Origin of the sequence: Actinopolyspora mzabensis, from assembly GCF_900101095.1 — a bacterium.
GTDB classification, from domain to species: Bacteria; Actinomycetota; Actinomycetes; order Mycobacteriales; family Pseudonocardiaceae; genus Actinopolyspora; species Actinopolyspora mzabensis.
In genome coordinates, this window is sequence record NZ_FNFM01000007.1 from 172,188 (window position 1) to 229,858 (window position 57,671).

The 57,671-nt window shown below is 67.7% G+C and carries 50 protein-coding genes (2 of these 50 cut by a window edge); 22 read left to right on the plus strand and 28 right to left on the minus strand.

Going from position 1 to position 57,671, the window contains the following annotated elements:
- Positions 1-363 carry the 5' portion of a dUTP diphosphatase gene (gene dut / locus BLR41_RS13405; protein ID WP_092628598.1) on the minus strand. 144 nt of this gene lie to the left of the window's left edge, so 363 of the gene's 507 nt are visible here — the first part of the coding sequence; it begins with the start codon at positions 361-363; the stop codon falls past the left edge of the window.
- 72 nt (positions 364-435) lie between these two features.
- On the opposite strand from dut, the gene BLR41_RS13410 reads away from it, so the two are divergent.
- Entirely contained in the window at positions 436-927 is a 492-nt protein-coding gene (locus BLR41_RS13410; protein ID WP_245694142.1) for a DUF3093 domain-containing protein, read from the plus strand.
- A gap of 198 nt (positions 928-1,125) precedes the next feature.
- Here BLR41_RS13410 and BLR41_RS13415 read toward each other — a convergent pair whose 3' ends face one another.
- Entirely contained in the window at positions 1,126-1,428 is a 303-nt protein-coding gene (locus BLR41_RS13415; protein ID WP_092628599.1) for a DUF4193 domain-containing protein, read from the minus strand.
- Between the two features lie 558 nt (positions 1,429-1,986).
- On the opposite strand from BLR41_RS13415, the gene cei reads away from it, so the two are divergent.
- Positions 1,987-2,700 (plus strand): envelope integrity protein Cei, encoded by a 714-nt coding sequence (gene cei, locus BLR41_RS13420; protein ID WP_176797976.1) that lies wholly within the window; start codon positions 1,987-1,989, stop codon positions 2,698-2,700.
- A 118-nt stretch (positions 2,701-2,818) separates the two neighbouring features.
- On the opposite strand, the gene BLR41_RS13425 is transcribed toward cei, so the two are convergent.
- The gene (locus tag BLR41_RS13425; protein WP_092628602.1) at positions 2,819-3,649 is read right to left on the minus strand and encodes an inositol monophosphatase family protein; all 831 of its coding nucleotides are present in this window, start codon (positions 3,647-3,649) and stop codon (positions 2,819-2,821) included.
- A gap of 63 nt (positions 3,650-3,712) precedes the next feature.
- Between BLR41_RS13425 and ppgK the strand changes: the two genes are divergently transcribed.
- The 3 genes from ppgK to BLR41_RS13440 all read left to right on the plus strand — a co-directional run bounded on the left by ppgK (position 3,713) and on the right by BLR41_RS13440 (position 7,367).
- Positions 3,713-4,471 carry a polyphosphate--glucose phosphotransferase gene (gene ppgK / locus BLR41_RS13430; RefSeq protein ID WP_092628604.1) on the plus strand — a complete coding sequence of 253 codons (759 nt, stop codon included), beginning with the start codon at positions 3,713-3,715 and terminating at the stop codon, positions 4,469-4,471.
- Between the two features lie 327 nt (positions 4,472-4,798).
- Positions 4,799-6,307: an RNA polymerase sigma factor gene (locus BLR41_RS13435; RefSeq protein ID WP_092628787.1), complete on the plus strand. Its 1,509-nt coding sequence runs from the start codon at positions 4,799-4,801 to the stop codon at positions 6,305-6,307.
- A gap of 865 nt (positions 6,308-7,172) precedes the next feature.
- On the plus strand, positions 7,173-7,367 hold the full coding sequence (locus BLR41_RS13440) for a DUF7455 domain-containing protein (RefSeq protein ID WP_092628606.1): 195 nt from the start codon (positions 7,173-7,175) through the stop codon (positions 7,365-7,367).
- A gap of 331 nt (positions 7,368-7,698) precedes the next feature.
- Here the strand turns inward: BLR41_RS13440 and BLR41_RS13445 are convergent, their stop codons facing one another.
- Positions 7,699-9,516: a DEAD/DEAH box helicase gene (locus BLR41_RS13445; protein WP_092628788.1), complete on the minus strand. Its 1,818-nt coding sequence runs from the start codon at positions 9,514-9,516 to the stop codon at positions 7,699-7,701.
- Positions 9,517-9,741: 225 nt separating this feature from the next.
- Here BLR41_RS13445 and BLR41_RS13450 point away from each other — a divergent pair, with 225 nt between their 5' ends.
- The gene (locus BLR41_RS13450) at positions 9,742-10,956 is read left to right on the plus strand and encodes a YihY/virulence factor BrkB family protein (RefSeq protein WP_245694148.1); all 1,215 of its coding nucleotides are present in this window, start codon (positions 9,742-9,744) and stop codon (positions 10,954-10,956) included.
- Between the two features lie 19 nt (positions 10,957-10,975).
- Here BLR41_RS13450 and BLR41_RS13455 read toward each other — a convergent pair whose 3' ends face one another.
- Both BLR41_RS13455 and BLR41_RS13460 read right to left on the minus strand, forming a co-directional pair.
- Positions 10,976-11,230, minus strand: a complete 255-nt coding sequence (locus tag BLR41_RS13455; RefSeq protein WP_092628608.1) for a DUF3039 domain-containing protein — start codon at positions 11,228-11,230, stop codon at positions 10,976-10,978.
- A gap of 85 nt (positions 11,231-11,315) precedes the next feature.
- Positions 11,316-11,642, minus strand: coding sequence for a DUF3099 domain-containing protein (locus BLR41_RS13460; protein ID WP_092628790.1), 327 nt, complete (start codon positions 11,640-11,642; stop codon positions 11,316-11,318).
- A 171-nt stretch (positions 11,643-11,813) separates the two neighbouring features.
- On the opposite strand from BLR41_RS13460, the gene BLR41_RS13465 reads away from it, so the two are divergent.
- The 3 genes from BLR41_RS13465 to BLR41_RS13475 all read left to right on the plus strand — a co-directional run bounded on the left by BLR41_RS13465 (position 11,814) and on the right by BLR41_RS13475 (position 15,420).
- Positions 11,814-13,331: a DUF7782 domain-containing protein gene (locus BLR41_RS13465; RefSeq protein ID WP_092628791.1), complete on the plus strand. Its 1,518-nt coding sequence runs from the start codon at positions 11,814-11,816 to the stop codon at positions 13,329-13,331.
- On the plus strand, positions 13,328-13,753 hold the full coding sequence (gene dtd / locus BLR41_RS13470; protein WP_092628610.1) for a D-aminoacyl-tRNA deacylase: 426 nt from the start codon (positions 13,328-13,330) through the stop codon (positions 13,751-13,753). Before BLR41_RS13465 ends, dtd begins: the two co-directional genes overlap by 4 nt.
- 695 nt (positions 13,754-14,448) lie before the next feature.
- Positions 14,449-15,420 carry a sigma-70 family RNA polymerase sigma factor gene (locus BLR41_RS13475; RefSeq protein ID WP_092628611.1) on the plus strand — a complete coding sequence of 324 codons (972 nt, stop codon included), beginning with the start codon at positions 14,449-14,451 and terminating at the stop codon, positions 15,418-15,420.
- Between the two features lie 88 nt (positions 15,421-15,508).
- Here BLR41_RS13475 and BLR41_RS13480 read toward each other — a convergent pair whose 3' ends face one another.
- From BLR41_RS13480 to BLR41_RS13500, 5 genes are all read right to left on the minus strand, one after another.
- The gene (locus BLR41_RS13480; RefSeq protein WP_092628614.1) at positions 15,509-16,237 is read right to left on the minus strand and encodes a tyrosine-protein phosphatase; all 729 of its coding nucleotides are present in this window, start codon (positions 16,235-16,237) and stop codon (positions 15,509-15,511) included.
- Between the two features lie 229 nt (positions 16,238-16,466).
- Positions 16,467-16,964, minus strand: coding sequence for a hypothetical protein (locus tag BLR41_RS13485; protein WP_245694152.1), 498 nt, complete (start codon positions 16,962-16,964; stop codon positions 16,467-16,469).
- 232 nt (positions 16,965-17,196) lie between these two features.
- Positions 17,197-19,884 carry a bifunctional acetate--CoA ligase family protein/GNAT family N-acetyltransferase gene (locus BLR41_RS13490; protein WP_092628616.1) on the minus strand — a complete coding sequence of 896 codons (2,688 nt, stop codon included), beginning with the start codon at positions 19,882-19,884 and terminating at the stop codon, positions 17,197-17,199.
- 126 nt (positions 19,885-20,010) lie between these two features.
- Complete coding sequence (locus tag BLR41_RS13495; RefSeq protein ID WP_092628618.1) at positions 20,011-21,186, minus strand: acetoin utilization protein AcuC; 1,176 nt, start codon at positions 21,184-21,186, stop codon at positions 20,011-20,013.
- 44 nt (positions 21,187-21,230) lie between these two features.
- Complete coding sequence (locus BLR41_RS13500; protein WP_092628619.1) at positions 21,231-22,088, minus strand: sulfurtransferase; 858 nt, start codon at positions 22,086-22,088, stop codon at positions 21,231-21,233.
- 342 nt (positions 22,089-22,430) lie between these two features.
- Here BLR41_RS13500 and BLR41_RS23140 point away from each other — a divergent pair, with 342 nt between their 5' ends.
- The 3 genes from BLR41_RS23140 (at position 22,431) to galE (ending at position 25,384) form a co-directional block, all read left to right on the plus strand.
- Positions 22,431-23,126: an iron-dependent transcriptional repressor DtxR gene (locus BLR41_RS23140; protein ID WP_092628621.1), complete on the plus strand. Its 696-nt coding sequence runs from the start codon at positions 22,431-22,433 to the stop codon at positions 23,124-23,126.
- A complete protein-coding gene (galK, locus tag BLR41_RS13515; RefSeq protein ID WP_218120119.1) occupies positions 23,123-24,304 on the plus strand; it encodes a galactokinase in 1,182 nt (393 codons plus the stop codon). Before BLR41_RS23140 ends, galK begins: the two co-directional genes overlap by 4 nt.
- Positions 24,305-24,424: 120 nt before the next feature.
- Entirely contained in the window at positions 24,425-25,384 is a 960-nt protein-coding gene (galE, locus tag BLR41_RS13520) for a UDP-glucose 4-epimerase GalE (RefSeq protein ID WP_092628624.1), read from the plus strand.
- 157 nt (positions 25,385-25,541) lie between these two features.
- Here the strand turns inward: galE and BLR41_RS13525 are convergent, their stop codons facing one another.
- From BLR41_RS13525 to BLR41_RS23690, 6 genes are all read right to left on the minus strand, one after another.
- Entirely contained in the window at positions 25,542-26,120 is a 579-nt protein-coding gene (locus BLR41_RS13525) for a dihydrofolate reductase family protein (protein ID WP_092628625.1), read from the minus strand.
- 279 nt (positions 26,121-26,399) lie between these two features.
- Complete coding sequence (locus tag BLR41_RS13530; protein WP_092628626.1) at positions 26,400-27,509, minus strand: DUF4192 domain-containing protein; 1,110 nt, start codon at positions 27,507-27,509, stop codon at positions 26,400-26,402.
- A gap of 158 nt (positions 27,510-27,667) precedes the next feature.
- Positions 27,668-29,470, minus strand: a complete 1,803-nt coding sequence (locus BLR41_RS13535) for a Xaa-Pro dipeptidyl-peptidase (RefSeq protein WP_092628627.1) — start codon at positions 29,468-29,470, stop codon at positions 27,668-27,670.
- 402 nt (positions 29,471-29,872) lie between these two features.
- Positions 29,873-32,716, minus strand: coding sequence for a vitamin B12-dependent ribonucleotide reductase (locus BLR41_RS13540; RefSeq protein ID WP_092628629.1), 2,844 nt, complete (start codon positions 32,714-32,716; stop codon positions 29,873-29,875).
- Between the two features lie 157 nt (positions 32,717-32,873).
- Positions 32,874-33,416: a transcriptional regulator NrdR gene (nrdR, locus tag BLR41_RS13545; protein WP_092628630.1), complete on the minus strand. Its 543-nt coding sequence runs from the start codon at positions 33,414-33,416 to the stop codon at positions 32,874-32,876.
- 295 nt (positions 33,417-33,711) lie between these two features.
- The gene (locus BLR41_RS23690; protein ID WP_281240959.1) at positions 33,712-33,843 is read right to left on the minus strand and encodes a hypothetical protein; all 132 of its coding nucleotides are present in this window, start codon (positions 33,841-33,843) and stop codon (positions 33,712-33,714) included.
- Positions 33,844-34,402: 559 nt separating this feature from the next.
- Here BLR41_RS23690 and lexA point away from each other — a divergent pair.
- Both lexA and BLR41_RS13555 read left to right on the plus strand, forming a co-directional pair.
- Positions 34,403-35,173, plus strand: a complete 771-nt coding sequence (gene lexA / locus BLR41_RS13550) for a transcriptional repressor LexA (RefSeq protein ID WP_245694155.1) — start codon at positions 34,403-34,405, stop codon at positions 35,171-35,173.
- Between the two features lie 714 nt (positions 35,174-35,887).
- A complete protein-coding gene (locus BLR41_RS13555) occupies positions 35,888-37,090 on the plus strand; it encodes an MFS transporter (RefSeq protein WP_092628632.1) in 1,203 nt (400 codons plus the stop codon).
- Between the two features lie 123 nt (positions 37,091-37,213).
- Here BLR41_RS13555 and BLR41_RS13560 read toward each other — a convergent pair whose 3' ends face one another.
- The 4 genes from BLR41_RS13560 to miaA all read right to left on the minus strand — a co-directional run bounded on the left by BLR41_RS13560 (position 37,214) and on the right by miaA (position 41,839).
- On the minus strand, positions 37,214-38,266 hold the full coding sequence (locus BLR41_RS13560; protein WP_092628633.1) for a hypothetical protein: 1,053 nt from the start codon (positions 38,264-38,266) through the stop codon (positions 37,214-37,216).
- Positions 38,263-39,633: a GTPase HflX gene (gene hflX, locus BLR41_RS13565; RefSeq protein ID WP_092628795.1), complete on the minus strand. Its 1,371-nt coding sequence runs from the start codon at positions 39,631-39,633 to the stop codon at positions 38,263-38,265. The genes BLR41_RS13560 and hflX overlap by 4 nt, the downstream gene beginning before the upstream one ends.
- Positions 39,634-39,942: 309 nt before the next feature.
- Positions 39,943-40,821 carry a diaminopimelate epimerase gene (gene dapF / locus BLR41_RS13570; RefSeq protein WP_092628796.1) on the minus strand — a complete coding sequence of 293 codons (879 nt, stop codon included), beginning with the start codon at positions 40,819-40,821 and terminating at the stop codon, positions 39,943-39,945.
- 91 nt (positions 40,822-40,912) lie between these two features.
- Positions 40,913-41,839, minus strand: coding sequence for a tRNA (adenosine(37)-N6)-dimethylallyltransferase MiaA (gene miaA / locus BLR41_RS13575; RefSeq protein WP_092628635.1), 927 nt, complete (start codon positions 41,837-41,839; stop codon positions 40,913-40,915).
- 417 nt (positions 41,840-42,256) lie between these two features.
- Here miaA and BLR41_RS13580 point away from each other — a divergent pair, with 417 nt between their 5' ends.
- Positions 42,257-43,579: a DUF349 domain-containing protein gene (locus BLR41_RS13580; RefSeq protein WP_092628636.1), complete on the plus strand. Its 1,323-nt coding sequence runs from the start codon at positions 42,257-42,259 to the stop codon at positions 43,577-43,579.
- 128 nt (positions 43,580-43,707) lie between these two features.
- Here BLR41_RS13580 and BLR41_RS13585 read toward each other — a convergent pair whose 3' ends face one another.
- Both BLR41_RS13585 and miaB read right to left on the minus strand, forming a co-directional pair.
- Positions 43,708-44,178: an Rv2732c family membrane protein gene (locus BLR41_RS13585; RefSeq protein ID WP_245694159.1), complete on the minus strand. Its 471-nt coding sequence runs from the start codon at positions 44,176-44,178 to the stop codon at positions 43,708-43,710.
- Between the two features lie 47 nt (positions 44,179-44,225).
- Complete coding sequence (gene miaB / locus BLR41_RS13590) at positions 44,226-45,710, minus strand: tRNA (N6-isopentenyl adenosine(37)-C2)-methylthiotransferase MiaB (RefSeq protein WP_092628798.1); 1,485 nt, start codon at positions 45,708-45,710, stop codon at positions 44,226-44,228.
- 521 nt (positions 45,711-46,231) lie between these two features.
- On the opposite strand from miaB, the gene BLR41_RS13600 reads away from it, so the two are divergent.
- From BLR41_RS13600 to BLR41_RS13615, 4 genes are all read left to right on the plus strand, one after another.
- On the plus strand, positions 46,232-46,960 hold the full coding sequence (locus BLR41_RS13600) for an amino acid ABC transporter ATP-binding protein (RefSeq protein ID WP_176797983.1): 729 nt from the start codon (positions 46,232-46,234) through the stop codon (positions 46,958-46,960).
- A 57-nt stretch (positions 46,961-47,017) separates the two neighbouring features.
- A complete protein-coding gene (locus BLR41_RS13605) occupies positions 47,018-47,905 on the plus strand; it encodes a glutamate ABC transporter substrate-binding protein (RefSeq protein ID WP_092628641.1) in 888 nt (295 codons plus the stop codon).
- A gap of 68 nt (positions 47,906-47,973) precedes the next feature.
- Positions 47,974-48,624, plus strand: a complete 651-nt coding sequence (locus BLR41_RS13610) for an amino acid ABC transporter permease (RefSeq protein WP_092628642.1) — start codon at positions 47,974-47,976, stop codon at positions 48,622-48,624.
- The gene (locus BLR41_RS13615) at positions 48,621-49,487 is read left to right on the plus strand and encodes an amino acid ABC transporter permease (protein ID WP_092628643.1); all 867 of its coding nucleotides are present in this window, start codon (positions 48,621-48,623) and stop codon (positions 49,485-49,487) included. Before BLR41_RS13610 ends, BLR41_RS13615 begins: the two co-directional genes overlap by 4 nt.
- A 173-nt stretch (positions 49,488-49,660) precedes the next feature.
- Here the strand turns inward: BLR41_RS13615 and BLR41_RS13620 are convergent, their stop codons facing one another.
- Positions 49,661-50,329 carry a type 2 periplasmic-binding domain-containing protein gene (locus BLR41_RS13620; protein ID WP_245694161.1) on the minus strand — a complete coding sequence of 223 codons (669 nt, stop codon included), beginning with the start codon at positions 50,327-50,329 and terminating at the stop codon, positions 49,661-49,663.
- A gap of 182 nt (positions 50,330-50,511) precedes the next feature.
- Between BLR41_RS13620 and edd the strand changes: the two genes are divergently transcribed.
- Positions 50,512-52,398, plus strand: a complete 1,887-nt coding sequence (edd, locus tag BLR41_RS13625; RefSeq protein ID WP_092628646.1) for a phosphogluconate dehydratase — start codon at positions 50,512-50,514, stop codon at positions 52,396-52,398.
- A 23-nt stretch (positions 52,399-52,421) separates the two neighbouring features.
- A complete protein-coding gene (gene eda / locus BLR41_RS13630) occupies positions 52,422-53,045 on the plus strand; it encodes a bifunctional 4-hydroxy-2-oxoglutarate aldolase/2-dehydro-3-deoxy-phosphogluconate aldolase (RefSeq protein WP_092628647.1) in 624 nt (207 codons plus the stop codon).
- A gap of 126 nt (positions 53,046-53,171) precedes the next feature.
- Here eda and BLR41_RS13635 read toward each other — a convergent pair whose 3' ends face one another.
- Both BLR41_RS13635 and BLR41_RS13640 read right to left on the minus strand, forming a co-directional pair.
- Complete coding sequence (locus tag BLR41_RS13635; protein ID WP_092628649.1) at positions 53,172-54,224, minus strand: iron-siderophore ABC transporter substrate-binding protein; 1,053 nt, start codon at positions 54,222-54,224, stop codon at positions 53,172-53,174.
- Between the two features lie 90 nt (positions 54,225-54,314).
- Positions 54,315-54,995 (minus strand): HAD family hydrolase, encoded by a 681-nt coding sequence (locus BLR41_RS13640; RefSeq protein WP_092628651.1) that lies wholly within the window; start codon positions 54,993-54,995, stop codon positions 54,315-54,317.
- A 172-nt stretch (positions 54,996-55,167) separates the two neighbouring features.
- Between BLR41_RS13640 and BLR41_RS13645 the strand changes: the two genes are divergently transcribed.
- Entirely contained in the window at positions 55,168-55,503 is a 336-nt protein-coding gene (locus BLR41_RS13645; protein ID WP_092628653.1) for a tRNA-binding protein, read from the plus strand.
- 472 nt (positions 55,504-55,975) lie between these two features.
- Here the strand turns inward: BLR41_RS13645 and BLR41_RS13650 are convergent, their stop codons facing one another.
- Together BLR41_RS13650 and recA are read right to left on the minus strand one after the other, a co-directional pair.
- Positions 55,976-56,653 (minus strand): regulatory protein RecX, encoded by a 678-nt coding sequence (locus BLR41_RS13650; RefSeq protein WP_245694163.1) that lies wholly within the window; start codon positions 56,651-56,653, stop codon positions 55,976-55,978.
- A gap of 17 nt (positions 56,654-56,670) precedes the next feature.
- On the minus strand, positions 56,671-57,671 hold the 3' portion of the coding sequence (gene recA, locus BLR41_RS13655; RefSeq protein ID WP_092628654.1) for a recombinase RecA. Its footprint extends 76 nt past the window's final position; 1,001 of the gene's 1,077 nt are visible here — the last part of the coding sequence; its start codon lies beyond the right edge, outside the window — the gene reads right to left on this strand; its stop codon occupies positions 56,671-56,673.

Consider the following 57,671-nt stretch of genomic DNA (forward strand, 5'->3'; position numbering starts at 1 on the left):
TTCGACACGCTGCACCACCAACTGGGCTATTCGGTCCCCCCGCCGCAGCACGATCTCCCGTTCCGGATCATGGTTGATCAAGCACACTTTGATCTCACCCCGGTAGCCCGCGTCAACGGTTCCCGGGGCGTTGACCACGCTGAGCCCCGAGCGGGCTGCCATCCCGGAACGCGGGTGGACGAAACCGGCGAAGCCCTCCGGGAGGGCTATGGCGATCCCGGTACCGACCACAGCACGGTGCCCGGGTCGGAGCACCAGGTCCTCCGCAGTGACGAGATCCGCACCGGCATCACCGCTCCGGGCGTAGGACGGGGGTTGTATTTCGGGATCCACACGAGTAAGCAGGACCTTCACGCTTGGCACGGGGCGCAAGACTACCCTGAAGACGTGTCGGATAGTTCAGAAGCGGCCCACGAAAGCGGTCCCACGACCGGGTTGAATGACACGAGCGGAGAGATCCGCTACCGGGAACGGCTGCACGTCTCCTGGTGGAGCTGGCCGTTGCCGCTCGTGGCGGCCGCCCTGCTGGCCGCCGAGGTGCACATGGGGTATCCGGGCATTCGCGCGTGGCTGCCCTACGTGGTGCTGTTGCCGCTGTCGATAGCCCTGCCGCTCTGGCTGAGCCGCACGCGCCTGGTGGTCACCGAGCGGGAACTACGGGCGGGCAACGCGCGGCTGCCGCTGCGGTTCGTCTCCGACGTCGAGGTGATCCCGCGGGAACGGAAACGACGAGCACTCGGGCCGGAACTGGATCCGGCGGCTTTCATGCTGCACAGCCCCTGGGCACCAACCGCCGCACGAATCTGGTTGGACGATCCCGACGACCCGACCCCCTACTGGGTGGTCAGTACGCGGCATCCGGAACGATTGGCCGAGGTACTGCGGTACGACCGAGGGCAGGTCGGCGGGGACCGGCGAGAGGAGTAGCCGGGGATACGGCCCCGGGCTACGCGCGCCGCATCCGGACGGGCCGGGCGGCGGATGGGCTCGATACCGAACGGGGTCGGTGAAAGCGTGCCACGGTGGGAGCGACACCTCGGCCGCAGCACGCGTTGAACGTGAACAGCGGACTGGACGTGCGTTTCGTCACATCCAGCCCGCTCTCGGGTCCTCGACCCGCGCGTTTCAGGCCGCGCAGTCGCGGCAGACGTATTTCCCGTTCCGCTCCCCCGCCAGTCGATTGCGGTGGTGCACCAGGAAACAGCTGGAGCAGGTGAACTCGTCGGCCTGCTTCGGGAGCACCTTGACCGTCATCTCCTCACCGGAGAGGTCGGCTCCCGGAAGCTCGAAATTGTCCGCGATCTCACCCTCGTCCGTGTCCACGGAACCGGACTGAGCATCGTTGCGTTTGGCCTTGAGCTCTTCCAGCGAGTCCTCGGGAAGGTCCTCGGACTCGTTGCGCCGCGGAGCGTCGTAGTCGGTGGCCATCTCGTTTCACCCCTGCATTTGTGGAGATTTGCAATGGTGTGCCGCTGGTCAACGTTCCAGGGCTCCAATTTGTGCCCGCACGCGAGAGTGGCGGAGGTCTCCGTTCGTCCTGCGCTCCAAGTTCCCCCGAAACGAGCGACCGACCTCAACCTCACAGCGTGGAGCGCGGGAAGGGTAGCTCATCCCGGAGCGAGATACGCACCGGGTCACCCGTAGGTGTGGTATGTGCTTCACCCCGCCGCCGGGGAACCCTGTGACCCGAGCAACAGCATGGCAGGGTGGACACGGACGGACGAACGGACGCGGAGAACGACCTCGGTCAGCCGCCGAGGCGGTGGGGCGCTCCACCGTTTCCACGAACCGCTCCAGCAACGTAACGGCACACCTGACAACGACGAAGACACACGGGCAACAACTTCGACACGACTGTTCGCACGATGCCGCGTAGTCGCGTATCAACACCTAAGCTGATTGAGCGGACAGTCGATTCGGTGCGAAACCGTTTCGAATGAACTCACCGGGACGAATGACGGCTCGATCAGGGGAGGCTGGCAGAACGTGTCCACCGCGAGCACAGGAAAAGGGCTGCGGGGTCCGCGGTATCGACGCCGGCGTCCATTGCCCGCGTTGATCCTGCTCGCCGTACTCGCCCTGTTGTCGGGTTTCGTCTGGACCAGGGTGTTCGAATCGACCGAGTCGGTGGAAATGGCGACTCGCTGCAACTTGCCGGAAGCCGAAGCGGGCACCTCGGCGGCGAACCCCGGCGAACCCCCCACGAAGACACCGGCGGGCACGATGCTGTCCCGCGAAGCGTTGGACGGCACCGCGCCGGCTCCTCCGCAGGACGTCCCGGTGCACGTGTTCAACGCCAACGGCGAAGCCAATCAGGCCACCCTGGTCACCGAGGAACTGAACAATCTCGGATTCGCCAAGGGTGGCGACCCGGCCAACGATCCGATCTACACGGATTCGAACCTGAAATGCCACGGGCAGATACGTTACGGCCGTGCGGGCGCCGGAGCCGCCCGCACGTTGAGCCTGATCGCCCCCTGCGCGCAGCTGGTCCGTGACCAGCGCCCCGGCACCGGGGTGGATCTGGCGCTGGGCTCGGAGTTCGACGGGGTACGCGCCACCCAGCAGGCCCACCAGGTGCTGCAGCAACTCAAGAACTGGGCCAAGGAGAACCGCCGCAGCGGAGCCGACCAGCAGCGGGTGGGCCAACCGAACGTATCCGAGGAGCTGCTCGACGCCGCCCGTGACGTGCACTGCTGACCGTTGCCGCTTTCGGGCTCACGGGACCGGGAGTTTCCCGGCCCCGGAGCGGCACCGGCGCGGCACCGAAGCGGGTCCCCGCCCGGCTACCGGAAGAGTTCCGCGGCACGCGGAGTCGTCAGATGTCGGCGGCCCCGTGCTCGAGCAATTTACCGGTGAGTCCATCGGCGATCCCGGGAGCAGCGCAGACGATGGCCTCGTCCCCCAGACCGTCGGTGGTTCCCGTCGTGGGTAGTCGTAACCGCGCGCCCGCCTCGGCGGCGATCAGCGAACCCGCGGCCCAGTCCCATCGCGACAGGCCGTGTTCGTAGTAACCGTCCAGCCATCCGGCGGCAACGGCACACAGTTCGAGGGAAGCCGCACCACCGCGTCTGATGTCGCGTATCTCACCGGCCAACTCCAGCAGCAGCGAAGCCTGTCGGACACGACGTTGCCGGAGATAGCTGAATCCGGTTCCGAGCAGCGCCAGGTCGAGACGCCGCGAATCCGAGACCCGGAGGGGTTCACCGTCGAGATCGGCGCCGTGGCCCACCGCGGCACTCCAGACACGCCCCGACGAGGGCTCCACCACAGCACCGGCCAACGAGACGCCGTCCAGCTGCGCGGCGATCGAAACGGCGTACGCGGGGTAGCCGTAGAGATAGTTGACGGTTCCGTCGATGGGATCGACCACCCAGCGCAACCCCGCTTGTTCGGCCGCACCACCTTCTTCCTCACCGAGTACCGACTCGCCCGGCCGGAGTTCGGCGAGTCGCTGCCTGATCAGCTTCTCGACCGCCCGGTCGGCGGCCGTCACCACGTCCGTCTCGGTACTCTTCGTGTCCACCGTCCCCGTGGTGACGATCTCGTTCCGCATGGTCATCGCCAGTTCGGCGGCCTCCCGCGCGACAAGCACCGAAGTGTCCCGCAACCCCACGGCGTCATACTGATGTGTCAAACCCACGTTCACATCGCAACACAGCGCGGTTAAAGTCTGCACACCTCGTCCTGAATCGAATAGGAAGGATCAGGCATGGGCACTGCCCGCGGATTCGGCATTGACATCGGCGGCTCCGGCATCAAGGGATGCCCGGTCGATGTCGAGGGTGGAGTCCTGGCCGACGAACGGCTGCGCATCTCGACTCCCCATCCCTCCACCCCGGAAGCCGTGGCCGATGTGGTCGCCGAGATCGTCGGCAAGTTCGGCTGGGACGGCCCGGTGGGCATCACACTACCTTGCGTGATCAAGAACGGCACGGCGTTGACGGCCGCCAATATCGACGAAGACTGGATCGATACAGACGCTCAAGGGCTGTTCGCCAAACGGCTCGGGCGGGCTCGTGAGCAAATCGTAATGCTCAACGATGCCGACGCGGCGGGCCTGGCCGAGATGCGCTTCGGCGCCGGAGTGGAACGCGAATCCGGCCTCGTGCTCGTCCTCACCTTCGGCACCGGTATAGGCAGCTCGGCGTTCCTGGACGGGCGGCTGCTGCCGAACACCGAACTCGGTCACATCGAGGTCGCCGGGGAGGACGCCGAGGCGGAGGCAGCGGCCTCGGTCAAGGACAACCTCGGACTCAGCTACGAGGAGTGGGCTCCCAGGGTGAGCAGGTACATCCAGAGTCTGGAGAAGTTCCTGTGGCCGGACCTGATCATCGCGGGAGGCGGGGTCAGCAAGAAGTCGCACAAGTGGCTGCCGCTGCTGCAGAACCGCACCCCGATCGTGGCGGCTGCGTTGAAGAACGACGCGGGTATAGTCGGTGCGGCATCAGCCGCCGCGCAACGCGCGTAGCATCCGGCTGCAGTGCGGAAACAATCGCACCGAGACTTCCCGAGCCGTGCACCGGGCGTTCCCGCGACGGGAGTGTGCGGCGCGGGCCCGGGGGCCGGTGCGCCGAACGGGGATGTGGCTTCCGAGCGCGACGAATTCGGGGCATCGGAGACCTGTGCACACGACACGGTGCTCTGATCAGCCTTGCAGCGGAACCACACTCACCTGACACAGTTACAATGGAACACGTCCCACCGAATTCACGGCCTTCCGGCACGCCTCGTAGGGCTCGAACGGTGGGTTGTCCCCGACCCCCTGGCGGCCGAGGTTTCGCGTCCCCGGCCAGCCCTGACAGACCGTCGCGAAAGGGCGTACGTGGCAGCCGCAGAAACCGCAACCCGACGCTCCGGCTCCGCTGCAGCATCAGGCGGGGCCCGGTCCGAGCCCAACAAGACGAAGACCGCTTCGAACGCGGACACGGCTCCCGAGGCCGAAACCGACGAAGCGCCGAAATCCTCGTCCACCGGCAAGAAGAACTCGAAGGGCTCGACCACCACCAAGTCGAGCGGAACCAAGTCCGGCGGAACAAAGTCGAGCGGGACGAAATCGACCGGCCGCAAGAGCACTTCCAAGTCGTCGGCGAAGTCGACGACGAAGAAGACGGCCAAATCGGCCGAGAACAGCACCACGTCCCAATCGACGGGCGAGTCGACTCCGGACCAGGCCAACGGCGAGAACCTGGAGATCGACGAACCGATCGAGACCGACCTGAGTTCGGCCAACATCGGAGACGGCGAGCTCGACGACATCGAGGTCGACATCCCCGAGGAGCCGGAGGTCGTCGAGGACGAGGAAGGCAAGACCGACCCGGACTTCGTCTGGGACGAGGAGGAGTCCGAAGCTCTCCGGCAGGCCCGCAAGGATGCCGAGCTGACCGCTTCGGCCGATTCCGTACGTGCCTACCTCAAGCAGATCGGCAAGGTCGCGCTGCTCAACGCGGAGGAGGAGGTCGAACTCGCCAAACGAATCGAGGCGGGCCTCTACGCCGCCGAACGACTGCGGCAGGCGGAGGAAGCGGGCGAGATGCCCCCCTTGCAACTGCGGCGGGACCTGCGCTGGATCGTGCGCGACGGTGAGCGTGCGAAGAGCCACCTGCTGGAGGCCAACCTGCGGTTGGTGGTGAGCCTCGCCAAGCGCTACACCGGGCGGGGGATGGCCTTTCTGGACCTGATCCAGGAGGGCAACCTGGGCCTGATCCGTGCGGTCGAGAAGTTCGACTACACCAAGGGCTACAAGTTCTCCACCTACGCCACCTGGTGGATCCGCCAGGCGATCACGCGCGCCATGGCGGACCAGGCCCGCACGATCCGTATCCCGGTCCACATGGTCGAGGTCATCAACAAACTCGGCCGTATCCAGCGTGAGCTGCTGCAGGACCTGGGACGCGAGCCCACTCCGGAAGAGCTCGCCAAGGAGATGGACATCTCCCCCGAGAAGGTACTGGAGATCCAGCAGTACGCCAGGGAACCCATCTCGCTCGACCAGACCATCGGCGACGAGGGCGACAGCCAACTCGGTGACTTCATCGAGGACTCCGAAGCCGTGGTGGCCGTGGACGCGGTCTCGTTCACCCTGTTGCAGGACCAGCTGCAGTCGGTGCTGCAAACCCTCTCGGAGCGGGAGGCCGGTGTGGTCCGCCTCCGCTTCGGGCTCACCGACGGGCAGCCACGCACCCTGGACGAGATCGGACAGGTTTACGGCGTCACCAGGGAACGCATTCGCCAGATCGAGTCCAAGACGATGTCGAAGCTCCGGCATCCCTCCCGCTCGCAGGTACTGCGCGACTACCTGGACTGACCGGCCGGTTACGGAAACCGCCCCACCCGGGCTCTCCCGGGTGGGGCGGTTTCCGTCGGGCGGCCGCGGGGCACTTCGTGCGAACCACACCGTGTACCCCGCGGCCCGGCAGTACCTCCGGTCCGCGGCCCAGGCCTATCGCCGGGTCGACCAACGGCCCCGTGAGACCCGTCGAGCGTGTTCGGGACCCTCGTATCGCGCTGGTTCCGCCCGTCCTTCCACAGCGCCCGCCCCGAACAGGGCCGGGCGCTTTTCGTGTCGGAGCCGGCTCGGCCGGAGCGAGGGTCCGCTCGACCCGCCGAGCGGCGGACGAGCGCGTGGCGGACCACAGCTCGCCGCACGCCGCTGCCATGCCACAGTCCCGAGGTCGGGCCCCGAACGCGAATGGCCCGGCCGAGTCGTTCGGGCCGTTCAACCGAGCCGGGACCGTCCCGAGCAACACACTTCCCCACCCCGAAAAGTGATCGGGGCCACATTTTTCGTGCCATATGCCGGGAACAGGGCGGCTCCACCCGTTCGCCCACAGCGGAACCCTTGGCACCACGACAAGAACAAATGTGCCGAAAAACACCCTGAAAAGCTATTGCCCTTTGCGGCAAATCACAGATCGTGATTGGTTCACAGTGTTGTTTTGGCTGGTCAGCAGGTCAATGCCAAGCAGAGCCACAGTGTGCTCCCACTCACTCCACCATTCGGGCATTTCCGGGTGACGCAAGTCGCTGATCGAGGTTGGAACAGTGACGCGAGGCCAAGTGTCTGTAAGAGTGGAACTTGCGACACCGGCCCCGTCGCCAGCGGGCTACCGGTGGTTGCAGCAGGATCGAGGCGTCGGGTACCCCCGACGCCGGGACGGAGGGAGATTCCGATGCCTGACACACTCACCCGCCCCGAGTTGACCGCCGCCGACCGCTGTGACCGCTGCGGGGCCGCCGCAAAGCTCAGGGCAGTTCTCCAGTCCGGCGGAGAGCTGCTGTTCTGCGGACATCACGCCCGTGAGTTCAAGTCGGGACTCAGCGAGATCGAGGCGGATCTGCAGGAAGACGAACAGATCGAACTCTGAGATCACGGTTACCGGACCGTCGGGGCACCGGATGAGCCGAGAAGTCGGTGAACCGGTCACCCCACGACCCCCGGAGCCGGTTCCGAAGTCGGAACCACCACGAGGTGCCCGGTCGGATTTCTCCGGCCGGGCACCTCGTGTTTCGTCCTCCCCTGCTCCCCCTGTGCCCCGGCTACCCGGACCACCGGCGACGAACGCCCCGGACCGACTCGGGAACGGCGCGACGCGTGGAGGGCCACCCCGGTACCTTTCGGATACCGGTCGTTTCCCGGGAGACCGGACATCTCACCAGGAGCCCTCACCCCGCCAGCAGCCCCTCACCAGCAGCCCCTCACCAGGAGCGGAGCGTGGCGATACGCTCCTCCAACTGCTCGATGGTGGCGCTGGCAGTGGCAGGACCGCCACAGACACGGCGCAACTCCTTGTGAATCGCTCCGTAGGGCTTGCCGGTTCGCTGGTGATGCAGGGAAACCACCTTGTTGAGCTCCTTGCGCAGCGCCTTGAGACGCTCCTGGACGCTCTGCGGGCGCTGTTCCTCGGTGACGGACTGCCCACCGCCCCCGGACGACCCACCCCGCTGCGGCTGGTGTCCCGGTGTGGCGGCCTGCTCCGTCTTGTGCTGCTTCTCGCGCTTGTCCACCTCGCGCAGCTGCTCCTGCTGGCGCTGCTGCAACAGCGCGCGCACCTGGTCCGGCTCCAGCAGACCGGGCAACCCGATGTAGTCCTGCTCCTCCTCGGTGGTGGCGAAGGCAGCGGTACCGAACGAGGAGCCGTCGTAGATCACCTGGTCGAGCTCGGCCTCGGCTCCCAGTGAGGTGTAGGGCTGTTCGTTCTCCCCCGGCTCGTCACGCTGCCGGTTGGCCTCCACCAGCTCCTCGTCGTTCCAGCCCTCCTTCTCCCGGTGCGGTTTGCCGAGCACGTGGTCGCGATCGGCCTCCAGCTGACTGGCGAGTTCGAGCAGCACGGGCACGCTGGGCAGGAAAATGCTGGCGGTCTCGCCGGAGCGGCGGGCGCGTACGAACCTGCCGATGACCTGTGCGAAGAACAGCGGGGTGGAGGCGCTCGTGGCGTAGACCCCCACGGCGAGCCGCGGCACGTCCACTCCCTCGCTGACCATGCGCACCGCCACCATCCACCGGTCGTCGGACTCGGCGAAGGCAGCGATTCGCTCGGAGGCCTGCGGGTCGTCGGAAACCACCACGACCGGTTCCGTGCCGCTGATGCGTTGCAGCGTCTTGGCGTAGGAACGAGCGCTCTTCTGATCCGAGGCGATCACCAGCCCGCCCGCGTCCGGCATCCCGTCCCGGCGGAGGTGGGTGAGTCTGGTGTCGGCGGCCTGCAGCACCGAGGGAATCCACTCCCCGGCCGGATCGAGCGCGGTGCGCCAGGCACGCGCGGTCTGCTCGGCGGTCATGGGCTCGCCCAACCTGGCGGTGAACTCGTCCCCGGCGCTGGTACGCCAGCGGGCCTCACCCGAGTAGGCGAGGAAAATGACCGGCCGGACCACACCGTCCTGTAACGCGTCGGCATACCCGTACAGATGATCGGCCTTGCTGCGCTGCGCCCCGTCGGAATCGGGCTCGTAGGTGATGAACGGGATGGGGTTGTCGTCGGAACGGAACGGTGTACCGGTGAGGCTGAGCCTGCGCTCGGCGGGGGTGAATGCCTCTCGGACCGCGTCGCCCCAGGATTTGGCATCGCCCGCGTGGTGGACCTCGTCCAGGATCACCAGCGTTTTCCTGCGCTCGGTTCGCACCCGGTGCAGATTGGGATGCGAGGCGACCTGCGCGTAAGTCAGCGCGACACCACGATAGTCGCGGGAGGTCGTACCGTCGGAGTTGCTGAATTCGGAGTCGATCGGGATCCCGGCTCCACCCGCGGCGAGCGCCCACTGATGCTTGAGGTGCTCGGTGGGGGTGACCACCGTCACCGCCTCCACCGTCCGGTCGGCCAACAACTCGGCGGCGATCCGCAGCCCGAAAGTGGTCTTACCCGCTCCCGGAGTCGCCACCGCCATGAAGTCCCGTGGTTTGCTCGCCAGGTACCTCGTCAGCGCTCTGCGCTGCCACGCGCGCAGCGGCTTCTCGTTGGCCTGTGACGGGTCGCTGAGCACCGAACGAACGGATTGGTCAACTTGCGCCTCGGACACGCTCGTCTGCCACTCCTTTCCGAGCAACACACGCGGCCGGAGTCATCCGCCCCGATCGGCCGAAATCCTCGGCAACGATACTTCCGCGCGGCATAAAGAACCCCCGGGAGCCTACCGCTCGACCACCCGCCGGCGAGCCCGCAGGGGCGGGGACATCGGAGAATGAAACCTCGCGACGAGCACCGGCCGCACGAGTGACACCGGCGACGACATCCTGGAAGTGGCATGGATCCGAGTTCGAACCACGACGGGCGGGGGCGCTTCCGCAGCAGAGCGAGCGGACCGAGACGCCTGGTGGTCCAGACGCTGCGCAAGTCGTGGAACGACGACATCTTCTCGGAGTCGGCGGCCGCCGCCTTCTGGCAAACGCTCTCCCTGCCGCCGCTGCTGCTGGGACTGCTGGGCAGCCTGGGCTTCGTGGGTGAGTGGCTGGGGCCCGAAGTCGTCGAGACCATGCGGGGCAGGATCGTGGAATTCGCCGGGACGATCTTCAGCGAGAGCGTCGTCAGCCAGATCATCCGTCCCACGGTCTCCGACATCCTGACGAGTGGCCGGACGAGGGTTGTCTCGGTGGCGTTCCTGCTGTCGCTGTGGGCGGGTTCCTCGGCCCTGGCCTCGTTGATCGAGTCGATCACGCTGGCCTACGACCAGTACATGGTCCGCAACGCGATCTGGCAACGAGCACTGGCACTGCTGCTGTACCTGGTCAGCCTGGTCGCCGCGGTGCTCATCCTGCCGCTGACCGCACTGGGTCCTCGCTGGCTGCTCGACGTACTGCCCGAATGGTTGCGTGCGGACGTGAGCGGGCTGATCCGGCTGTTGTACTTCCCGGTGACCGGGGGGCTGCTGGTGCTGGCGCTGGCGACACTGTACAAACTCGCGCTGCCCCGCAAGCTTCCCTGGCACCGCGGATTGCCCGGCGCGCTGCTGGCGATGGTGGTGTTCCTGTGCTCCAGCGTGGGCCTACGCCTCTACATCACCTGGGTGACCAGCACCGGATACACCTACGGTGCGTTGGCCACCCCGATAGCCTTCCTGCTGTTCGCCTTCTTCATCGGTTTCGCGGTGGTGAGTGGTGCGCAGTTCAACAACGCGATTCAACGCACCTGGCCCGCGGGGATGACGCGACGGGAGCGGCGGCGCTGGCGCCGCCTGGAGATGCAGCGTGCCGCCCAGCGGTTGCGCACCGAACGCGGCTACGAAGCCTGGCGCGGCGTGCCGGACAACGGCAGGACAGCGCACGGCAGGACAGGGCACGGCAGGACAGGGGCGGAGCGGGATCCCGGCAGCACGTCCGAGAATCCCGACACTCCGGTCGGGCACTCCGACGCTCCAGCCGGGCACTCCGACGGCGCCCGCGGAGCGGATTCACCCGGCGCGGAGTCGGGTGTGGAACCTCCGCACCGCGGGCGACCGCCGACCGAACCGAATTCGGAATGAGGCGCGGAAGAGATCGGCTCTACTCGTCGTCTCCCCCACCGGGCGGGAGCCCCTCGAAGATCTCCTTGCACTCCGGGCACACCGGGGAGCCGGGCTTGGCCGATTTGGTGACCGGGAACACCTCGCCGCACAGAGCCACCACGTGACTGCCCATCACGGCACTCTCGGCGATCTTGTCCTTCTGGACGTAGTGAAAAACCTCGGGCCGGTCGTCACTGGTCTGCTCGGTGTTCTCCGGCCGGGTGTCGGTCTCCGGAAGAGTAGTCGTAGTCATAACACCATGATGCCCCACGAGGCAGGGCAGCCACGCTGTCCGGTGGCGGCCGGGCCGAGGAACCACCACGGAAAGGCTACGAACATCACTCGCCGTCGATCACCCGGTGCTCCGCGTCCTCCAGCTCACGCCTCCGGGAATCGCGGTGGTACCGGTTGACGTGCTCGCTCTTGCGAGGAGGCCTGTCATTGGCCACCAACACCGCTATCCAGGGCAACGGGATGGAGACAGCGATGATGATCAAGGACAACCACCAGATCGGGTAAACCATGACGGCCGCCACCAGACAGGGGATACGCAAGGACATCATCAGCGCGTACTTCTTGCGCCTGGCCGCTTGCTGATCGTCGTACGACGGCTCTGCCTCGGTGATCAGCACCGGGGTGTCGTCACTACGCTGGGAGCCACTCACGACACCACCTCCACACTCACATCGTCCCACTCGTCCGTCCCGCTGCACATCCCCGGCGTGATTGGCCCCGGGGAAAGTGGCCGAGCGCACAGGCCCGGCGACCTCGGACGACCCCGCCGGATCACGGGTGTGCCCGAACTCGGAGGACACCGCCGTGTGAGGATCGAGGACGTGACTCCCGAACTATCGCACGATCGCATCGACCGACTGCGCGAGGCGTTGCTCACGGCGAACTACACGGCCGATGGGGTGCTCGACACCTTGGGGCCGCAGGCCCACGCCGCACTGGGCAGAGGAGAGCCCGAACCCGCGATTCGGGCCACTTCCGGGGCGGGCGCGCTCAACACGCTCATCCGCGTCTTCCTGCTGGGGCACCCGGTCGACCGGGCAGCGGCGGAAGAGGCGCTGCACCCGTTGTCCCCGGAGGAGGCCGTCGCGGCGGGTGTCCTCGTGCACGACGGTGACTCGGTACGTGCGGGACTGGACATCCGACCACACGCCGCCACCGGCAACTCGTGGTGGATCATCTCCGACCTGGACGCGGACACGCGTCCCTCGAATCTGCCGGTTTCACGCGAGCACGTACTCGGAGTCGGTCAGGCCTCGCTGAGCCTGGTACGCGCCACCCCCACCAGGCAGGTGGGGTCGTTGCTCGACCTGGGTACGGGATGCGGCGTGCAGGCACTGCACGCCGGCACGCACGCGGAACGGGTGACGGTCACCGACGTCTCCGAGCGGGCGCTGTCGCTCGCGGCGGCCACGTTCCGCCTGAATCGCGTCGAGGTGGAATCGCTCCACGGCGACTGGTTCGACCCCGTGTCGGGGCGACGTTTCGACCAGGTGGTGTGCAACCCGCCGTTCGTGGTCGGTCCCGCACGAACCGATTTCGTCTATCGTGACTCCGGGCTGTCCGGCGACGAGGCGAGCGCTCTCGTGGTGGGCAGGGTTCCGGAACTGCTCAACGAGGGCGGCACCGCACACGTACTCGCCTCGTGGCTGCACCTGGAGGACGAGGACTGGCAGGAACGGGTCGGTGGCTGGTTGCGGCACACCGACGTGGACGCCTGGTTCGTACAGCGTGACGTGGCCGAACCGGCGTTGTACGTCGGCACGTGGCTGCGCGACGCCGGGATCGATCCGAAGTCGGAAACCGGTAGACGCAAATCGGCCGAATGGCTGGACTGGTTCGAGGCCAACGGTGTGACGGCTGTCGGCTTCGGCTTCGTCACGCTGCGCCGTACTCCGGGACAACAGCCCGGTGAGGTGGTGTGCGAGGACCTCAGACAGGCTTTCGACGATCCGCTCGGCGCCGAGGCCGACGAGTGGCTGCGCAGGGTCGAGTGGCTACGGCAGCGCCCGTCTCAGCAGGAACTGCTGCGCAGTCCGTTGGTGACCGCCCCAGGGCTGGTGCTGGAGCAGGTCAGCTCCCACGAGCAGGACGGCTGGGCCACGTTCGTACACCGGTTGCACCGAACCGACGGGCCCGGCTGGCAGCACGAGGTCGACGAGATCGGCGCCAACCTGATCGCGGGGTGTCAGGGCGCGCTCGCCACCGACGAACTGCTGGAACTGCTCGGCGCCGGGCACGGGGCCGATTCCGCGGAACTGGCCCGTTCGGCCGAACCGGTGCTGCGCGAGTTGATCCGGCACGGCATGCTGCTGCCCGCGGAATGGGGCCGAGAGCGATGAGGGCGGTGGTGACACGAGTCACAGCAGCGGCGGTTCGCGTGGCCGGCGAAGTGGTGGGAAGCATCACCGAACCGGGGCTGCTGGTGCTGGTGGCGGCGACCCACTCGGACACCTCCGAGCAGGCGGAGGTCATGGCGCGCAAGCTTCACGAGCTGCGGGCGCTGCGGGACGAGCAGTCCTGCGCCACCGCTGACGCACCCCTGCTGGTGATCAGCCAGTTCACCCTCTACGGGAACACCCGGAAGGGGCGGCGGCCGTCCTGGAGCGCCGCTGCGGCGCCCGAACAGGCCGAGCCACTGGTCGAAAAGGTGGTCGAACAGCTGCGCGAGCGCGGTGCCCGCGTCTCGACAGGTGTGTTCGGGGCGGAAATGGCGGTGGACAGCACCAACGACGGCCCGTTCACGCTGCTAGTGGAGACCTGAGGAAGTTCGTGGCGAGGTAGGTGCTCCCTCCGACGCTTCGTCGGGACTCCACGCCGCCCGTGGCCGCCCACCGATCTCCGGCTCACCGAGCACTCCATCGAGGTGGGCGCCGAACTCGCTCGCGCCCGCGAACCGGTGGGACGGAGCAGGACGAAGCGAGGGTTACCGCCGCACGGCGCGCGGCCGTGCTCGCGCCTGCCCCCTTCCACCTGGGGCGTCTTCTCCCACACGGGCACCGGGCACGTCGAGTGTGACGACGCTGACGTCGCTCATCCGACGAATCCGGGAACGATTTCGGCAACGTGTGCGTTTTCCGGGTAACCAAACCACAACACAACGCCCGAGAACCGGTGCCACAGCCGGTCACCGGCCGGTCTTCGAACCACCCTCCCGGGTGGGGACGGGGCCGCCGGCAGGGCGGCGAACCAGCCGACCGAGATGCCACAGGCCCTGAAACAGCCGCTTCCGATCAGCCGGACGAGAAGCCCAACGTCTCCTGCCGCCGATCCGACCCCACGGTCGACTCGACGAGGAACCAGAACCGAACCGACTCAACCACCGGCACCACCGGCCACCGACGATACCGAAGAAGGACGAACCATCACCACCACACCGAGCGTACCCGTCCTTCGTGTGGCGCGGTGGCGTGCCGGTACCCCGGCACCCGACAACCAGCCCGTCAGGGAGGTAGCTCTATGACCGTCCCGCAGACCACAGCCCCGGACGTCACCAACGAGGCCGACCTCGACAACCAGGGGCCATCGGCCGATCTGGTGCGGGTCTACCTCAATGGTATCGGGCGTACCGCACTGCTCAGCGCCCAGGACGAGGTGGACCTCGCCAAGCGAATCGAAGCCGGAGTGTTCGCCAAGCACCTGCTGGACACTTCGGAGGACATGACCAGGGAGCGTCGTAGCGACCTCAAGACGGTCGTGCGCGACGGCCGTGACGCGAAGAACCACCTGATGGAAGCCAACCTGCGGTTGGTGGTGAGCCTTGCCAAGCGCTACACCGGCCGGGGGATGCCGCTGTTGGACCTGATCCAGGAGGGCAACCTGGGCCTGATCCGTGCGGTCGAGAAGTTCGACTACACCAAGGGCTACAAGTTCTCCACCTACGCCACCTGGTGGATCCGCCAGGCGATCACGCGGGGAATGGCCGACCAGAGCCGTACGATTCGCCTACCCGTCCACCTGGTGGAGCAGGTCAACAAACTCGCCCGGATCAAGCGGGACCTGCACCAGAAGCTCGGCAGGGAGGCCACCGAGGAGGAGATCGCCGGCGAGGCGGACATGTCGGTGGAAAAGGTGGTCGACCTCATGGATCACTCCAAGGATCCGGTGAGCCTGGACATGCCGGTCGGTTCGGAGGAGGACGCCCCGCTCGGGGACTTCATCGAGGACTCCGAGAGCGCCGATGCCGAGAACGCCGTGATCTCCGGGTTCCTGCAGGACGATCTGCGTCGCGTGCTGGACACGCTGGAAGGTCGGGAGCAGCAGGTGATCCGCATGCGTTACGGCCTGGACGACGGCCAGCCGCGCACGCTGGACCAGATCGGCAAGGCGTTCGGTCTCTCCCGGGAACGTGTTCGCCAGATCGAGCGTGAGGTCATGTCGAAGCTACGGCAGGGCGACCGGGCGAACAAGCTGCGCTCCTACGCGAGCTGAGCCGGGACTCGCGCACCGGCTCGCCGGGGTGAACGGGTTCACCCCGGCGAGCCGTAGGTGTGCCGGGAAGCGCTTCACACGGAACGGGTCACCGCGGGCCCAGCAGCCGCTCTCGCCAGCGCCGGATCTCCTCGGGAGCGGCACCGTGCCGCATCAGCCACCCGGCTACCCCCTCCTCGTGCGACTCGACGCGTTCGAGCGCGTGTTCGATGGCGTGTGCCGGTGCGGAAATGAACTCGTCGACGTCGGATTCGTCGACTCCCGGCGGCAGTTCGGGTTCTATCCGGAGCCGCCGCAGCACCTGACGCATGTTGCGGTCGGTGTGCACGTAGTCGGCCACCACCGCGTCGTAGCGGACTCCCGCCGTACGCAACAGCAACGCGCAGGCCACCCCCGTACGGTCCTTGCCCGCGGCACAGTGCACCAGCACCGGACCCTCGGTTTCCACCGCGATCCGAAAGACCTCCAACAGCGGTTTCGCGGCGAAGTCCAGGATGTGGCCGTACAGCTCCGGCAACGTCAGCCAGGGGTCCTGCCCCGACTCGGCGCGCAGCCCTTCGAGCAGCGGGACCCGGTGGACCGTGCTGACGTCTTCCAACGGGTGCACCACGTCGGATTCCGTGCCGGTGTCGCGAAGGTCTATCACCGCTCGGGGCGGCCAGTGGGCGGTCTCCGGGGGCTCGTGGTCCCCGTGGTACGGCGCATCACTGCGTAACAGCACCCCGGGGCTGGTGGTCACCCCATCCTCGACGGGGAGTCCCCCCAGATCCCGAAAGTTGACCAGTCCGTTCGGAACACCGTCGCTCCGCTCTGCCATTGGAATGCGCCCTTTCCCTCCAAGCCGTGTCGCGGAAGCCTTCCACGCACGTAATCCCGGACAGGATCGCAGGTTTTCCGGCCTGCCTGAAGGCTTCGGCCGTCCCGGCGGCACACGAAGGCCCGCCCCGGCGACGTCCGTGTCCCTCTTCGGCACGAATCCCGGCGGGGCGGAGCGCGGTCACCTCGTACAGCGCGGTCTCCTCGTATTCGGAGAGACCGTGGAAACGCTACTGGTCGCTCGGGACGTCGACCTCCCGCTCGGTGAGAACCACGGTCCGGTCCCCGAGGGGCTTGTCGATCGGGGCGACCACGGGCGGATAGCGCAGATCCATGGTGCACGGACCGGACGGCTTCGGGTTCTCCTCGACGAGAGCCAGCTCCACCCGTTCGGCGCTCTGACCGCTCACCTCGACGCGCACGCTGCCGCAGCCTCCCTCCTGGCCGATCGCGACGAGTTTCCTGCCGGACTCCCTGGTCCAGACCTCACTGGGGTAGCCCTCGGGCAACGCGGAGGCATCGACCTGTTCGGCGGGAACCTCGGTACCCTTCGGCTCCCGCCCAGGGGGCCCGTCGGCCTCGTCTTCACTCGAGATCTTGGATCGCTGTTGTTCGGAGGGCGGCGGTGGTGGCTGGGCGCCGAACCCGACGTCGGACCGCCCTTCGCCACAGGCGGTCAACGCGAACAGCATCACACCGGCACCCAGCAGGGTTGGCAGTCGTCTCATGTCACCTGGACGGGGCCACCCCCGCGGCCGGTTGCGCCGCGTGTCGGATTGGCGACAAGGCGACACGGCGAATCGCCGCGAGGAGTGCACCCGGCCCACGAGCGCTGTCCGGTAGCTCGGCCACGGCCTCGGCGTTCGCCGTGGGACGGGGGTGGGCCTGCAGCCCTCGCCGTCGCCGTGGGCGGCGGTTCGGGAGTTTCCCGAAACACCGCGTGCCCACCTCGGAAGCGGGTCACCGGAGCCTGCGCGGCCCGGAATCGGGGGAATCCGGTGTCGGTCCCAGCCCGAGCACCGCACCCGTGACCCAGGCACCTGACGGGGCTGCCAGCACCGGCTCCAGCACCAGCTCACGCACTTCGGGCAGATCCTCGGCCAGACTGGCCACCCGCAGCACGAGGTCCGCCATCGAGTCGAGATCCGCCGCCTGAGCCCCGCGATAGCCGGTGAGCATCGGCGCGGCGCGTGGCGCCCTGATCAGCTCCGCCACGTCGGTGTCGGTCAGCGGCACCGCCCGATAGGCACGATCCCCGATGAGGTCGTTGGCGGGACCGGCCAGACCGAAGGAGACGAGAGTACCGAAGGACGGATCGTCCATCAGCCGTAGCACGCACGAGGTTCCCTTGGGGGCCATCCGCTGCACGTAGAGATCGGTCGTTCCGGAAAGGTCGCACAGGTCCCGGTAAGCGGTTCGTACCGCCTCGGGTCCACCGAGATCGAGCCGTACCCCGGCCAGGTCCGTACGGTGCCGGAGTCGTTCACTGGCGGACTTCAACGCCACGGGAAACCCGACCTCCTCGGCGGCCGCCACCGCCGATTCGACATCGGTGACCAGTCGGAACGCCACCACCTCGATGCCGTAGCACTCCAGCAACAGCACCATCCGTTCGTCGGACAGCCTGCCGATCCCCGCCTCGGTCCATTCCTCGACCAGCCGGCGTGCCCGTTCGACGTCGACTCCCTCGGGGCGGACGAACTCGCCCTGCGGCGCGGCGCGCCAGTTCGCGTAGCGCACCGCACGGGCCAACGCCAGCACCGCTCGCTCCGGGCTGGGATAGGAGGGCACCGAGCCGGGTCCGGGAGTTCCGTCCGGTCCCGGAACCGCCAGTTCGTCGGGCACCCCTTCGGCAGCGAGGAAAGTACTCACCACCGGTTTGGTTCGCAGCGTTCCCGCCTCGTGCAACGCGGTCCGCAGCTGCCTGGCGTAAGCCGTGCCCGGCACGGCCACGGGTGGGGCGAACACCGTGACCAGCGCGTCCACCTCGCTGTTCTCGGCAGCGGAACGTACCGCCGCGGCGAACTCCTCGGGCCCCGCGGCGGCCCCGACGTCCACGGGGTCCACCACCGGACGCAGCCCCTGCTCCAGCGCGGCGTCGGCGGCCAACATCCCCAGGGCACTCGAATTGCCGACGATCGCCACCCGCTCCCCACCGGGCAGTGGCTGGTGTGCCAACAACAGCGCGGCATCGAACATCTGCGCCACGGACTCGACCCGAATCACACCCGCCTGATCGAACAGCGCCTGCACACTGGTCTCGTCGATCCGCACCGAGGTGGCGGCCAGCCCCGCACGCACGGCGTGGCGTCCCGACTTGACCGCGATTATCGGTTTGCTGCGCCCCAGCCGTCTCGCCAGACGAGCGAATTTGCGCGGATTGCCGAACGACTCCAGGTACAGCAGCACAACATCGGTGGCGGTGTCGGTCTGCCAGTACTGCAGCAGGTCGTTGCCGGACAGGTCGGCACGGTTACCCGCGGAGACGAATGTGGAGACCCCGAGACCGCGCTCGGTGGCCGCGGCCAGGATCGCCACCCCCAGTGCCCCGGACTGGCAGAAGAACCCGGTCCTGCCACGTCCCGGCAGGTGCGGGGCAAGACTGGCGTTCAGCCGCTGGGCCGGGTCGGTGTTGACCACCCCCAACGCGTTGGGGCCGACCACGCGCATGCCGTAGACCCGTGCCTGGTGCACCATGCTGCTCTCGGCCTCCCGGCCGCTGGGACCGACGTCGCTGAAGCCCGAGCTGACGATCAGCAGCGCTTTGACTCCCTTGGCCAGGCAGGAGTCCAGGACCTCGGCGACACCGCCCGCGGGGATGGCGATCACGGCCAGGTCTATGTCGTCGGGAATGTCGAGCACGGAGCCGTAGGAACGCACTCCCCGCACCGCCCGGTGCTCCGGATTGACCGGGTATATCGGGGCGGCGGAATCGGCCCCCAGCAGGTTGGCCAGCACGGTGTGGCCGATCTTGTCCGGGTCGATGGAGGCACCGATCACCGCCACCGAACGCGGGTGCAGCAGGTTGTGCACGCTGCGGGCTTCGGCGGCCTGTTCCCTGGCGCGTGCGACCGCCAGCGATTCCTCGGTGGGGTCGAGCGGGAACTCCAGGTGGACCAGCCCCTCCTCCATGGCCCGTTTGACCTCGTAGCCGGCGTCCCGGAAAACCCGAACCATCTGGGAGTTCTCGGCGAGGACCTCGGCGACGAACCGGCTGAGACCGCACTCCCGCGCGGCGGCCGCTAGATGCTCGAGCAGGATCGATCCGAGCCCTCTGCCCTGGTGCCCGTCCTGCACCACGAACGCCACCTCGGCCGAGTCCTCCGGTTCACGCAGGCGGTCGAAACGCCCCACCGCGACTATGTCGTCGCCGAGCAGCGCCACCAGCGCCACCCGGTTGACGTAGTCGACACGGCTGAAACGGTCGACGTCGCGCTGCGGCATCCGCGGATAGGGCGAGAAGTAGCGGTAGTAGCGGGTGCGGTCGCTGAGCCTGCCGTGGAAGGCCACGAGTTGATCCGCGTCGGCGGGCAGGATCGGCCGCAGATGAACCGTGCCACCGTCCGAGAGGACGACGTCGGCCTCCCAGTGGCGCGGATAGTGGGCTTCCGGTTCCCACTGCTGCTGTTCGCTCGCGGAATCGTCCACCGTGCCCCTCTCAGCGACTGCCGTGCACTTGTCCGAACTATCTACCGAAGGAACTCGCGGAGCTTTCCCTGCCGTGCCGCCGCCCGCGAGTGCTGGTGTTCCCCGCCCCCGGCCGGATGACTTCGATCAGTCGCGGCTGTCCAGCGGTTCCAGACCGTGCAGCGGAAAAACCGCGTTCCTGGTGTCCCGAATCGCCGGATCGACCTCGTACTCGGCCGTACCGTCCCAGGGAGTGAACGCCGTCTCGCCTCCGTCGGTCATCGACGTAGGCAGCGCGACGTTGCCCGCCACCCTGCTCGCGTGGGCGATCCAGTCGGCGGGAACGTTGCGTTCCGCCGCCACGTCCCGATCGAGCGCCGTGGCCAGCAGATGGGTCCAGGCGCGTGGGACCACCCTGTGCAACGCGTAACCACCCCCGCCGAGGATCAACCAGTTCCCCCGCGCGTAACGATCGGCGAAGCCCCGCAGCGCGCGATAAGCGGCGCGTTGCCCGTCGACGGACAGCGCGAGATCGGCCAACGGGTCCTCCCGGTGCGGATCCGCACCGCACTGGGTGACCAGCACCTGGGGCGCGAACGTCTCCAGCAACGAGGGAACCACGCCGTGCAACGCTCGAAGCCATCCCGCGTCCTTCGTCCCCGGGGGCAGCGCCACGTTCACCGACTCGCCCTTCGCGGCGCCCTCGCCGACTTCGGTGGGAAAACCGGTACCCGGCCACAGCGTGCGGGGGTGCTGGTGCAGCGAGATCGTCATCACCCGGGGATCCTCCCGGAAAGCCGACTGCACCCCGTCGCCGTGATGCACATCGATGTCCAGGTAGGCGATCCGCTCGATCCCGTTGGCCAGCATCCAGGCGATGGCGACCGCGCAGTCGTTGTAAACGCAGAACCCGGCCGCGTGGTCCGCCATCGCGTGGTGCAGCCCACCCGCCAGGTTGACGGCTCGATTGGCGCGGCCGGACACGATCTGTTCGGCCGCCGCCAGGGATCCTCCCGCGACGAGCGCGGCCGACTCGTGCATTCGATCGAATATCGGGTTGTCGTCGGTGCCCAGCCCGTGCCCCACGTCGGTCCCCTCCGTTGGAGCGGCCCGCACGGCCGCCAGATAGCCGGGAGTGTGAACCCGTTCGAGCTCGGCATCGGCCGCCTGCTCCGGGGCCAGTGGAACCACCCCGTCGAGTACCCCCAACGAGCGCGCCAGTCGCATCGTCAGGTCCAGCCGGACGGGGTGCAGCGGATGGTTGCCGCCCAGGTCGTAGGAGAGCAGTGACTCGTCCCAGACCACGGCGCACTCGTTGCTCATGGTGGGAAGCTACCCGCCATGAGGGGCGTGACACACCCGTTGACTCATCCCGGCCAGGCACCGGTCGCAGCGGGTCGGTGCGGATCGGCGGACCACTCGGACCAGGAACCCGGGTAGAGCGCCGCCGGGTTCTCCGGAGTGCGCAGCCCGGCGTGTTCCAACGCGAGGATCACCGAACAGGCGTTGATCCCGGAACCGCAGTAGGCTCCCGCATCCACCCCCGCGGTGAGACCGAACTCGGTGAACCGTGTCGACAGTTCGGTCGGGGAACGCCAGGTGCCCGAAGTGGTGACGTGTTCCCCCGCTGGCGCGTTGTAGGCCCCCGGAATGTGCCCGGCACGCGGATCCACGGGTTCGGTCTCACCCCGATACCGCTGCCCCGCCCTGGCATCCAGCAGGATCCCGTTACGAGCCAGTCGTCGCGCCCCCTCCGCGTCGGTGACCGGCATGTTTCCGGGATCGACCACGAACTCTCCCGGTTCCGGGCGCGGCACCTCCGTGGTGACGGGCAACCCGGCCGCGGTCCAAGCGGCGAATCCGCCGTCGAGCACGTATACCGCGGGATGCCCCGACCAGCGCAACAACCACCAGGCGCGCGCGGCCACCGAACCGTCCCCGGCGTCGTAGACGACCACTTGCCGCTCGGAGTTCACACCGGCACGGCGAAGCGCTCGCTGCAACACGTCGGTGTCCGGCAGCGGATGCCGGCCACCGGCCGCCCCGGCGGGTGGGGCGGCCAACTCGGTCTCGGTATCGACGAACACCGCACCAGGCACGTGCCCCTCGGTGTACTCCCGCTCCCCGGGAGGACCGAGCAGGTTCCAACGCACGTCCAGTACCACGGGCGGCTCGACACCGTCGAGCGCGGACTTCAGCTGTCGATATGTGATCAGTGGACTCATCGCGACCTCCGGTCTCGGTGCGGGCGACTTCAACACATTGAACGTCCCGATGTTCACCTGCGTGCCCGCCGAACCGGCACCGCGGCCACCGCGATCCGGCGGGAGCAAGGCGCGCGCCCCGTTCGGACGACGAGCCACCGTCGGCGCAGCCGCTTCGGCAGCGGCGGTCGAGGCACCGTACCGGCATCGACACCGAGCCGTCGTCCCCGGTCCCACGCCCGTGGAACCGGGCCTCACCGTGTTCCCCGGATCGAACGGGAGGTGACACGAGACTCCGACCGGGCACCGCTCCTCGGCTCCCGTTACGGCTAGCATTGATGGTGGACCGAATGGGGAGCTGGCGTGAACGATCTCATCGACACCACCGAGATGTATCTCAAGACGATTTACGAGCTTGAGGAAGAAGGGCTCGTCCCGCTCCGAGCCCGCATCGCGGAACGGTTGGAACAGAGCGGGCCGACCGTCAGTCAGACAGTCGCCCGGATGGAACGGGACGGGCTGCTGTCGGTCGCCGAGGATCGGCATCTCGAACTGACCAAAGCCGGCCGGGAACGGGCGATCGGTGTGATGCGCAAGCACCGCTTGGCCGAGCGGCTGCTGGTCGACGTCATCGGTCTGGAATGGGAGCACGTACACAGCGAGGCGTGCCGGTGGGAGCACGTGATGAGCGAGGCCGTGGAGCGCAAGCTCGTCAATCTGCTCGGCACCCCCAGCACTTCTCCCTACGGCAACCCGATCCCGGGGCTGGACGATCTGGGAGTCGGCGACGGTGCTCCCGAGGTGGACACCGAACTGCAACGGGTGGACGAGATCGCCCGCAACGGTGGTGGCCGTGCGTTGGTGTGCAGGATCGCCGAACACGTACAACTCGACCCGGAACTGATGAACTCGTTGAAAACGGTGGACGTGGTCCCGGGCAACGACATCGAGATAGTTTCCGTGGTCGGCAGCAACAAGCCGATCGACGTGCGGGGCACCTCCGGCGAGACCCAACTGCCCCCGTCCGTCGCACACGCCGTCCTGGTTCGGCCGCGTTGAACGGGGCGGCGGAGCGAGCCACGAGGGCTTTCGTGGCGGAACACGGGATGGAACCCGATTCGGTCTGGTCCGCACCCGGCAGGGTCAACCTGATCGGCGAGCACACCGACTACAACGACGGCTATGTCTTTCCGTTCGCGTTGCCACACCGAACCGCGGTCGCCGTACGGCGACGGGACGACGGTCTGCTGTCGATGGCCACACACGGTTCCGACGGCACGCTGCAGCGCGCCGGAACGTTCCGGATCGAGGCCCTCGAAGCGGGTGAGGTGAACGGCTGGGCGAGCTACCCTGCGGGAGCAGCCTGGGCACTCCGGGAGTCCGGCATCCCGCTGCCCGGGGCGGATTTGGTCATCTCCGGCGAGGTGCCCACCGGTGCGGGCCTCTCCTCCTCCGCCGCGTTGGAGTGCGCCACCGCCTTGGCGCTGCTGGACGCGGCGGGGCGAGCGCTGGACGGTCCGAACGCGCCGGACGTGATGGACATCGCGCGCTGGACCCGGCGGGCCGAGAACGAGTTCGTGGGCGCCCCGACGGGACTGCTGGACCAGACGGCCTCGCTGCGTTGCGAACGGGCTCACGCGTTGTTCTTCGACGTCCGATCGGGGGAGACCGAGCAGATCCCGTTCGACGCCGCGGGCAGCGGGCTGGAAGTGCTGGTCGTCGACACCCGCGCGAACCACTCGCACAGCGAATCCGGCTACGGGGATCGACGGAAGGGCTGTGAGCAGGCGGCCGAACTGCTCGGGCTCCCCGCGCTGCGGGACATCTCGGCGACTGACCTGGACGACGCGCTGCGCCGGCTGCCCGAGGAGTTGCGTCCGCTGGTGCAGCACGTGGTTACCGAGAACGACAGGGTGCTGGAAACGTTGCGACGACTGCGGCGCGACGAGCTCACCGAGGTCGGCGAGCTGTTGACCGCATCGCACGCGAGTCTGCGCGACGACTACCGGGTCTCCTGCGCGGAACTCGACGTCGCCGTCGAGGCAGCGCTGGAATCTGGCGCCTCGGGTGCTCGGATGACCGGCGGTGGTTTCGGGGGTTCGGCGATCGCGTTGGTCTCCACCGAGCTACGTTCCCGGACGGAGCAGGCCGTTACCGCCGCGTTCGAGCGACACGGCTTTCCAGCGCCGCGGCTGTTCACCGCTGTTCCCTCCGCCGGAGCGGCACGGGATCGCTAGTCGGGTCGAGGACCGTCCCACTCACCACGGCGCGAGCGGGTGGCCGCTCGGAGGTTCCTCGTGGAGCGCGCCGAGGTTCGACCAACGTTGTGAATCGATACTGTCGGAAGGTAGTGCAACGTGAAACTGCTGGTAACCGGAGGCGCCGGATACGTGGGTAGCGTCTGCGCCGCCCGGCTGCTCGAGGCGGGGCATCAGGTGGTGGTGCTCGACGATCTGTCCACCGGACACGCGGACGCGGTGCCCGAGGGCTGTCGGCTGGTGACGGGCGATGTCGCCGAACACGCGTCGGAGGTTCTCGCGGAGGGGTTCGACGGGGTGCTGCATTTCGCCGCCAAGTCGCTGGTGGCGGAGTCGACCAAGGATCCGGCGCGTTACTGGCACGGCAACGTGCTGACCTCCGTGCGGCTGCTGGACGCGATGCGTGAGCACGCTGTCGAGCGAATCGTGTTCTCCTCGACCGCTGCGGTGTACGGCCAGCCCGAGTCGGTTCCGATCACCGAAGAGGCCCCCACACGGCCCACCAATCCCTACGGGGCCACCAAGCTGGCCATCGACCACGCCATCACCTCCTACGCGACCGCGTACGGCATCGCGGCGACGAGCCTGCGGTACTTCAACGTGGCCGGCGCCCACGCGGGACTGGGAGAGCGTCACACGGTGGAGACGCACCTGATCCCGATCGTTCTCGAAGTGGCACGTGGGCTGCGCGATCGCGTCCACATAGCCGGGGACGACTGGCCCACGCCGGACGGCACCTGTCTGCGGGACTACATCCACGTGCGGGACCTGGCGGAGGCGCACGTACTGGCCCTGGAGAAGTCGCTGCCGGGCAGCCACCGGATCTACAACCTCGGCAACGGCACGGGCTTCTCGGTCAGGCAGGTCATCGACGCGTGCCGCGCGGTTACCGGCAGGGAGATCCCCGCGGAAGTGGCGGAACGACGGCCGGGGGACCCCGCCACGCTGGTCGCCTCGAGCGAACGGGCTCAGCAGGAGCTGGGCTGGTATCCACAGCGCCGCGAGATCGCGGAGATCGTGCGGGACGCGTGGGACTTCGTCCGCGACGACCGGGGCTGACCGAGTACACCACCGGGCCGGATCGAGCTTTTCCAGTCGGTTGAGGCCCGGTGCGCACTCGTCGGAACGGTTCGCTCCGTGGCGAAGGAACGCGGTCCCCGCTTCATTCGAGCGGTCGAGAACGAAGGCCGGGATCACGGCCACCCGGACGGCACACTCAGTTACCGACGCCGGGCGGGCCGTCGAGCACAGTGGGAACGTACTCGAGCAACTGGATCCGACCGTCGAACGTACGGCTGTCGACCAAGTCGAGGGCGAGATCGGGATACCCGTCGAAGATACGTTCCTTCCCGGTAGCGCCCGTGACAACCGGGAAAACGACGAGACGGAAACGGTCCACCACACCGGCTTCGAGTAGTGACCTGCTCAGGGTGAGGCTGCCAATGGTGCGCATGGGAAGCGAGCCGCGCCGCTTCATGTTCCGCACCGCTTCGACGGCGTCCCCTTCGGCCAACTCGGTGTTGCCCCAGGACAGGGGCGCCTCCAATGTGGAGGAAAACACCACCTTGGGCATCGCGGTCAATGCGGCCATGCCGGGATCATCGGGTATCTCGGGCGCGAAATCGGACATCAGCCTGTATGTCGTCGCCCCCATGAGCACGGTGTGCTCCTCTTCGGATCCTTCCGCTATCCAGGCGAGGTATTCGGGGCCCTCCATACCCCAGTAACCCGGCCATCCGTCCGCGGACGCGTAACCGTCGAGCGAAACGATGAAGTCCACCATCAAACTTGGCACGGTGCTTTTCCCATCCGGATCGTGTGGCGCCACGGTAGTGGCAGCCAATAAGACGAAAACTCGCCGTCTCGGGCAGTGATAAGAGTAAGCATACGGCCACTACCGACACCATGCCGCCGTAACGCCCCCACACGTCGGATCAGCCGCGCCTCATCGCCCACGGGTGCACGCATCCACTCGAGTGCACGTGTGTCCGGAGGTGTCTCGCGCTCATCGAAGCGCACGGCAGAGTTCGCCCACATTCGGGTTCACCGCCAGAGGACGGTTCGGTGGCCGGATTCAGGTTTCCTCCTGTTCGATCATCAACCGCGCGTCCACCGCGGTGTCGCGCACCACGACGGCGAGTTCCTCGGGGCCTATCCCGCTGTCCAGCGCTCGCCGCAACAGCTCACCGAGGCGGTGGGCGGGCCTGGTCCGTTCGACCCGGTCCAGCGCCACGCTCGCGAGGGCACCGTCCCCCCGCAGATAGGCGGAGAACGCGAGCAGTGCGGCCACATCGGCGACCTCGGGTTCCGGCGCTTTCCGGACCAGCACGAACCACAGCTGTTCGGCGGCACGGGACCAGACGGTCAGCGCGATTCCCATGGCCAGGTCCCGCACCCGGTAGTCGGACAACGCCACCAGCACCCGCAACAGGTCCTCCTCGGTCAGCGGACTGCCCCGCGCGGTACGGCGGATCGCGGCGAACACCGCCTCGGTGTCAGCGGCGCACATCGTCGCGTCACCTCGATGCGGCTCTGCCTCGTCCTGCATCAGGTTCAGCCGCGCCGACCACCTGGCCGGGGTCTCCGGAGATTCCGGAGCGACGCTCGCCGCGAGTTCCTCCCTGCTGGAGAACGTGATCGCTCCCGAGACAGCCAGCTCGGCCGCCAGCGGTGAGGACCTCGGATCGGGCACCGTGCCGTCCCACTGCTCGCCGTAGCATCGCCAGACCCCGCCCGAGCGGATCTCGGGCGTCCAGAGCGCCCGGACCAGCGGTATGTCGGCCGTGCGCAGCTCCCGCCGCAGCGAGTCCACCAGTTCGGACCGTGGCGGATCCGCCGTGGCGAGGTCCGGGTGATTCTCCGGCGGTCGGACGGGTGCGGCGGAGGCGCTTTCGGACTCAGCCGCATCGGGGGCCGGGGCCGCGACGACGGCGACCAGCAGCCCGTCGGGGCCGTCGTTCGAAACCGGTCCCCGCACCAGTTCCGCCACCAGTTCACGACGACAGTTCGGTTCGGGGAGATCGACCCGAGCGGTCATCCCCAGCTTCGCTGTTTCCGGACCGCCGTGCAGCGTGGTCAGTACCAGTGAATCCCTCGGGTAGAAGCCGAGCAGGTGCGGAATCGCAGCCAGGTACTCCGCCGGGGCCGAGAGTCGGACAGTGCGTTGCTTCGCGGTAGAACCCATACCTCCAGAGTCGACGTAACTGAGCTGCCGCGAAAACCCGGATTCCACCGCTTGTGCAGGGTTCGAGGAGATGTGGACAACGAGCGGGTGGCAGGCCGCCCGGCATGGACCGGTGGGGGCCGCCACCGAGCCACACCGAGCGGTGCCGCTACCCGGCTTCAGAACAACCGCTCACGCCCACCACGATCGATCACCACGGGAACCCGGAGCTCGCTGTCCGACAGCTCCAGGTTCAACCCGGTTCCGGCGGACGGGCGCAGCGTGTAGTCGTGATCGCTGGAGAGCACGACCAGCCCGAGACTGTGACCCCGCCGGAGCACGTAGTCGTCGGGCATCATGCTCACCCCGATCCGGTACTGCTCCCCCGGTTCGATCGGGGTGGTGCTCGCCACGGAACGACGATTCTGCGGATCCGTCCAGCCCCGGGTTATGGGGGTGACGGTGCCGTCGGGAGCACGATCGACCAGCATGGCAGTGACGTTGGCGGCGGGCCGGTCGAACGACAGCGCGAGTTCCGCCCGCGCCGTGCCGCTGATCCGGACACCGCGCGGGAGGTCACGTGTGAAGTAGGCCAGCCGGTGTGGCGAGCTCGCCGCTCTCGCGAGTTCCTCGGCCGTCTCGCCCGCGTCGTCGCGCAGACTTTCGACGACGTCCGTCGAACCGTGGCGGAACAACCGCAGACCACCGCGCTCGGAACCACCGGGAGTCGGGGTCAGCGAGATCTCGCGAGCGGCGGGGGCGGGCCACTCCCACTCGCGGTGCCAGCTGCCGTCGGCACGCTGGATGGTCGCCCTGGGTTCGAAGCGAACTCCGTTGTCCACACCGTGCAGATAGTGCGTGAACCAGCGGTTCAGGGTACGCAGCCACTCGTCCCGGCGCACTCCGATGGGATCGAGATGCCCACCCCGGTGCCACCAGACCCGGTGCTCGACGCCGTTCTCGCGCAGCGCCTCGTACCACTGTGCCGCCTGCTTGGTCTTGACGTTCCAGTCGTTGAGGCCGTGCACCATCAGCACGGAGGCGTCGATGTTCGAGACCTCGTCGAGGTAGTCGCGTTCGTTCCAGAAGTCGTTGTAGTCACCGGTCAGCCGGTCCTGCTCCCGGCGCAACCGCTCGATGACGGCCGAGCAGTCCCGCTCGTTGGTGTGCACGTACTCGGCGAGCACATCGGTGTCCTCACCCTGGTAACCACCGGGTGCCACCACCGCCCCGTCCGCGCGGTAGTAGTCGTACCAGCTGGATATCGCCCCAATCGGTACGATCGTCTCCAGACCTTCCACGCCGGTCGTGGCCACCGCGTTGGGCAGTGTTCCGTTGTAGGAGACCCCCATCATGGCGACCTCACCGGTGGACCAGTCGGCCGTGACCGGATCACCCGAGGAGTCGTGCGCGGGGGCCCGCCCGTTCAGCCAGTCGACGACCGACTTGGCACCGATGGTCTCGTTGCGGCCGCCGGAGGTCGGGCACCCCTCGGAGGCCCCGCTCCCCAGCGACTCGGCGTAGACGACCGCGTAGCCCCGCTCCAGCAGGAAGTCCTGGTAAGCCCATCCGATCTCGGCCTCGGCGGACCTGGCGGAGGACGTTCCGACTCCGGCGGCGCGTGCCGCGGCCCGATCCGGAACGTAGAGCTCGCGATCGACATCGTGGTTGGTGACCGGGTTACCGCCCGCGAAATAGGGGCTGGCCCGGTAGACGACCGGTGCACGCATACCGTGCTCGGTCTCCTCCGGACGGACGACTTGTACGTGTACCCGGTCGTCACGCCCGTCGTCGTCACTGTCCACATCGGCCGTTACGAACAGATCCTCACGCACCGCGTTCGAGGCGTCGAACACCGGTTGCGCCGCGCCGTGCTCGATCACCGGCTCCGGTGGTCGAGTGGCGTCTCCCGCGCTCGCGGGGACAGCGGTCAGCGGCAGGACCACCAGGGCGGCGACAACGGCCGCTCGCGCTCGCCACATGCGAACTCCACGATCAGGTTGCAAGGTCAACCAGCAGCTTGCCACCCACCGTTGGAATGTCAATCACGAAGCGCGGCGGTTTTGCGCCAACGCGTGACCGAGGGATCGGAGCGCTTTCGCCGGATCGCGCGGAAAGCCCCTGCCGCACGGAAAGCCCCTGCCGCGCGGAAAGCGGGGCACCCGCCCGATCGGGAGTCCACCACGCCGGCGTCAACGAGGCCAGGTGTATCCGAGCTGCCTCGCGTTATCGGAAGAACCACCGCGGATCTCCGAACCGAAGCGGACGAGGTCCCCTACCGGCTTCGAACGTTCGGACGCGAAACCGGGGAGCCGGTCGGCGGACCGGCTCCCCGAACTCACACGGGACGGATTCTTCCGAAACGGACTACCGCTGAGCGGCGGTCAGCTGCACCCGGAGGTGGCTCCGCAACCCTCGCAGAGGTAGCAGGAGCCCGACGGCCGCATCTTGGTGCCGCAGGTCATGCACAGCGGAGCGTCAGCCGCCTTGCCCAGCTTCAGTTCCAACAGCTCGGTGGAGCTTCCGGCTTCGGAATCGTCGGAGTGGTTCTGCACCAACGGCGTGGACTGCTGGGAGTAGCCGACCGATTCGCGCATCGACTCCACCTGGTTGGTGGTCTCCGCCTCCTCGGCGCCGTTGACCTGCTCGGTGCGCTCCTGCACGGTGAAGATGCCCAGCTGCGCCCGCTTCTCGTAGGACAGGTGATCCAGCGCCAGCCTGCGGAACAGGTAGTCGAGCACGCTGCTGGCCATCCGCACGTCCGGATCGTCGGTCATCCCCGCGGGCTCGAAACGCACGTTCTGGAACTTGGAAACGTAGAACTCCAGCGGAATCCCGTACTGCAGTCCGACCGAGATGGACATCGCGAACGCGTCCATCACACCGGCGAGCGTGGAACCCTGCTTGCCGAGCTTGATGAAGATCTCACCGAGACCGTCGTCCGGGTAGGACCCGGCGTGCAGGTACCCCTCGGCCCCACCGACCGTGAACGACACGGTCTGGCTGGGACGTTTCTTGGGCAGCCGCTTGCGGACCGGCCGGTACTCGATCTCCTTCTCGACCCGTTTCTCGGCCTGCTCCTTGTCCTCGTGCTGCCCCTTGCCTCCGTTGCCCGCGGACAGCGGCTGGCCGACCTTGCAGTTGTCCCGGTAGATGGCCAGTGCCTTCAGCCCCAGTCGCCATCCTTCGAAGTAGATCTCCTGCACGTCCTCGACCGTGGCGTGCTCCGGCATGTTGACGGTCTTGGAGATCGATCCGGACAGGAACGGCTGCACGGCGGCCATCATGCGGACGTGCCCCATCGGAGCGATGGAGCGCTGACCCATCGCGCAGTCGAAGACGTCGTAGTGCTCCGGGCGCAGCCCGGGGGCGTCGACGACGTGACCGTGCTCGGAGATGTACTCGATGATCGCTTCGGCCTGCTCATCCGGGTATCCCAGCGCACGCAGCGCGCGGGGCACGGTCCGGTTGACGATCTGCATGGAACCGCCGCCGACCAGCTTCTTGAACTTGACCAGCGCCAGGTCCGGTTCGACACCGGTGGTGTCGCAATCCATCATCAGGCCGATGGTTCCGGTGGGAGCCAGCACGGACGCCTGGGCGTTGCGCCAGCCGTTGCGCCCGCCGATCTCCAGCCCGCGCTGCCAGACCTCGGTCGCCAGGTCGTGCACGGCGACGTCGTTGTGATGGTACGTGCGCACCAGATCGTTGGCTGCGGCGTGCTTGCGCATCACGCGCTGGTGGGAGTCGGCGTTGCGGGCGTAGCCCGCGTAGGGCCCGACAGCTCCGGCCAGTTCGGCGGAACGTTTGTACGCGGTACCGGTCATCAGGGAGGTGATCGAGGCGGCCAGCGCCCGCCCACCGTCGGAGTCGTAGGCGTGGCCGGTGGCCATCAGCAACGCGCCCAGGTTGGCGTAACCGATGCCCAGCTGCCGGAAGTCGCGGGTGGTCCGGCCGATCGACTCCGTGGGGAAGTCGGCGAAGCTGATCGAGATGTCCATCGCGGTGATCACGAGCTCGACCGTGCGCCGGAACAGGTCCGCGTCGAAGGTGAGGTCCTCGCGAAGGAACTTCATCAGGTTGAGCGAGGCCAGGTTGCAGCTGGAGTTGTCCAGGTGCAGGTACTCCGAGCACGGGTTCGAGGCGGTGATACGTCCCGACTCCGGGCTGGTGTGCCAGTCGTTGATCGTGTCGTCGTACTGGATCCCCGGGTCCGCGCACTCCCAGGCGGCCCGCGCCATCCGGTTGAACAGATCCCTGGCCTGCACGCTGTCGGTGATCGAGCCGTCGGTGCGGGCCCGCAGTCCGAACTGGCCGTCGCTTTCGACGGCGCGCATGAACTCGTCGCTCACCCGCACCGAGTTGTTGGCGTTCTGGTACTGCACCGAAACCATGTCGGAGCCGCCGAGGTCCACATCGAATCCCGCGTCACGCAAGGCGCGGATCTTGTGCTCCTCCTTGGACTTGGTCTCGACGAACTCCTCGACGTCGGGATGGTCGACGTCGAGCACGACCATCTTCGCGGCACGGCGCGTGGCACCGCCGGACTTTATGGTCCCGGCCGAGGCGTCGGCTCCCCGCATGAACGACACCGGCCCGGACGCGGTGCCGCCGGAGGAGAGCAGCTCCTTGGAGGAGCGGATGCGCGAGAGGTTCAGTCCCGCACCCGAACCTCCCTTGAAGATGAGACCCTCCTCCTTGTACCAGTCGAGGATCGACTCCATCGTGTCGTCCACCGAAAGGATGAAACAGGCCGAGACCTGCTGCTTCGAGGTGGTCCCCACGTTGAACCAGACCGGCGAGTTGAAGCTGAACACCTGGTGCAGCAACATGTAGGTCAGCTCGTGTTCGAAAACCTCGGCGTCCAGCTCGGTGGCGAAGTAGCCGTGTTCGACACCGTTGCGCGCGTAGGTCTTGACCACCCGGTCGATCAGTTCCCGCAGGCTGCTCTCCCGCTCCGGGGTGCCGAGCGCGCCACGGAAGTACTTGCTGGTGACGATGTTGACCGCGTTCAGCGACCAGAAGTCGGGGAACTCGACGTCACGCTGCTCGAAGTTGACCGACCCGTCGCGCCAGTTGGTCATGACGACGTCGCGTCGTTCCCAGTTCACCTCGTCGTAGGGATGCACACCCTCGGTCGTGTAGACACGCTCCACCCGGATGCCCGCCTCACTGCTACCCGACTCCGACTCCCCTACGGCGGTCGGGTTACCGACGGTTTCTGTCATGATTCGGGCCTCTCCCTTGTCGCTCGCTCTCCTACTGCCACCGTCCGGGCTCCCCGTCCGTCCCGGTGGTTTCTCACGCTGCGAGTTATCGCCCGAACGGGCGCCCCGCTCGCGTTTCGCACCGCCCTTTCGGCGGCGCGCCGCCCCCTTGCCCGGTTTAGGCATTCGCACTCGCCTCGTCCTGTTGACCGGCGGATTCGTTTCCCCCGTCGTCGGCGGGGGTGCTCCCGGCTCCGGAAGCCTCCGGATCCGGCCCCTCCGCCCTGCGCAGTTCGGCTATCTCACGTTCGAAGTCCTCCACCGAGGTGAACGAACGATAGACACTGGCGAACCGCAGATAGGCGACCTCGTCCAACTCACGCAGCGGGCCGAGGATCCCCAGCCCCACCTCGTGACTGGGCACCTCCGGAACACCGAGCGACCTGATCGTCTCCTCCACCCGGTGGGCGAGCTGCTGCAGGTCGTCCTCCGCCACAGGGCGCCCCTGACACGCGCGACGAACCCCACGCACGACCTTGTCCCTGCTGAAGGGCTCGGTCACCCCCGAACGTTTCACCACCGTGAGCACCAGCTCCTCGACAGTGGTGAACCTGCGTCCACAGCCCGCGCAGGACCGCCTGCGCCGGATCGACTGCCCTTCCTCCACCTCACGGGAGTCGACGACACGCGAATCGTCACCTCGACAGAACGGACAACGCACTCGCCAGTCATCCCCTCGACACAGCCCAATGGTCCACGGGCGCGCACGACGCGACACCCGGTACCCCGCGGACGGTTGACACCGCTGGGGGCGAACACCGCCGACAAGACGGCCACACCCAAGCTATGGATTAATCACAACGATGCAACTACTAGATGTTGTGGTTGAGCCTAATCCCGGACCGAATCATAAGCAACTCGGGAAGCGGGATGTCGACCACCCCCCGGATAGCGATCACAGCGCCGATCCGGCCGTTCGGAGACGGAGTCACCCCCGACGCACGAGAGGTGCCGCCTCAGCCGAGCGAAAGCGACACTCCCACGAGCACGACGAGCACACCCGCACCCAGGGCCGCAGCGGCGAGCAGGGCCGTCTCGACGAGGGCCGAACGCGGAGCGCCGAAGAGCGACTCACCGCCGCCGGGCACGTCGCCCCGACCTCCGACTGCGAAGCACGACGCTCCGGAGGGGGCGACCGGGCACCGCGAGCCGCCACGACAGGCCTCGGGATCGCGTCGCGACCCAACCTCAGCCGCACTCGGGGCCGTGGGAGCACACGAGGACGCCGCGGCAAGATACCTCGCCCCGCGATCTTCGACAGCGCGGCATCCGATCCCCGCCCCGCCTTCGCGGTCCTCGACCCGCCTGGCAACCCGAAACACCGGCATCGCGACTCCCCGTACGAATCGTCGGTATCCACAGCCCGAGCGCTCCCCACCAGCGGGAACCGCGCGTCTTCCCCGGCGGCACGAGCCGCCCGCGCCACCTCCGAGCGAAATCGAACACGCGTTCGATCGAACTGCTGTACGAATGGTGTAGCATCGAATCGGATCGAGCGCGAGAGGTTCACCGTGATCGACACAGGGGGACCGCCCATCTCCGGCCTCGGCTGTCTCAGCGGGACGACAACCTCACCGGGACGACAACGCGCCGAATTCACTCGAACTAGTGTTTGATCCGTCTTCGGATGCCGTCTAATCTGGATACGTGCGTGCACGCGCGAGCGGCGATGAACAGGAGGGCGTGGTGGACGGCTACGCTTCCGACCGATTCGACGGCGGGACCTCCGGCGAAGCCGACACAACGCCCCGAACGACCGGCTCCGAGAACCACGGCGACGCCACCCCGGAGCCGAACGACGAGCTCACTTCGCGCCAGCGAAGCGTGCTGGACACGATCCGGCAGTGGATGCGGGACTACGGATACCCACCAAGTGTGCGCGAGATCGGCGACACCGTGGGATTGACTTCCACTTCCTCGGTGGCATACCAGCTGCGTGTACTCGAAGGGCGCGGCTACCTGAAGCGTGATCCGCATCGTCCCCGCACGGTCGGCGTGGTCACCACCGACGAGTCGGCCGCTCCGGCTTTCCCCGACGGATCGAACCCCGCCTACGTTCCGGTGGTGGGGCGCATCGCGGCGGGCGAGCCCATCCTCGCCGAACAGTCCGTGGACGAGGTGTTCCCGCTGCCCCGGGAAGTCGTCGGAGAGGGTTCCCTCTTCCTGCTGAGCGTGGTGGGCGACTCCATGGTGAATCTGGCCATCACGGACGGTGACTGGGTGGCGGTCCGACAACAGCCCGACGCGGAGAACGGCGACATCGTGGCCGCGATGCTCGACGGAGAAGCCACGGTGAAGACCTTCAAGCGCACGGCGGAACATTTGTGGCTGATACCGCACAACGACGACTACGAACCGATCATCGCCGATCAGGCCACCGTGCTCGGCAAGGTGGTCGCCGTGCTGCGCAAGATTTGATCGGCCGCTTCGGCGGACGGTTTTGGCGGGTGGTCCGGGCTCGTGTGGCCCGGCTGGGGTGTTCCGCCACGGAAGTCGTTCCACCGGGCCACCACCTCTTCCGGTTTCCCCGGATTCCGTTTCCCGACTCCCGCCACGAACTACGACAGGCGAACGAGCGATCCCGGCTCCGCCGTAGCCACTGACGAAGGCGGACGAACCTCCTCGGCGAGTGAGCGTCTCGGAACGGCCTGCTCGGCGAGGTTGTCCCCCTCCGAGCGAACGTCCCGCTCTCCCACTGCACCTGCCCGTGGCGACTAAAACCGACCATTCACCTTCTTAATCGCCGCCTTGTTCGGCTGTCGAACACGTGACGACCGGCGAGCCCCAGAGCTGGCACCAATATCGAAACCAGCTGGTAAAAGCCGGTGACACTCCCAGCTTCACGGCGGAAACCGCTCTACCGCCCCGGCTCCGAAAACGTCGATCCGCCACGTGCGAGCAACACGTCAAGTGACGCGAACCACAATATATTCACTTTGACAAAACGGGGCGGTTGGTTTTTTAATCTCGTAGCGAGTCTCGTCCGGACCTCGCGATCGGCACCGCGGCGGAGGGGCGCACTCGAACTCGATGTTCGAGGACTCCAACTGATCGAAGTGCCGGGGTGGCCCGCACAGCCACTCGTCGTGACACCAGCTTCGACTCAACGAGTGATACGCAAGGAGGTCCGCCGTGTCCCACCGGACACCACCCTGGTTACTGGTGCTGTTCGCGGCCCTACTGGCAACGGGCACCGACGAGTTCGTCATCGCGGGAGTTCTCCCCGAAGTGGCCGAAAGCCTGAACGTCACCGTAGGGGTCGCCGGGCAGCTGGTGACCGCTTTCGCCGTGGTCTACGCCCTGGGAGCCCCCACGCTGGCCGTCGTGCTCGACAGGATGCCGCGACGACTCGTGCTGGGCGGCGGGCTCGTGGTCTTCACGGTGGCCAACGCCGCCGCCGCTCTCGCGCCCGAGTACTGGACGCTGCTGGCTTCCCGCATCGTCGCCGCGCTGGCAGCGGCGAGCGTCACATCGGCCGCTTTCGCCACGGCGGCTTCCGGGGCACCCGAAGGCCGACAGGGCAGTTATCTGTCCGTGGTCACCGCGGGGATGACCGTGGCGCTGTTCACCGGTGTTCCGCTGGGAACGCTACTCGGCGGGCTCTACGGGTGGCGCGCCACGTTCTGGCTCATCGCGGCCGTGGGAGCACTCTCGGCGCTCGGTGTTTTCGCCACCGCTCCCAGGATCGCGGGCGGTCCCGCCGCGCCGCTGGCCGACCGGCTCAGTCCACTGCGCAGCCTACCGGTGGCACGGCTGGTGACCGTGACGTTCTTGTGCGGAACAGGCGGTCTGATGTTCTACAACTACATCGGCCCGTTCACCAGCGCGACAGTGGGTGGTGGCGCCGACCTGCGCGCGGGAATGTTGCTCATCGTGGGACTGCTCGGTCTCGTGGGAGCGCTGTTCGGCGGCAGGATCAGTGATGCCCTGGGCCCGCACCGCACTTTGAAACTGGTGGTCGGAGGCCACCTGGTCGCGCTGATCCTGGCCGGGCTGTTCGGCGTGTCCGGCCTGACGAGCGCGATCGTGCTGGGAGTTCTGGTGGCACTGTGGTCCACTTTCGCCTGGAGCCTCAATCCGCCGATGCAGGGCAGCGTGCTCGCGGCGGCGCCCCAGGCAGGCATGACGGCGATGGCTCTGAACATATCGGGGCTGTACCTGGGTACCGGTGTGGGCGGCGCCATCGGCGGTGTCGTAATCGGCACCCTGGGAGCCGGTTACGTGCCCTTCGCAGGGGCGGTACTGCTGCTTGTCGCCTTCTCGTTGACCCCGCGAGCGCGGCAGCGCGCAGCCGCGCCCCGAGCGGAGGAGACATCCGGGACTCCGGTCCACTGACCGGCTGTGCCCGGCGGTCACGGGAAACCGGCTGATCTGGTGATCGTTACTCCCGCCACCGGCGGCGACGGATCCCCGCCCAGCCGCGAGCGTTGGACGCCGCACGGATACCGGATTCGCCGTTCACCGCGAACGCCGGGCGCGACGGCGCAACCCGCCCAGTAGGACGAGCAGCAGCACGAGGGCCGTTCCGCCGAGGCCGAGCAGGACACGACGCTCCGATGGGGAACGCCACTCGGAGGACGAGGTGGTGGGGACCGCGGAGGTCGTGGCGGAAGCGGCTTCCCGAGCCGGTGCGGGGACGGCACCCACCGCGTTCGGCACACTCCGAATCGGGCCCAGTTGCTCGGTCGCCGACAGCAGATCACCGTCCGGTTCGAACGCGATGGCCTCCCCCTGCGCCTCGTTCGGCAGCGGAACACGCACGGGGTCCCGCCGCAACGCATCCGGCACGCTGCCGTTCGGAGCCGGATAGAGGTACGCGTCGGTGTAGGTGCGTATCGCCACCACATCGCGTCCCGGTGAGACAGCGCCACCGGTAACGACCACCGATCCGAACGAGGCGGGCAGGGGCCCACCCGGCGTGTCGGTGGGGGACAACGACAGCGTCGTCACCCGCTCCAGCCCGACCGGCTCGGAACCGTCCAGCGGTCCCACCGGGCGGTACACACCCGCCTCACCCAGCGGGCTCTTGGTGACGAGGTAGACGTTTCCCTCCTCGCCCAGCAGCAGTGCCTCGGCATCGTGCGGGCCGTCCGGATACTTCATCCGGTAGAGCTCGGCCCCGCCGGAGGGGTCGATCACGTGCAGCGCCACGGTGTCCCTGCGCGAGCTGTTGTCCCCGGTGTCGGCCAGCCACAGCGTGCCGTCGGCCCGCCGTCCGAGGTCCTCCACGTCGTAGGGATCCGCCTCAGCGGAGTGGACGCGGACCACCGAACAGTCCGACGGGTCGAGTTCGTAGACGCGCACCCGGCTACCGCCGTCTCCCACGGCGAACCAGTTCCGCTCGCCGACCGCCAGCCCCGAGAGCTCGGCGAGCCGCTCGTCCCCGGGCGTGCAGCGAACCCGTGGTGCGGGTGGCGCGCCGGTGCTCGGTTGCCCGGAGGCGTACCCACCGGTCAACGCGGAGCCGGCGGTCAGCAGCATTACCGCGGCGACGCGTCGGAACCGACTCATCCCGTCGTGGCGAACGGTTCGAGCGCGTTGGCCAGATCCGTCCGGACCTTGGCACGCACTCTGGTTCCCTCCGCGGTGTGCTCACGTGCCACGAGTTCGCCCTCGGTGTGCACCCGGGAAACGAGCTCACCCCTGGTGTAGGGCACCAGCGCGTCCACGTAGACATCCGGTTGGGGCAGCCAGTCGGCGACAGCGCGCTTGAGCTCCTCGATCCCCGTTCCGGAACGGGCGGAGACGAAGATCGCCTCGGGAAGAAGCCTGCGCAACTCCACGACCTTCGTGTTGTCCATGGCGTCGGCCTTGTTCACCACGACCAGCTCCGGCGGGACCGTGCCGCCCTGCTCGGCACTGATCTCGGTGACTACCTGGCGCACCGCGCTGACCTGCTCCTGCGGCGCGGGATCGGTGCCGTCCACCACGTGCAACAACAGGTCCGCCCTGCTCACCTCTTCCAGGGTGGAGCGGAACGCCTCGACCAGCTGGTGCGGCAGGTGCCGTACGAACCCGACGGTGTCGCTGAGGGTGTAGGGCCTGCCGTCCGGAGTGCGGGCCTTGCGCGTGGCCGGGTCGAGCGTCGCGAACAGCGAGTCCTCCACCAGTAGCCCGTTGCCCGTGAGTGCGTTGAGCAGACTGGACTTGCCCGCGTTGGTGTAGCCCGCGATGGTCACCCCGGCCACGGCGTTGGCGGCACGACGCGAGCGTTTGGTCTCGCGAATGGTGCTCATCGAGGCGAGCTCCTTACGGAGCTTGCTGATTCGCTTGTGGATCCGCCGACGGTCGGTCTCCATCTTGGTCTCACCGGGACCACGGGTACCCACACCGCCGTTGCCGCCACCGGCACGCCCACCGGCCTGCCGGGACATCTTGTCACCCCAACCACGCAGCCGCGGCAGGTAGTACTGCAACTGGGCGAGCTCGACCTGGGCCTTGCCCTCCTTGGAACTGGCGTGCTGGGCGAAGATGTCCAGGATCAGGGCCGTGCGGTCCACGACCTTGATCTTGAGCTTCTCCTCCAGCTGCCTGAGCTGGCCCGGTGCGAGCTCACCGTCGCAGATGACGGTGTCGGCTCCGGCCGCGAGTGCGATGTCCCGCAGTTCGCGCACCTTGCCCGCGCCCACGTAGGTGGCGGGGTCCGGACGATCCCTGCGTTGGACCACACCGTCCAGCACTTCCGAGCCGGCGGTTTCGGCCAGTCTGCCGAGTTCGGCGAGGGAACTCTCCGCCTGTGCGGAGGTACCTTCCGTCCAGACCCCCACCAGTACGACCCGTTCGAGCCGCAACTGGCGGTACTCGACCTCGGTGATGTCGGACAGCTCGGTGGAAAGGCCGGAAACGCGGCGCAGCGAAGCACGTTCCGCCCGCTCCATCTCGCCGATGGAGGGTTCCCGGGAGTCCGTGCGCAGGTGTTCACCGGCCGTCTGTACGTCAGCGCCGTCCGCGCCGGTGTTCCACTCGGTCACTTCGGGGCGCTCATCGGTGTGATAACGGCTTCTCAAGTAATCCTTACTCAGTCACTAGTGGGGTTATCCGGTCACGGCCCGACCGATCCGAACGAACCGCCGGTGGGTGAGGCCCGCGGTGGCACCGCGTGTGCCCTGCCCGCTCGGCACTGCCCCTCGGGGGGTGGCCGGTTCGGTCCTGCCACCCTGTATTATGGCACGACCGTCCACCGGTTTTCACCGGTTCGTACCCGAAGTGACCAGTACCGGCTCGCCGATACGCCGCCACCACTCGGCGTCGAGCTCACCACGGGCGAGGAGTTCCGCGGGGCCGGTCAGCGTAGTGGTTTCCGGGGTGACCTCGACTTCCACCGTTCCCCCCGGAACATGCACCAGTCGAACACCGTGTTCCCCGCCGTCGGCACGCAGTGCCGCCACGGCGGCGGCGACGGTCCCGGTGCCACACGAACGGGTTTCGCCGACGCCCCGTTCGTAGACCCGCATCCGTAGCGCCCGCTCGTCGAGCGGCTCCACCAGTTCGATGTTCACGCCGTGAGGGAACAGCTCGGGGTCGTAACCGGGTTGTACCGACAGGTCGAGGTCGCCGATCCCGGAGGTGACGCAGACCAGGTGCGGATTGCCCAGGTCCACCGCCAGTGCGGACATCGCATACCCCGCGACGGTGACACTGGCGTGCCCGGCAACGGCCGCGACCCCCATGTCCACGGTCACGCGTCCGTCTTCGCCGAGGAGGACTCCCCGCAGCCCCGCCCGTGTGCCCACCGGGACGGTCCCCGATGCGACAAGGCCCGATTCGAGCAGGTAACGCGCGAAGACTCGTACCCCGTTACCGCACATCTCCGCCACGGAACCGTCGGCGTTGCGGTAGTCCATGAACCACGCGTCGGTGGGGACGTCGGCGGGGAGCTCCTCCCCCAGCAGACCGCCCGGAACGACCCGCAGCACGCCGTCGGCCCCCAGACCGATCCTCCGGTCGCACAACGCGCGCACCCGCGCCGCCGTCAGGTCGAGTTCGCCCCCGGGGTCGGGCAGCACGACGAAGTCGTTCTCGGTGCCGTGCCCCTTGAGAAATTCCGGTCCCGCGTAAGACTGCACCGCCACAGTCTAGCCGCCGGGTGTGCCCGGATCCGGAACACACCGGAGGATCCGGCCCTCTCCCGTTCCGGAACGACTCGCCCACTTTCGCTTAATCCGCCCCTCCCCTGCCCAGGAGCCGGAGAATCTCCGGCACAGTGTCGGGCCGCGCCGCGTCGAACCAGTGGATTCGCTTGTCCCTGCGGAACCAGGAACGCTGCCGCCGCACGAATTTTCGGGTGGCCCGCGCGGTCTCGGCGGCGGCCGACGTCATGTCCGCCGCCTCGTCCAGCTCGGCCAGCACCTGCTGATACCCCAGCGCCCTGGAGGCGGTGCGTCCTTCCCGCAGCCCGCGGTGTTCCAACGCACGAACCTCGTCGACCAGTCCCCCGTCGAACATCTCGGCGACTCGCGCGTTGACCCTGGTGTCGAGTTCGAGCACGGAGCGGTCCAGCCCCACGAGCAGGGTGTCGTAACGAGGCGGCCCGGGTTCGGGGAGATTGGCCGAGAAGCGACGACCGGTGATCTCGATCACCTCCATCGCTCGAACCACTCGCCTGCCGTTGGCGGGCGATATCGACTCCGCCGCGGGTGGATCGAGCTCGGCGAGTTCACGGTGCAGCGATTCGGGGCCGATCAGGCTCAGCCGTTGTTGCCAGCGTTGCCGCACGACCGGGTCGGTTCCCGGAAAGTTCAGCTCGTCCAGCACCGCCTGGGCGTAGAGCCCGGAACCGCCGACCAGGATCGGCGGGACGCCGGAGTCCAGCAGCCGTTCCACATCGGATCTGGCGTGCCGTTGATAGGCGGCCACCGAGGCCGTCTCGGTGACCTCCAGGACGTCGAGCTGGTGGTGCGGGACGCCGCGTCGCCGCTCCGGGGGAAGCTTGGCGGTGCCGATGTCCATCCCGCGGTACAGCTGCATCGCGTCGACGTTGACTATCTCACCGCCCAGCCGTTCGGCCAGTCGCAGCGCCAGTTCGGACTTGCCCGTGGCGGTGGGGCCGAGAACGGCCACCGGGCGTGGCGTGGTGACGGGCATTCCTCCAGCCTAGGGTGTGCCGCACGGCCGAAGCAGCGGTACACCCGCCCCGCTCGGTGCGCACGCGCGGCCGACACGCGGTAGTCGGGAAAAAGCCTTCCTACCGTCAACAGGGTGGTGCCGTCCAATATCGTGGTAGAGGCACATTCATGACGGAAGCCGTAAGCGGCGCTGTCGGCCGGTGCGGACCGGGGTTTCTTCGACCCGGTGCGCGTTCCAACCGGTCCGCACCGGCGGTGTCAGCCCCGGGAACCGACGGTTTCGGCGGTCTCGGGCTGGTCGACACGCGCCCGGGCTGTTTGAATGCGCCGACGGCGACATATCCGACGACTTGTCGCCGGGTGCTTCGGCCCCGTCCGACGACGGGGCGCTCGTGCTCCGCACGAGCACTGAGCGGGCAGAAGGAGGAAGCCGGCCATGACAGACCAGGACACGACGCCGAACACCGCCGACGCGTCGGCGGCCGCGGACTCGACAACGAGCGGTTCGGGACGTGGCGCCGCACCCGCGGTACCGATCGCTTCCGGCGATCCGGCGCGCTGGGGCCGGGTCGACTCCGAGGGGGAGGTTTACGTACGAACCTCCGGGGGAGAACGGTTCGTCGGCTCGTGGCAGGCGGGAGACGCCGACGAAGGACTGGCTCATTTCGCTCGGAGGTTCGACGACCTCCGCACCGAGGCCGAGCTGCTGGAGACGCGGCTCTCCTCGGGCTCGGGAGATCCGAAACAGGCGCTGTCCAGCGCCCAACACCTGCGTGACGGGCTCCCCCAGGCCTCCGTGGTCGGCGATGTCGACTCGCTGGCCGCACGGCTGGAACACATCGTGACGCGCGCCGAGCACGCGGTGGAGCAGGCCAAGGCCGAGCGGGAGAAGGCACGCGCCGAGGCGGTGGCACGTAAGGAAGCGCTGGTCGAAGAGGCGGAACAGATCGGGGCGGAGGCCACCAACTGGAAAACCGCGGGCGACAGGCTGCGTGCCATCTTCGAGGAGTGGAAGAGCGTTCGGGGCGTCGACCGCAAGACCGACGAGCAGCTCTGGAAGCGATTCACCAAGGCCCGTGACGCTTTCAACCGGCGCCGGGGGTCCCACTTCGCGGAACTGGACCGGCAGCGCAACGCCGCCAAGGAACGCAAGCAGGAGCTGGCCGACGAGGCCGAGTCGCTGACCGAATCCACCGACTGGGGTCCCACGGCGGACCGGTACAAGCAGTTGATGAGCGAGTGGAAGGCGGTGGGGCGCGCCCCCAAGGACAGCGACGAAGCGTTGTGGAAACGTTTCCGTGCCGCGCAGGACAAGTTCTTCTCCCGCCGTTCCGAGGCGTTCGCCGAGCGCGACGCCGAGTTCGCCGAGAACGCCAGGCTCAAGGAGGAGCTGTTGGCCGAGGCGGAGCGGATCGACGCCGACGCGGACCCGAACGCCGCCCAGGCCCAGCTGCAGCGCATCCAGCGACGCTGGGACGAGATCGGCAAGGTGCCCCGGGAACGCATCCGCGAGCTCGAGGGCAGGCTGCGCGCGGTCAACGACCGGGTGCGCTCGGCGGCCCAGCACGAGTGGCGTCGCACCGATCCGGAGGCCCAAGCCAGGGTCGAACAGTTCCGCGAGCGGGTGGAGCAGTACGAGCAGCAGGCCGCCAAGGCACGGTCGGCGGGTAACGAGAAACGCGCCAAGGAGGCCGAGCAGCAGGCGCGGCAGTGGCAGGAGTGGCTCACCGCAGCGGAGCACGCCCTGACGGACCGCTGAGCGCCGGGTGAACCGATCGGCGGGCGCAGCGGGGTCGGCCGTGTTCCCGGGCCGGGAAACGGACGACCTCGGTGCCCGCCGAGCGGTACCGCCGAGCCGTCACCGCGAAGAACCGCGGTCCACGAGGGTCAGGCGCGGGACCAGACGATCCGCAGCCACTGACTGGCCAGCACTCCCATCGCGATCACCGCGATGACCAGACCGAACGAGGGGCCCGGCTCTCCGGCCTCAGCCGTCTGCCTGGACCAGATGGCGATGACTCCCTCCACCGTGACCACGCAGCAGAACATCGCCGCCAACCATGCGATCGCCCACCGACGCGTGGCCAGGGCCAGCGCCCCGAGCAGTACTCCCGCGATGGCGGAGTTGATGGAGAACAGCCGGGGAAGCAGCCCGACACCCAGGGCCGGATCCGCCTGGCCCGCCAGGATCTGCCATCCCGGGGCGTCACCGACCCAAGGCAGCACCGCGGTCAGCACGAGAACCAGCATGATCCCGGTTATGACCAGCGCCCGCACCCCCGGATCGATCACACGGCCGATCTCCCGCTCGGCACGGGACAGTTCGGTGCGGAACCGCTGCTGCTCGCCCTGGTCCACTGGCTCGTCTCCATCCGAAGGCGGTTGCCCGGCACCGGAATTCTCGCTCAACATCCGCACCCCTGCTCGGCGGCACCGTCGGTGCTCGCGGCGCTCGGAGCGCCGAACGAGGGCAGACCGAGACCGACTCCCGAGGTCTTGGGGCGTTGCCCCGCCTCCCAGCGATCACCGGCCACGGTACGACGGTGTCGGTGCACGCCACCGTCCGCGAGCAGATGGTGGGGCGCCGCCCTGCTGATCGTGGTGTGCACGAGATCGCCGGGACGGAGTTCACCGTCCGTGGCTCCCTCCGGCGTGAAGTGCACCAACCGCCCGTCCCTGGCGCGGCCCGACCTGCGCTCGGTGTGCGCGTTCTTGCGCCCCTCGCCCTCGGCGACCAGCAGCTCGACCTCGCTTCCCACCAGTTGCTGGTTGGCCTCCAGCGAGATCTCGTTCTGCAGCTCGATCAGTCGGTCGTAGCGCTGCTGCACGACCTCCTTGGGAAGCTGTCCTTCCATCTCGGCGGCGGGAGTGCCGGGACGCTTGGAGTACTGGAAGGTGAAGGCGCTGGCGAATCGTGCCCTGCGCACCACGTCGAGAGTCGCTTCGAAGTCCTCCTCGGTCTCCCCGGGGAACCCGACGATGATGTCGGTGGTGATCGCCGCGTGCGGCATGGCCTCGCGCACCTTGTGCACGATGTTGAGGAAGCGCTCGGCGCGATAGGAGCGGCGCATCGCCTTGAGCATGCGGTCGGAGCCGGACTGCAGCGGCATGTGCAGCTGGGGGCACACGTTGGGGGTTTCGGCCATCGCGTCGATGACGTCGTCGGTGAAGTCGCGGGGATGCGGTGAGGTGAAACGTACCCGCTCCAGCCCCTCGATATCGCCGCAGGAACGCAGCAGCTTCCCGAATGCGTAGCGGTCACCGAACTCGACGCCGTAGGCGTTGACGTTCTGTCCGAGCAGGGTGACCTCGAGAACCCCCTCGGAGGCGAGCGCGCCCACCTCGGCCAGCACGTCCCCGGGGCGACGGTCCTTCTCCTTGCCGCGCAGCGAGGGAACGATGCAGAAGGTGCAGGTGTTGTTGCAGCCGACCGAGACCGAAACCCACCCGGAGTAGGCGGACTCGCGACGAGCGGGCAGCGTGGAGGGGAACTGGTCCAGCGACTCCAGGATCTCCACTTCGGCTTCCTGGTTGTGCCTGGCTCGTTCGAGCAACGTAGGCAACGACCCCAGGTTGTGCGTGCCGAAGACGACGTCCACCCAAGGCGCGCGCCGAACTATCTCGCCGCGATCCTTCTGCGCCAGGCATCCCCCCACCGCGATCTGCATGCCGGGGTTCTCCCGCTTGGCGGCACGCAACCGCCCGAGGTTCCCGTAGAGCCGGTTGTCGGCGTTCTCCCGTACCGCGCACGTGTTGAACACGACCAGGTCGGCGGGGTCGTCGCCCGCCTCCCGCACGTAACCGGCTTCTTCCAGCACCCCGGACAACCGCTCGGAGTCGTGCACGTTCATCTGGCAGCCATACGTGCGCACTTCGAATGACTGAGGCACCCGCTTGTCCGTCACGCTCCCACCATATCCCCTGGTGGAAAGCACTCATTCGTGGTACGGGAACCGAGGGCGTCGACCGGGGCGCCCCGAGGCCGCGGTCCAGGTCACCGGAGGTCACCGGCCTCGCGTTGCTGCTCGTCGGACGGTGCTGGTGAGCGCGGAACGCGCTCCTACCCGGATGCGAGGACCGGATGCGAGGAACCGCCGGCGCTCGCGGCTGGGGTCGTGATCAAGACGGCGAACCGACAACGGTGGGCCGGGACCGCCACCGGAGCCGACGGGACGCACCGGACCGAGCAACCCGATCACGGAGCGCGGACACCCTCCGTGACGGGTCGACCCGCCCACGCGTTCGATGCCGCGAACAACACCCTGCAATCGGTGAATGTAATCGAGTCGCAACATCAGTCGACCGATCGGTGCTGGACGCAGCGGCTCACGCGCCTTAGGTTGCCCTCATCGTGTCCGCCGTTTCCGACCGATCTGGAGATCGAATGACCGAAGTTTCCACGGATACGCCGATGATCCGGGTGTCCGCGGTCGACAAGTACTTCGGGTCACTGCACGTGCTCAAGGACATCAACCTTGAAATCCCCCGTGGTCAGGTCGTGGTGGTTCTCGGACCCTCGGGTTCGGGCAAGTCCACCCTCTGCCGAGTACTCAACCGGCTTGAAACGATCGATTCGGGCGCTGTCGCCGTCGACGGAGTGCCGCTCCCCGAGGAGGGGCGCGCGCTCGCCGAACTCAGGGCGGACGTCGGGATGGTGTTCCAGCAGTTCAACCTGTTCGCGCACAAGAGCATCATCGACAACGTCACCCTGGGGCCGATCAAGGTTCGAAAGCTCGGCAAGGACGAGGCACGCGAAGAGGGTATGCGGCTGCTGCGCCGGGTGGGGATCGCCGATCAGGCGGAGAAGTACCCCGCGCAGCTCTCCGGCGGGCAACAACAGCGCGCGGCGATCGCACGGGCACTGGCCATGCGGCCCAAGGTGATGCTCTTCGACGAGCCGACCTCGGCACTGGACCCGGAGATGGTCAACGAGGTGCTCGAAGTGATGGCGGGGCTCGCCGACGAGGGCATGACGATGCTGGTGGTCAGTCACGAGATGGGATTCGCGCGCCGCGCCGCACACCGGGTGCTGTTCATGGCCGACGGCGAGGTCGTCGAGGACAGCTCCCCCGAGACCTTCTTCGACTCGCCCGGATCGGAGCGCGCCAAGGACTTCCTGGGCAAGATCCTCACTCACTAGATCCGGGTCACATCCGGACGTCGATCGGTTTCACGACCACCACTGGAAGGGACACCCATGCGTAACGGCAAGCTGACCGCCGCGGCGATCGCGGCGTCGACGGGCCTGCTGCTCAGCGCCTGTGGCAGCGGTTCGAGCTCCGAGGAGGGCTTCTCCGCCCCAGTCGCCGAGAACCCCTCGTTCGAGCAGGGCACCACGATGGCGGAATACGCCGACTCCGGCGAGATCACCATCGGGACCAAGAAGGACCAGCCGCTGTTCGGGCTGGAGAACCTCAACGGCGAGATGCAGGGCTTCGACGTCGCCATCGGCGAGATCATCGCCGGCAAACTCGGCATTCCGGCTGACAAGATCAACTGGAAGGAAACACCGAGCAAGAACCGCGAGCTCTACATCGAGCAGGGCAAGGTCGACATGGTGGTGGCCACCTACACGATCAACGACAAGCGTGCCGAACGGGTCACTTTCGCCGGGCCGTACTACGAGGCCGGCCAGGACCTGATGGTCAAGCAGAGCAACGACTCGATCACCGGCCCGGAGTCGCTGCGGGACAGCGAGGCCAAGGTGTGCTCCGCGCGGGGCTCCACGCCCTCCGAGCGGATCCGCGAGTACATCGACCCCTCCCGGCTGGTGCTGTTCGACACCTACTCGAAGTGCGCGGACGCGCTGCGCAACGGCCAGGCGCAGGCGGTGACCACGGACAACTCGATCCTGATGGGCCTGGTCAGCGAGAACGAGAACCAGTTCAAGGTGGTCGGCAACACCTTCAGCGAGGAGCCCTACGGCATCGGGATCACCAAGGGCGACACGAAGTTCTGCCAGTTCATCAACGACAGCCTGCGGACAGCCGCCGAGAACGGCACCTATCAGGAGGCCTGGAACTCCAGCGCGGGCAAGGTTTCGGAGAAGACACCGGAACTTCCCGAGCTGCAGTCCTGCGGCTGAGCCCAACCCGTCTGTGTGAGGGGGCACCGGCGATCCCGGTGCCCCCTTTCAGCTCGCTGGAGTGAACCGTGCAAGTCCTTATCGACAACTATCATCTGTATCTGCGGGGGCTGGGCACAACGCTGCAGATCTGCCTCTACGCGGGACTGCTGACCCTTGTGGTGGGCACGTTCATCGCGGGCTGCCGCGTCGCCCCGCTCACCCCGCTGCGGGCGTTCGGCACCGCCTGGGTGACGGTGTTCCGGAACTGCCCGCTCGCCGTGGTGCTGTTCTTCATGGCGTTCGGTATCCCGGCACTGGGGATCAACGCCTCGTACTTCGTGTTCGGCACCATCGGACTCGCGCTGTACACCTCGGCGTTCGTCTGCGAGGCGATCCGCAGCGGTATCAACGCCGTCTCACCGGGCCAGGCGGAAGCCGCTCGTTCCGTGGGCCTCGGTTTCGGGCAGACCCTGCGACTGGTGATCCTGCCGCAGGCGGTGCGCAGCATCATCCCCCCGCTGGGCAGCGTGATGATCGCGATGATCAAGAACTCCGCGATCGCGGGGGCGTTCGGAATCGGTGGCGATCTCTACGCGGTGGGGATCCGGCAGTCCTCCGCCCAGGGTGAGGAGATCATCCCGGTGTTGCTGGGTGTGGCGCTGGGCTATCTGATCATCACCATCCCGGCCGGCCTGCTGCTGGGGTACGTGGAACGGAAGGTGGCGATCGCACGATGAGCGAATCCGTGCTCTACGAGGCTCCCGGACCACGCGCCAGGCTCCGCGCCCGCTACGCGAGCGTGCTCACCGGGCTCGTGCTGCTCGCCCTCTTCGGCTGGGTGATCTACCGACTGGCTCAGGGCGGTGAGTTCACCTACGAGAAGTGGGGCCCGCTGATCGACCCCACCAACGAGAGCTTCACCCCACTGTGGACCCTGCTCGGCAAGGGGTTGGGCAACACCCTGCTGGCAGCCGGTTGGTCCATCCTGTTCTCACTGGTGATCGGCACGATCCTCGCGTTGACCAGGGTGACGGCCGCAGCGTGGTACCGCTGGGCCGTGGTCGGCGTGATCGAGCTGCTGCGCGGCACCCCGGTGGTCGTGCTGATCTTCTTCGCCTACCAGGCGCTGCCGGTGATGGGCCTGGACCTGCCGGTGATGTGGTCGCTGGTCATCGGGCTGACCGCGTACAACTGCGTGATCATCGCCGAGATCGTGCGAGCGGGGATCGACTCGCTGCCCAGGGGCCAGAGCGAGGCTGCCTACGCCGTGGGGATGCGTCGCGGCCAGGTCATGTTCAACGTGCTGCTGCCGCAGGCCTTCCGTGCCATGCTGCCCGCGCTGATCAGCCAGTTGGTGGTGGTTCTCAAGGACACCTCGCTCGGCTTCACGATCAGCTACCCCGAGTTCGTACAGCGGGGTGAGACCGCCATAGAGAACCTCGGCAACCCCATTCAGCTCTACCTGTTCATCGCGTTGATCTTCATCGTCATCAACTACACGCTGAGCAAACTCGCGGTGTACACCGAGCGCAGGCTGAGTCGCGGTCGCAAGTCATCGGCGACCGCGGAGCCGGAAAGCGCCGCCACCACCGGGGACTGAGCCAATCCCCTCCGACGAGCGTGGGACACGTCGCGGCTGCCGCGGACGTGTCCCACGCTCGGGCCCGACGGGCGGGCCCCACTCTGCAACACCGACGAAGTGGCGGTATCCGCCCGCTCGAATCCCCGAACCACAGGCCCGAATCGCGGGGCGGGTCATCCTCGGCGAACGTTTCAACCGGAGAGCTCGGGGGCTCGCGCGTCGGGACGCCTGTCGCGCAGCGTCTCGTCCGCCGCCTCCGCCCAGCGCCCGTCGTCGAGCGCGGCGGCCAGCACCGCACGCAACCGGTCGCGAAACCTCGCGTCACCCTCGGCGACTCCGACCAGCCGTGCCACGGGCCGGGACTCGGGGCCGGTTACGACGTAGGGGGCCACCACGGTCACTCCGTCCGCCTTCCGGTCGAACCCACCGAGCAGCACATCCACGCTGCCCCGCGAGAGGGCCCCGGTCCGCAGTGAGGCGGGCAGTCGGCGGAACGCGACGTCGGACCGGGATTCCAGCCCCACTCCCTCTGCCAGCAGCCCGGCCATCCGGACGTCGAAACCGCGATACCGCCCGTCGGTTCGGCGCAGGAAGTCAGCGGAGTCGGTGGGCACGCCCACGAGCAGCTCGCCGCGTCGCCGGATCTCGGAGAGGGCGGGCGACCCCGGCAGCCGCGCGCCCTCACTCGAGCTCGGCGCCGACGTCCCCACACCGGCGGACGACTCGGCGCTCCGCTGCTCGGGTGGGAGCACCGCGGCTCCCCGCTCACCCTCGGTGGTCGCGCAGGCCGAAAGCAGCGATACGAAAACCAACCCGAGCACCGCACGGGGAACCGCTCGTAGCCACATGCCCGTAATCATCGTCCCGCTCGTCACGCGGTGTCCACCTGCCTCGGAGAACATTGCTGTAGGCTCGTGGCCGACTGGATCGGTTGTGATACGTGGTTAACACCGGATAAGGTCCGCAACCGGTTCATACCAATCGAGGCGCCAATGTCGTCGCCCGTCCGTACCGCACCCCCGTACGCACCGGGAGGCGATGAGTGACACCGACAGACGTGCACCCCGTGATTCGCGAAGTCACCGAACGTATCGCCGAGCGCAGTTCCACGACGCGCCGCGACTACTTGGAACGGCTTCGCGCCGCGAAACACACCGAACCCGCCAGGGCGAACATGGCCTGCAGCAACCTCGCCCACGGTTTCGCCGCCATCAGCGGCACCGATCGCGAGTCCGTGAAGGGACTCGTACGTCCGGGTGTGGCGATCGTTTCGGCGTACAACGACATGCTCTCCGCGCACAAGCCCTACGCGGAGTTTCCGGACTGGATCAAGGAGGCCGCCCGCCACGAGGGCGGCGTGGCACAGTTCGCGGGCGGCGTTCCCGCCATGTGCGACGGCATCACGCAGGGGCGCGACGGGATGGAACTTTCCATGTTCTCCCGCGACGTGATCGCGATGGCGACTGGTGTGGCGCTGTCGCACGAGATGTTCGACTCCGCGCTGCTGCTGGGGATCTGCGACAAGATAGTGCCCGGACTGCTGATCGGCGGACTGACCTTCGGGCACCTGCCGATCACCCTGGTACCGGCCGGTCCGATGCCCTCCGGACTCCCCAATGGGGAGAAGAGCCGGATCAGGCAGCTGTTCGCCGAGGGCAAGGCCACTCGGGAGGAACTGCTGGAGGCCGAGTCCGCCTCCTACCACTCCCCCGGCACCTGCACGTTCTACGGCACGGCGAACTCCAACCAGCTCGTCGTGGAGATGATGGGGCTGCACCTGCCGGGCTCCACCTTCGTGCCGCCGGGAACACCGCTGCGCAGGGCACTGACCGAGGAGGCGGCCCGAAACGCGGTCCGGGCCGCGAAGTCCGAGGAGGCCCCCTCGATCGGGGAGATCATCGACGAGCGCGCCATCGTCAACGGTGTCGTGGCGCTGCTGGCCACCGGCGGTTCCACCAACCACACCATGCACCTGCCCGCCGTGGCCTCGGCCGCGGGAATCCAGCTGACCTGGGACGACTTCTCCGACCTTTCCTCGGTGGTGCCGCTGCTCGGCAGCGTCTACCCCAACGGTTCCGCCGACATCAACCACTTCACGGCAGCGGGCGGAGTGCAGACTCTCGTCTCCGAACTGCTCGAGGCGGGACTGGTGCACCCGGACGTGCGAACCGTCGCCGGCGACGGGCTGGAACGCTACCGTGAACAGCCCTTCCTCGAGGACGGCGAACTGGTCTGGCGGGAAGGCCCCGGCCGGAGTCTGGACACCAGCGTGTTGCGCGGCGTCTCCGACCCGTTCGACACCGAGGGCGGCCTGCGGGTGCTCGAGGGCAACCTGGGGCGTTCGGTCATGAAGGTCTCGGCCGTCAAGCAGCAGCACCGTTCCGTGACGGCCCAGGCACGGATATTCGACGACCAGGAGCAGTTCAAGGCCGCCTTCAAGGCCGACGAACTCAACCGCGACGTCGTGGTGGTCGTGCGCAACCAGGGGCCGCAGGCCAACGGGATGCCCGAGCTGCACGGGCTCAGCCCGAGCCTCGGCGTGCTGCAGGACCGGGGCCACCAGGTGGCGCTGGTCACCGATGGACGCATGTCCGGCGCCTCCGGCAAGATTCCCTCCGCGATCCAGGTAACCCCCGAGGCCAGCACGGGGGGCCCGCTGGCGAGACTCCGCGACGGTGACATGCTCCGGGTCGACGGCGAACAGGGCACCCTGGAGGTGCTGGTCCCCGACGAAGAGCTCGCCTCACGAGAGCCCGCCGCCCCGGCGGCACTGCACCAGTTCGGCACGGGACGCGAACTGTTCGCCACCTTCCGGCAGGCTGTCGGCAGGGCCGACCAGGGTGCCAGCGTCTTCCCCACGCCGGAACAGCAGACGCAGGCGCAACAGCCACAGGCACAACAGCAGTCCCGCGACGAAGTCTCCGCCTGAGCCAGCACCGAACGGATTTCACGATGCGAGCCGCAACCGACATCCTCGATATCAGCCCGGTCATCCCCGTCGTCGTGCTCGACGACGCGGCCCACGCCGTCCCGCTCGCCCAGGCGTTGCAGCGCGGCGGCATCCGAACCATCGAAGTCACCCTCCGCACCCCGGTCGCGCTGGAGGCGATCGAGCGGATCAACGGTGAGGTCGAGGGCATCACGGTGGGGGCCGGGACGATCACCCAGCCGGGGCAGGCCAAGGAGGCGGCCCGGGCCGGAGCGAGCTATCTGGTGACACCGGGTACCACCGACCGGCTGCTGGACGAGGTGGCCGACACCGAGCTGCCCGCACTGCCAGGGGTCAGCACCGTCTCGGAAGCGCTACGCCTGGCCGAACGCGGCATGCGGGCCCTGAAGTTCTTCCCGGCCGAGCCCGCTGGCGGGGTGCCGTACCTCAAGTCGCTGAGCAGCCCGCTGCCCGAACTGTCCTTCTGCCCGACCGGAGGAATCACCCCGGACAACGCCGGGCGCTACCTGGCATTGCCGAATGTGCGCTGTGTCGGCGGCTCCTGGCTCGCCCCGAAGGAGGCGCTGACCAAGGGGGACTGGGGCCACGTCGAGGCCCTGGCGCGCCAGGCGGTCGCACTGGGCTGATCGACGTGAGCCCGGTGCGGGCGCATCGATCTCTCGCGAGACGCACGCCGGTGCGTGCGGCGGATGCCTCCAGAGGCGCCACCGCACGCACCGGCCGTGTGCCCTCCGAGCCCGAGCGGACCGCGATCACTCGACCGGCTGCACCTTGGTACTCGGATCACCGTCGATCGCCGCCGCCATACGGGGCACCAGACCGTCGAGCGCTATGGGCAGGCTGAGCGGAGTGGAGAAGGTCACCGCCCCGTTGAGCGTGCTCTGCCGCTGCATGGTGATGTCCCGGCCCTGCTCGACGACGTCGAGCTGCTTGTAAACCCCCTCGCGAGTGATGCTGTCCTCCGGAGCACCGTAAACCCCCAGCACGAGTACGTCGGCTTCGAGCAACTCGAAACGTTCCTTGCTGAGCTGCTTGGCTTCCCGGCTCTCACCGGAGAACAGATCCTCGGTCGCGGAGGGCATCCGCAGCCCGAGTGTGCGCAGGAATCGAGGGGCAGGCCCTTCGGCGTAGACCCATGCCTTCCCACTCATGGACGCGGCCAACAACCCGGTGGCCCCGTCGAACGCCGGATGTTGCGAACGGGCCCGCTCGAATCTGGCTTCGATGTCGGTTACGAGTTGCTCGGCCTCTTCCCGGTTGTCCAGGATCTTGCCGACAGTCCTGGTCATGTCCTGCCAGGGCACACCGTAATCGGCGTACTCGCCGGGCTGGGCCACCGTGGGGGCTATCGCGGAGAGCTTGTCGTACTGCTGCTTCGTCAGGCCGGAGTTGAGGCCGATGATCACGTCCGGCTCCAGTGCCGCGATCCGTTCGAACTCCAGCTCCTGCCGCGCCAGCACCTCGGGCACCTCGCGATCGCCCAGTTTCTCCCGGGCCCAGGGCCACAGCGCGCCGTCCTTTCCACCGAACCACTCGCGGGTGGCTACCGGGGCGGTACCGAGCGCGAGAACGGTGTCCTGATCGGTCATCCCCACGGTGACGACTCGTTCGGGACGCTCGGTGATCTCGGTGGTGCCGTGCTTGTGCTCGATGCTTACCGGGAAAGCGCCCGAGCCGGAGCCTCCCGTTCCGGAACCGCCGCCGTTGCCGGGAGCACAGGCCGTGAGGAGTAATAACCCCGCACCACCGAGCAGACCTCTGCGGCTGATCTCGGAACGGGTGGGGCCGGACTTGTCGCGTGGCATTGCGTACCTCAACTACCGGAGTCGATGTTTAGGTTAGCCTAAACAAATCGAAACACCCGGTACAAGACCACCCCGCCCCGGCGGGCGGGATCACCGCGCCATCGTCGGAGTGATTCGGGACACAGCGGCACGCAGCGAGTCGGCCACGGGACGCCCCGTGCTTTCCAGCGCCGCGCGCGACATGACCCCGGTGCTCACCAACACACAGTCCGCCCCGACCTCCGCGGCGGCGCGAGAGTCGTCGGTGACGTCGCCGATGACCACTGCTTCGGACGGCTCCAGCCGCAACGAACGCAGGTGCGCGTCCAGATAAGCGGCCTTGGAACCGCCGACCCCGGAATCACGCAACCCGTCGATCCGACCGAACATCGGACTCAGCCCGAAACGCTCCACCAGCGGCACCAGTTCGTCGTGGAAGAACATGGACAGCAACGACTGGCTCCCGCCCCGCTCCCGCCATTCCCGCAACGCGTGCGGCGCGTCGGGGTCGAGTTCACAGGTGTGCAGCAACTTCCGGTAGGCGTCGTGGTAGATGCGATCGATGGCATGCCAGTCCTGCTGATCGACCTCACGTCCGAGCACTCGCTCGTAGGAGTCGCGCAACGGCCTGCCGAACACGGCGCGCCAGCCGGGGAGATCAATCGGTTCGGCGTCATAGGCAGCGCACACCGCGTTGACCGAGGCCACCACGGCCTCGTTGTCCGCGAGCAGCGTGCCGTTCCAGTCCCAGACGATGTGCCGCGTCGGCGGCAGTTCACTCGATCCACTCACCGGCGGATCCTATCCTCACCGCACTCCCTCGTTGGCCCGGAACCCGCACGAGCGTTCCGGGGGCACGGGTGGAGGTTCGGACTACCGAGCTCCGACGCCGGTCGGTACGATCCACTGTGGGCAAGGGCAAGCTGCCGTCATGAATGAGTAGTCCTACGACAGCGGGTGTGGCATGACAACGATCGAGTGGTCCGATTTCGAACAGGTCGAAATTCGTGTGGGCACCGTTGTCAGCGCCGAGCCGAACACCAAGGCGCGCACTCCCTCGTACATTCTGTCCGTCGACCTCGGCAAGAACGGGGTTCGCACGTCCAGCGCCCAGGTCACCGAGCACTACTCCGCCGAGAATCTCGTGGGAAGACAGGTTCTCTGCGTCTGCAACTTCGAGCCCAAGAGGGTCGCAGGCGTAAAGTCGGAGGTACTGGTAACCGGTGTGCACGACGACAATGGCGATGTCGTCCTTCCGGGGTTCGAACTTCCCGTTCCGAACGGCAATCGACTTATGTGAACGAACCGGGAAGAAACGCTTGGCCAACAGGACCTTCAAAGCGGCCGTGCGGCTCCTTCTTCCCGGTTTCGAACGATCGGGAGAGCGCACCGGGGACATTTTCCACCAGCACGCTGAGTGTGTGTCGACTCATCGGTGTGCTCACTCCGCGTCGTCGAACAGTGGGCGGATTCCGCGAGCGGCCGTGATCTCGTCGTTGCCGGGCCCGTGGTTGCAAGGCTCGTGGTTCCCTCGGGGTCGTGGCGGTTCCAGTCACCTCCGGTTCCAGTCACCTCCGGCGGCAGTGACCACGCGGCTGGAGTGCTTGAATTCGGCGGCCGCTGCCGGCGATACGTGGCGGGACCACCCAGGCCGAGAACCTCTCCCACTCGTCACGTCGGCCGAGGACCGGGATGTCGCCCGAAAAGAGATTCCGCCGGAGAACGGCCGGTAACCAGCCCGGAGGACGAGGATCCGCTCCCGCGAGAGCGGGTCACTCCTCCGGTGCGAACAAGGATTCGTCGTCCGAGAAGGACGTTTCCGGTTCGGCGGCCTCCAGTTCCTCCCGCACCACTCGGAAGGCCAAGGCCTGACCGTAACCCTTCCGAGCGAGCATCCCCAGCAGTCGGCGCATTTTGGCGCGCGACTCGACACCGGTCATACCGCGCGCTTTGCGCCGCACCAGCTCGCGAGCACGTTCCACCTCGGCGTCGGTGTCCACCTCGTGCAGCGCCTCGGCGGCGGTCTCCTCGTCGATCCCCTTCTCCCGAAGTTCCTCCCGGATCGCGCCGCGCCCCAACCCCCCGTGCCGGTGGCGGCCGCGTACCCACTCCGCCGCGAAGGCGGCGTCGTCGACCAACCCGGCCGCGGCGAACTTGTCGAGCACGAGTTCGGCCGTTTCCGGGTCCACCCCGCCACGCAACAGGGCACGCAGCAGCTCCGCACGGCTGCGTGCCCGGATCGCGAGCAGCCGGTAGACGGTCTCGCGTGCCGTCCGTTCGGCACCGGAATTACCGGCGGGCTCGTCCGAGTCCACCGCAGGGTCGTCCGAGTCCACCGCGGGGTCGTCCGAGTCCGCTTCGGAAATCTCGGCGGAGGAAGTCGGACCCGAAGTCGAGATCTCGTCGGGACAGGGCACGGTCTCGCCCGCGACGGCTTCGGTTTCTGTCAAGGAAGTCACCCTCCTGATCAGAACTCGACGGGCGCGGGTTCGCTCTGCTGCTCGGCGGTGTCGGCGCCTGCGCCCGGGCCGATGCCCATCTTCTCCTTGATCCGCTTCTCGATCTCGTTGGCCACGTCCGGGTTGTCCCGCAGGAACTTGCGTGCGTTCTCCTTGCCCTGGCCGAGCTGATCGCCCTCGTAGGTGTACCAAGCACCGGACTTGCGCACGAAGCCGTGTTCGACGCCCATGTCGATCAACGAGCCCTCGCGGCTGATGCCCTGGCCGTAGATGATGTCGAACTCGGCCTGCTTGAACGGCGGGCTGACCTTGTTCTTGACCACCTTTACCCTCGTGCGGTTCCCGACCGCGTCGGAACCGTCCTTGAGCGTTTCGATACGCCGCACGTCCAGCCGGACCGAGGCGTAGAACTTCAGCGCCTTACCGCCGGTGGTCGTCTCCGGCGAACCGAACATGACGCCGACCTTCTCACGGAGCTGGTTGATGAACACCGCGGTGGTCTGCGAGGTGTAGAGCGCTGAGGTCAGCTTGCGCAGCGCCTGACTCATCAGCCGCGCCTGCAGCCCCACGTGACTGTCGCCCATCTCGCCCTCGATCTCGGCCTTGGGCACCAGCGCGGCGACCGAGTCGATGGCGATTATGTCCAGCGCACCGGAGCGGATCAGCATGTCGGCGATCTCCAGCGCCTGCTCACCGGTGTCGGGCTGGGAAACCAGCAGCGAGTCGGTGTCCACACCGATCGCCTTGGCGTACTCGGGGTCCAGGGCGTGCTCGGCGTCGATGAACGCGGCCGTACCGCCACCCCGTTGGGCGTTGGCCACCGCGTGCAGGGCGACCGAGGTCTTACCACTGCTCTCGGGGCCGTAGATCTCGACTACGCGTCCGCGCGGCAACCCACCGATGCCGAGCGCGATGTCCAGCGCAATCGAGCCGCTGGGAATGGCCTCCACCGCCGGGCGGTTGTCCTCGCCCAGCCGCATCACCGATCCCTTGCCGAACTGTTTGTCGA

What these genes read in the sequence shown, in the direction of transcription:
- BLR41_RS13415 (WP_092628599.1), bottom strand. Translation starts at nt 1,428, where the DNA reads ATGGCCACCGACTACGACGCTCCGCGGCGCAACGAGTCCGAGGACCTT.
- ppgK (WP_092628604.1), top strand. Translation starts at nt 3,713, where the DNA reads ATGGGCACTGCCCGCGGATTCGGCATTGACATCGGCGGCTCCGGCATC.
- BLR41_RS13440 (WP_092628606.1), top strand. Translation starts at nt 7,173, where the DNA reads ATGCCTGACACACTCACCCGCCCCGAGTTGACCGCCGCCGACCGCTGT.
- BLR41_RS13450 (WP_245694148.1), top strand. Translation starts at nt 9,742, where the DNA reads ATGGATCCGAGTTCGAACCACGACGGGCGGGGGCGCTTCCGCAGCAGA.
- BLR41_RS13455 (WP_092628608.1), bottom strand. Translation starts at nt 11,230, where the DNA reads ATGACTACGACTACTCTTCCGGAGACCGACACCCGGCCGGAGAACACC.
- dtd (WP_092628610.1), top strand. Translation starts at nt 13,328, where the DNA reads ATGAGGGCGGTGGTGACACGAGTCACAGCAGCGGCGGTTCGCGTGGCC.
- BLR41_RS13475 (WP_092628611.1), top strand. Translation starts at nt 14,449, where the DNA reads ATGACCGTCCCGCAGACCACAGCCCCGGACGTCACCAACGAGGCCGAC.
- BLR41_RS13480 (WP_092628614.1), bottom strand. Translation starts at nt 16,237, where the DNA reads ATGGCAGAGCGGAGCGACGGTGTTCCGAACGGACTGGTCAACTTTCGG.
- BLR41_RS13485 (WP_245694152.1), bottom strand. Translation starts at nt 16,964, where the DNA reads ATGAGACGACTGCCAACCCTGCTGGGTGCCGGTGTGATGCTGTTCGCG.
- BLR41_RS13495 (WP_092628618.1), bottom strand. Translation starts at nt 21,186, where the DNA reads ATGAGCAACGAGTGCGCCGTGGTCTGGGACGAGTCACTGCTCTCCTAC.
- BLR41_RS13500 (WP_092628619.1), bottom strand. Translation starts at nt 22,088, where the DNA reads ATGAGTCCACTGATCACATATCGACAGCTGAAGTCCGCGCTCGACGGT.
- BLR41_RS13530 (WP_092628626.1), bottom strand. Translation starts at nt 27,509, where the DNA reads ATGGGTTCTACCGCGAAGCAACGCACTGTCCGACTCTCGGCCCCGGCG.
- BLR41_RS13535 (WP_092628627.1), bottom strand. Translation starts at nt 29,470, where the DNA reads ATGTGGCGAGCGCGAGCGGCCGTTGTCGCCGCCCTGGTGGTCCTGCCG.
- BLR41_RS13540 (WP_092628629.1), bottom strand. Translation starts at nt 32,716, where the DNA reads ATGACAGAAACCGTCGGTAACCCGACCGCCGTAGGGGAGTCGGAGTCG.
- BLR41_RS13560 (WP_092628633.1), bottom strand. Translation starts at nt 38,266, where the DNA reads ATGAGTCGGTTCCGACGCGTCGCCGCGGTAATGCTGCTGACCGCCGGC.
- hflX (WP_092628795.1), bottom strand. Translation starts at nt 39,633, where the DNA reads ATGGAGCGGGCGGAACGTGCTTCGCTGCGCCGCGTTTCCGGCCTTTCC.
- miaA (WP_092628635.1), bottom strand. Translation starts at nt 41,839, where the DNA reads ATGCCCGTCACCACGCCACGCCCGGTGGCCGTTCTCGGCCCCACCGCC.
- BLR41_RS13580 (WP_092628636.1), top strand. Translation starts at nt 42,257, where the DNA reads ATGACAGACCAGGACACGACGCCGAACACCGCCGACGCGTCGGCGGCC.
- BLR41_RS13600 (WP_176797983.1), top strand. Translation starts at nt 46,232, where the DNA reads ATGATCCGGGTGTCCGCGGTCGACAAGTACTTCGGGTCACTGCACGTG.
- BLR41_RS13605 (WP_092628641.1), top strand. Translation starts at nt 47,018, where the DNA reads ATGCGTAACGGCAAGCTGACCGCCGCGGCGATCGCGGCGTCGACGGGC.
- BLR41_RS13615 (WP_092628643.1), top strand. Translation starts at nt 48,621, where the DNA reads ATGAGCGAATCCGTGCTCTACGAGGCTCCCGGACCACGCGCCAGGCTC.
- BLR41_RS13620 (WP_245694161.1), bottom strand. Translation starts at nt 50,329, where the DNA reads ATGATTACGGGCATGTGGCTACGAGCGGTTCCCCGTGCGGTGCTCGGG.
- eda (WP_092628647.1), top strand. Translation starts at nt 52,422, where the DNA reads ATGCGAGCCGCAACCGACATCCTCGATATCAGCCCGGTCATCCCCGTC.
- BLR41_RS13635 (WP_092628649.1), bottom strand. Translation starts at nt 54,224, where the DNA reads ATGCCACGCGACAAGTCCGGCCCCACCCGTTCCGAGATCAGCCGCAGA.
- BLR41_RS13645 (WP_092628653.1), top strand. Translation starts at nt 55,168, where the DNA reads ATGACAACGATCGAGTGGTCCGATTTCGAACAGGTCGAAATTCGTGTG.